The organism is Streptomyces sp. SAS_272, from assembly GCF_052543235.1.
The window spans coordinates 1-56,468 of the sequence record NZ_JBMNDR010000044.1 but is presented as its reverse complement, the minus strand read 5'-3'; the positions used below and the strand labels follow the sequence as shown (position 1 = coordinate 56,468).

Here is a 56,468-nt window from a genome sequence, read left to right as displayed (position 1 = left end):
TCGGCGCCGTCGGGGTTGGTGTGGTCGAAGAAGTCGCGCGCCGCCATGTCGTCCGAGTGGCCCTGGGCGGACTTGTGCAGCAGCGGGTCTCCGGTGAGGGGGCCGCAGCCCGCGGCCGCCCGTTCCTCGTTGACCAGGGCGATCACCTGGCTCTCGCGGTCGGACGAACCCGACTGGGCGAACGGCGTCCTCGAGGTGGACCGCTGAGCGCCGGCGGCCGGCTTCGCCGGTGTCTTCGCCGGGGCGCTGCGCGAGGCCCGGGCGCTCGGCGAGGCAGTCGCGGCCGGCGACTTCGACGCCGAGGGCGAGGCCGGGACGGACGGGGACGGCGAGGGCGACGGACTCTCGCGGTCGGCGTCGGGGGACGGCCGGTCCGAGACGAGGGCGTCGTTCGCGGGCTGCACCGCGGTGCTCTGCCCGGACCCCGTGTCCGGCTGCATCCCGAAGCAGTAGAGCCCGCCGCCCGCCACGCACGCGGCCACCACCGCACCGCCGACCGCCCGCCGCCGTGTGCGCCGCCGGCGGCGGGCCGCGGTGCGCGAGCCGCCGCGGTCGCCGGAGGCGCGGCGTCCCGTCCGCACGATCACGGTGGGATCCCCGTCCGCGGTCGGCGGGGTGGCCGAGGCGGCCAGGGCGACGGTGTCGGCGGCGCCGGGGGTCTTGGCCAGGAGCGCGGACGACACCGCGACCAGCGCCAGCCCGGCCAGCAGCCCCTCCGCGGGCAGCAGTCCGCTCCACAGGCCCGAGCACCGGGCGCAGCCGCGTGCGTGGCGGGCTATGCGCTTGCGCCACAACGCCGAGGGCCGGCCGTCGAAGCCTGCAAGGGCGCCCCGCAGTTCCGCGCACGGCGGCTGTGCGTCCAGCGCCCGCACCACGACCCGCGCCGCCTCCAACTGCGCCTTCATCCGCTGCACGCGCACGGCCGTGTGCTGCGGTGTCAGCGTCAGGGCGTCGGCGATCTCGGCGCGGGTCAGCTCGCCCGCGCACTCCAGCCACCACAGGGACAGCAGGCCGCGGTCCTCGGGCTCGAGCCAGCGCGTGGCGCGCGCGGTCTCCTGCCGCTGGCCGGACAACTGCAGCTGCACGATGGTCAGGTCGACGAAGTCGGCGCCCGGGTCGGCCACCTCGTCGGCTTCCTCCATGCCGCCCTGAGCGGGCTGGAGGCGGTTGAAGTGCGCGCGTACCTGGTTCAACGCGATGGCCACCAGCCAGGAGCGGAAGCTCTCGGGCGACCTCAGCGTGCTCAGCGAGTCGAGGGCTCGCAGCATGGTGTCCTGCACGACGTCGTCCACGTCCACCGAACCGTTCAACGCCCGGCCCACGATGTTGTAGACCAGCGGGAGGTAGGCGCCGACGAGCGCGTCCTGAGCCGCCTGGTCGCCCGCCCGGGCGGCCCTCACCAGCTCCGCCGCGTCCACCGTGTGCCGTTCACTCATTGCTGCTTCCCTGTCCTCGACTCCGAACGATGCTGTCCCTCGCTTCGGGGATCGCCGCGGGAGCACCGGATAACGGTTCTTCGGAAAAACGTGCGAGGAGAGAGTCGCCGCTGTGGCGCTGCCGGCGCAATGGAGGCGGTCACACTGCGGCGGGCGGACCGGGAACGGACAGCGCCGCAGCGGGCCTCGCGACGCGACGGATGCGTGATCGACCGGCGAGGAGCGCTGGCACCGATCGACAAATGAAGTTAGGCTAACCTAAGTTCATCGAAGCGTCGTCAACTGCCGTGCGTCATCGGTCCGGAGGGACACGTGAGGAAGGCGGATCCGCCCGGCCGGAGAGTCCTGCGCCGGGCCGTGCGCGAACAGCGCCGCGACGTCGCCCTGGGCGCCGTCCTCGGCATGGGCCACCAGACGGGCGAGGCTCTCGTGCCGGTGCTCATCGGACTGGCGGTCGACGAGGGCGTCGTGGACGGCGACGTGCCCGGCCTCCTGCTGTCGCTGGGCTGCTCGGCAACGGCGCGGTATCTCGTCAAGCAGGGCCGCGTGTACGCCGGCTGACACCGCCGGACGCCCCGGAGCCGACCGCGCCGACGCGCGCCGGTCGGTCGCCGGGGCGGCGCACGGGGTTACTGTCGCCCGCATGGACCGTGAACGCCGAGGCCGGCTCCGGAGTCTCCTCGCCGGCGCCGTGTTCGCCGTGTGCATGGCCGGCACCACGCTGCCCACCCCTCTCTACGGCCTGTACCAGGAGAAGTTCGGCTTCTCCGAACTGACGGTCACCGTCGTGTACGCCGTGTACGCCTTCGGCGTCATCGGGATGCTGCTGCTGGCGGGCAACGCCTCGGACACCGTCGGCAGACGTCTGGTGCTGCTGTGGGGCCTGGGCTTCGCGGCCGCGAGCGCGGTCTGCTTCCTGTGCGCCACCGGGCTGGGCTGGCTGTACGCGGGGCGGCTGCTGTCGGGGTTCTCCGCCGGCCTGTGCACCGGGGCCGCCACGGCGTACGTGATGGACCTCGCCCCGCCGGACGGCGCCCCCCGGGCCACCCTGGTGGCGACGGCCGCCAACATGGGCGGCCTCGGCTGCGGTCCGCTGCTGGCCGGGGTGCTCGCGCAGTACGCGGACCGGCCGTTGTACCTGCCGTTCGCCGTGCACCTCGTCCTGATCGCCGGCTCGGCCGCCGTCCTCGCGCGCCTTCCGGAGACCGTGGCGGACCGGGGACCGGTCGGCGCGGTGCGTCCACAGCGGCCCGGTCTGCCGTCGCAGGTGCGGACGGTGTTCGGGCCGGCGGCCGCCGCCTCCTTCGCCGGGTTCGCGCTGTTCGGCGTGTTCACCTCGGTCAGCCCGGCGTTCCTCGCCCGGTCACTGGACGTCGGCAACCACGCCGTGAGCGGACTCGTCGTCGCGCTGGCCTTCTTCGCCTCCGTCGCCGGGCAGACGGCCGTCGGACGCGTCGGCGTCGCACGGTCGCTGCCGCTGGGCTGCGCCGTGCTCCTGGCCGGTCTGGCGCTGCTCGCGGGCGCGCTGCGCTGGGACCTGCTCACCCTGGTCGTGCTCAGCGCGGCGGTCGGCGGCGCCGGACAGGGCATGACCTTCCGTGGGGCGCTGTCCGCGGTGGCCGCGGCGTCCCCGTCGGAGCAGCGCGCGGCGGTGATCTCGACGCTCTTCGTGGTGGCCTACACGGGCATCTCGGTGCCGGTGATCGGTGTGGGCGTGCTGGTCGGCCCCCTCGGCCTGGAGGGCGCCGGCCTGGTGTTCATCGCGTCCATGGCCGTACTCGTGTCGCTGGCGGCGGCCTACCTGCTGCGTCGACCGGTGCCGGCGAAGGGCTGACCGCCCGGCGGGGCCGACCGCCCGCCGCGCGCGCCGCGTGCACGCCTGGCCGCGTCCGTATGGGTGGGTTCGGCCCTCGGGCGAAGCGGGACGGGGCGGTTCCGCGTTGTGCAGGCCCCATCCGTCATCACGTCATCACGGGAAAGGCCCTTCGATGCGACGTACCGCTCTGCTCGCCGTCTGCGCCCTGGTCAGCGCCGCGGCCACGGGATTCTTCACCACCAGCGCCCTGCGCAGCCGCTGACAGCGCGGCCGGGGCGGCCCCCACGGGCTCCCCGGCCCGGTCCGCGCGGTCCTGAACGGGCGTTCTCAGCGCCGTGCGAGCGGTTCCTGCGACGCCTTGTCGGGTTGTACCGCGCCGCCGGGATGACGGCCGGCGCACAGGAACCCGATGCCCAGGGCGATGGCCATCCCGTAGAACACCCACTGGTTGGCCTGGGCGAAGTCCATGCGGATCGCGGACATCGACTCCCGCACCGTGGTCGCGACCGGCCCGTCTCCGCTGGGCTGCCGGTTGTCGGCGTTTCCCGTCACCGCTTCTGCGACCCCCCGTGCCGCGTCGCTCGCGGCTCCGGACGGCACACCGCGCGACTCGAGCGTGTTGCGCACGTTGTCGGTCATGGCGTGGGTCAGCAGCGTGCTGAAGAGGGCCAGGCCGACGCTGGCCGCGTAGTTGCGGATCGTCTGCGTGATGCCCGTGACCTCGCCGTACGAGGCGTCGATCGCCCGGTTGACGGCGTCCGTCGACGCGGGAGCGAGGATGAAGCCGATCCCGGCGCCCGCGAGAGCCGCGTAGGGCCACTGGTCGTGCATGGACAGATCGGTCAGCTTCCCGGCCCACAGGGCGAACCCGACGGCCCCGACCACGCAGCCGATCCGCAGGGCCGGCCGCGCGCCGCGTTTGTCGAGGATCCGCCCGCCCCACTGCGAGGCGAGCGCGAAGCCCGCGAAGAAGTACAGCAGGTACAGCGCCGCCTGGTTGGGCGAGGCGCTCAAGGACACCTGGGCGTAGACGGAGGCGAAGAAGAACAGCGGGACGAACGCGAGCATGGCGAAGAACAGCACGACCGAGTCGACGACGAAGGCCCGGTCCCGGAAGACCGCGAGCCTGACCAACGGGCTGGCCGTGCGCAGTTCGTAGCGGCAGAACAGCCACAGCACGGCCAGGCCCCCCACGATGCAGACCCAGGTGAGCACGCTGTCCCAGCCCCACGCCGAGGCCTGCTGGAAGCCGAGCACGCTCGCGCCCATGCCGAGGGCGATCAGCGCCGCGCCCGGCACGTCCAGCTTCTCGTCGCGGCGGCGGTCGGACACGCGGGCGAGCGCCGTCAGGATCAGCGCGACGACGGCCACGGGCACGTTGACCCAGAAGATGGCGCGCCAGGTCCAGTCCGTGAGCCAGCCGCCGAGCAGCGGCCCCAGCGCCGTCAGCGCGCCGGTGACACCGAAGAACAGTGCGAGCGCGCGACCGCGTCGCTCCACCGGGAACACCGCCACGACCACGGCCAGGGCCGCGGGGAAGAGCAGTGCGGCGCCGAGCCCCTGGGTCGAACGGAAGACGACGAGCCAGGTCAGGGCGAAGTCGCCGCGAGGGACGCAGCCGCACAGGATCGACGAGATCACGAACACCAGGGTGCCGATCACGACGATGCGGCGGGGACCGAACAGGTCCGCCAGACGTCCTCCGAGGGCGAAGAAGGCGGCCAGCGCCAGGAGATAGGCGTTGACCACCCACTGCATGCCGGAGGCCGAGAGGCCCAGCTCGTCGACGATGTCCGGCGTCGCGATCGCCACGATGGTCTGGTCGATGAACGTCATCGCGACCGCGAACATCATGGCCGCGAGCGCCACCGACGGTGACGGCGCACCCCGGCCCGCCGGTGTGTTCCCCGCCCGGTGCTTGGTGTACATGCCAGTCATCACCTCAGTCTGCGCCCGGTCGACCGGTGACGCATGTGCTGAGCCGGACGGCCGGGGCCCGGTATTCGGGCCGACCGGGCCCGCACCGGGCGGCGACGACGACCTGTCCGCGGCGGTGTCCGCGACGCCCGGGACGCCGCGCTCCCGTCCGCCGTCCACCGGGGGCTCCGGCGGGTGCCGTCCCGCGCCGGTCTCAGCAGCCGGCGGGAAGCACCAGGTCACGCGCCCTTCGTCGGCTTCGTGTCCCACGGGGAGGCGTTGCGCTGTTCCGTCGCGGCCGGTCCGTGACAGCGTCGGTCCCGCCGAAAGGCGTGCGGGCGCCGCGGAGTTGGGCGCGGCGCCCGGCTCTGGCGGCCGGGCTCCCTCGGGGGAGGGCCCGGCGTCGGCCACCGCGCGCCCTGCCGCCGCGACCGGCCATGTCCACCACTTCGCGGCGCGGCGCCCGGGACACCGCGCCCGAGCACACGACAAGCACCCCGGAACACGGGCACCGCCACAGACCACAGACCACGGACGACAGGGCCGCAAGGCCACAGGCCACAGGGCCGCAAGGCCGCAAGGCCGCAAGGCCGCAAGGCCGCAGGCCATATGGCCGGGGCCCAGAAACCAGGACAAGGAATCCCATGACCAGAACGGCTCGGCATCTGGCTCGTCGCCCGGCTCCCTTCCTCGCCACGATGCTGCTGACGGCAGCCGTCGGACTCGCCGGGGCGGCCCGGAGCGACGCGGCGTCCCCCGGCGGCCCGCCGGCCTCACGACCGGTTGCCGCGGCGGCGGCCGACGCGGCCGGGCCCGGCGTCGTGGCAGCGACCGCGGTGTGCGGTCACACCGCCGAACAGCCGCCGCTGGCACAGGGATCGGCGGGTCTCGCGACGCGCGAGGCGCAGTGCGAGCTGAACCTGGCCGCCAAGTCCGGGCGCCACACGCCGATCGCGGCGGACGGATCCTTCGGGGCCGGCACCGCGGAACGGGTCCGGACCTTCCAGCGGTGCGCGGGACTCACCGCCGACGGGGCGATCGGGCCCGGCACCTGGGCCGCGCTCAACGCCCGGGCCGCGCATCCGCAGCCCTGCACGCCCGACGGCACGCCGAGCGCCCCGCAGGCCTCCGTGTGCGGACACACCGACACACGTCCCACGCTGCGCCGGGGCGCGAAGGGCGTCGAGGTCAAAGAACTGCAGTGCCGTCTCAACCTGGCGATGGAACCGGGCCACTACCCGCCGCTCACGATCGACGGCGATTTCGGCGGCGGCACCGAGAACCGGGTCGTCGAGTTCCAGATGTGCGCCAACCTGGGCACGGACGGCGTCGTCGGCCCCAACACCTGGGCCAGGCTGGCCGATTGGTCGAGCCGCGACGCCTACTGCACGCCGCCTCGGCCGGCCGGGTATCCGATCGACGGTCTCGACACCGCCAAGTACCAGCATCCGGGCGGCGCTGCGATCGACTGGGCCGCGGTGCGGGCGGCGGGCGTGGAGTTCGCGACCGTCAAGGCCACCCGAGGGCTCGACGTGACGGACGAGTACCTCGCCTCCGACATGGACGCCGCCCGGGCAGTGGGGCTCGCGGTCGCGCCCTACCACTTCTACACCGGCGCCGCCGCCGGCACCGGCGCCGCTCAGGCCGACCGGTTCATCGCCGCGGTGCGCGCGGCCGGCTACACCGGACAGCGTCCCGGAGACCTGCCGCCGGTCTTCGACCTGGAGCGCATGGACGACGGCAGCGGGCGCTGCCCGACCCATCTGACGGTCGCCGACGCCACCGCCTGGCTCGACACGGTGGAGGCCGCCTTCGGCCGCAGGCCCGTCGTCTACACCCAGAAGTCGTTCCTCGACGACTGCCTGGGGTCGACCCCGGCCTTCGCCGCCTATCCGCTGCAGCTCGCGGACTACCGTCAGCCGATCACCGCGCCGCCTCTGCCGAACGGCTCCGGCTCCTGGCTCATGTGGCAGTACACCGAGTCCGCGCTCTTCGACGGCATCCGGGCCCCGGCCACCGGGGACGTCTTCAACGGCACCCAGGAGGATCTCGACCGGCTGGCCAACCGCTGACCCGTCGGCCGGGGTGCGCGGCGGCCCGGCCGGGGGGAAGCTGACGATCATGGCAGGCAAGCGGGTGGGACCGGACGGGGAGGCCGGCGTGGAGCAGGTGCTCGACGAGCTCTACGCCACGGCGCCGTCCGACTTCGTCTCCCGGCGGGAGCAGGAGGCCCTCGCGGCCCGGTCCGACGGGCGGGCCGCCGACGCCCGCCGGATCCGGGCCGCCCGCCGCCCGACCCAGGCGGCCTGGGCGGCCAACCTGCTGTTGCGCGCCCGGCCGCAGGAGAGCCGCCGGTTCCTCGAGCTGGGGCAGGCGCTTCGCGAGGCCTACCGCACGCTGGACGCCGACGGCGTCAGGGAACTGTCCGAGCAGCGCCGCAGCATCGTCTCGGCTCTGTCCCGGCAGGCGGCCGAGCTGGCTCACGAGGCCGGGCACCGGCTGTCGGACGCGACCCGGCAGGACGTCGACTCCACCCTGCGCGCGGTTCTCGCCGACCAGGACGCGGCGGACCGCTGGGCGGCCGGCCGCCTGGAGAGCGCCCTCACCCCGCCGGCCGACTTCCCGGCCCGCTCGGCCCCCTCGGCCGGCACGGCGGCGGGCGGCCGGAGCGAGCGCGCCCGGGTGGAGGCACCGAGGCCGTCGACGCGGTCACGGAAGCAGGACGAGCTCGCCGACCGGCGCCGTAGGCGTCAGGAGCAGCTCGAAGCGGCCCGGCGGGCGGCAGAGGAGGCCGCACGCGTGCTGGACGACCTGCGGGCCGCCCGGGCGGACGCCGCATCGGCGCTCCAGCAGGCCCGCGACCGCCACGGCCTCGCCGAACAGCGGCGTTCCGCGGCCGAGGAGGAGCTGCGCGGGGCGGGCGAGGAGCTGTCGAGGGCCGAACGGGAACGGCAGGACGCCGAGGACGGGCTGCGGGCGGCCGACGACGCGGTGAAAAGGGCCGAACGGACGGCACGGGACGCCGAGAAGCAGGCGGCACGTCTGGCCGGACCGGCCGGCTAGGGCGCGGCGCGGGAACGGGTGCGGCCGGGGGCGTCCCCCATGTCGCCTGGTGAGGGTCGTCCGGCAGTGCGACGCTGGAGGCGAGAGGCGTCCGAGATGGGACGCGCCGGGAGGGCCCATGGGACGCGACGTCCCGGCGCTGGTCTTCACCCGCGAGGACCGCCGCCGGTACCGGATCAAGATGCAGGAGTGCCTCGAGGTGTTCGCGCAGATGCTGCGCGATTCGCGGTTCGAGTACGAGCGGCCCCAGGTGGGCCTGGAGATCGAGCTGAACCTGGTCGACGCCGAGGCAGAACCCGCGATGCGCAACACCGAGGTCCTCGATGCGATCGCGGACCCCGCCTGGTCCACCGAGCTGGGCCGCTTCAACCTCGAGATCAACGTCCCGCCCCGTCGGCTGACGCAGGGCGGCCCCGACGCCTGGGAATCCGAGATCCGGGCCGCCCTGAACCACGCCGAAGAGCGAGCCGGCTCGGTCGGCGCCCGACTGATCATGATCGGCATTCTGCCCACCCTGCGGCAGGAGAACGTCGGAGCGTCCTCGCTGTCGGAGAACGCGCGGTACCGGCTGCTCAACGACCAGGTGTTCGCGGCTCGCGGCGAGGACCTGCACATCGAGATGGACGGCGTCGACCGGCTGCGGACCTACGCGGACACGATCACCCCGGAGGCCGCCTGCACCAGCACCCAGTTCCATCTCCAGGTCTCCCCCGACGAGTTCGCCGCCTACTGGAACGCGGCCCAGGCGATCGCGGGCGTCCAGGTGGCGCTCGCGGCCAACTCGCCGTTCCTGTTCGGCAGGGAGCTGTGGCACGAGACCCGCATCCCGCTGTTCGAGCAGACCACCGACACCCGTCCGCAGGAGATCAAGGCACAGGGCGTGCGACCCCGGGTGTGGTTCGGGGAGCGGTGGATCACCAGCGTCTTCGACCTGTTCGAGGAGAACCTGCGCTACTTTCCGGCGCTGCTCCCCCTGTGCGACGAACAGGACCCGCGCGAGACCCTGGCGGGAGGCGACGTCCCCGAGCTCGGCGAGCTGACCCTGCACAACGGCACCATCTACCGCTGGAACCGTCCGGTCTACGCCGTCGCCCACGACCGGCCGCATGTCCGGGTGGAGAACCGCTGTCTGCCGGCCGGGCCGACGGTGGCGGACACCCTCGCCAACGGCGCGTTCTACTACGGACTCACCCGCGCCCTGGTGGAGGAGGAGAGGCCGGTGTGGTCGCGGATGTCCTTCCGCACCGCCGAGGACAACCTGCACGCCGCCGCCCGGCACGGCATCGATGCCCGGCTGTACTGGCCCGGCATGGGCGAGGTCACGGCGCCCGAGCTCGTCCTGCGGCGACTGCTGCCGCTGGCCCACCGGGGGCTGGAGCTGTCCGGGATGGACGCGGCCTGGCGGGAGCCGCTGCTCGGCGTCATCGAACAGCGGTGCGTCACCGGCCGCAACGGGGCGGTCTGGCAGAAGGAGATGTTCCACCGCATCACCGCCTCCGCCCACGCGGGCCGGCACGAGGCACTGCGGCGGATGACGCAGCTCTACATCGACTACATGCACCTCAACGCGCCCGCCCACACCTGGCCGGTCGACTGACCGGCGCCGGCGGAGGCGGGCGCGGCGGTCGCGGCCGGGTGCCTTTCACGCTGACGTGCCCCTTCGAACACTCGCTACGCAAACCGAACATAAGGGGCAACACGGCACCCGCAGTGCGACAGCACTCGCAGGAGCGTGCAGGATGGTCCTATGACGATCAAGGTTTACTTCGACATCACCATCAACGACGAGCCCGCCGGGCGGATCAACTTCAACCTGTTCGACGACGTGGTGCCCAGGACCGCGGAGAACTTCCGCGCGCTCGCCACCGGCGAGAAGGGATTCGGCTACGCCGGCTCCTCCTTCCACCGGGTCATCCCCGCCTTCATGCTCCAGGGCGGCGACTTCACGCGTGGCAACGGGACCGGCGGCAAGAGCATCTACGGCGAGAAGTTCGCCGACGAGAACTTCACGCTCAAGCACGACCGGCCGGGTCTGCTGTCCATGGCGAACGCGGGCCCGAACAGCAACGGCTCGCAGTTCTTCGTCACCACGATCGTGACGGACTGGCTCGACGGCAAGCACGTCGTGTTCGGCGAGGTCGCCGACGACGACAGCATGGCCCTCGTCAAGAAGATCGAGGCGCTCGGCTCCCGCAGCGGCTCGACCTCGGCGAAGATCACCATCGCGGCCTCCGGCCAGCTCTGAGTCGGACCTCCGCACCACCCGCCCGGCTGGGGGGCCGCCTCGGCCGGGCGCGGTGAGCGTCATCGCCGGCCGGCAGCGACGGCAGGCGTACGGGGCTGCGCCCAGGGCCGGCCCGCCCGCGTCCGGCTCCGAAACGGGTCCGGGCAGCCGGTCGACCGGGCCGGATGCGCACCGGGCCGGGCTGCGGTAGGCGCGGGGTCGGCCGACAATGAGGGGGAAGGGCGCCTGCCCGGCCCGCCCGGCACGCCTCGGCGGCCTCGGCCCGAGAGGAACCTGGCTATGCGCGCTGAGTTCTCCCCGGCCGCGCGCACCGGCGCCTTCGTCGCGGTCTCGCTGGCGCTGTTCTGCATCCAGCTCGACTTCTTCGCGCTGAACCTCGCGGTCCCGGGGATCGCCGAGGAGTTCGGCGTCACCGCCTCGGCCGCCCAGTGGACCCTCTCCGCCTACATGCTCGCCGTCGGCTGCTGCTTCATCGTCGGCGGCCGGGTGGGCGACGTCTTCGGCCGCAGGGGCGCTCTGCTCGCCGGGACCGCGCTGTTCACCGCCGGGTCCGTCGGCTGCGCGCTCGCGCCGGATCTTTGGCCGCTGGTGGGGGCACGGATCGTGCAGGGCGTCGGCGCGGGCTTCGTCTTCCCGGTCGCTGTCTCCGTGATCACCAACGTGTTCCCGGAGACGACCCGCACGCGGGCGCTGGGGGCTGTCTTCGGGATCGCCAACGTGGGCACGGCCCTCGGCCCGTTCGTCGGAGGCGGCTTCACCGAAGGGCCCGGCTGGCGCTGGATCTTCTGGCTGCTCGTCCCGTTGAGCGCGCTCTCCCTGGTCGTGGCGTACGGGTGCGTGCCCGACTCCTTCGACCCCGGCGCTCCGCGTCAGCTCGACCTCGCCGGCGCGCTCGCCCTGGTGTGCGCCCTGGCGGCGCTCACTCTGGCCGTGGAGCGGGGCAGCGCCTGGGGCTGGGACCACGCCCGCACCCTGATCCTGCTGGGCGTCGCCGTGGCCGCGGGCGTGCTGTTCGCGCTGCGGGAGCGGACGGCCCGGCATCCGCTGGTCGACTCCCGGCGCTTCCGCAACGTTCCGTACGTCCTGGTGACGGGCATGGGCTCGGTCGGCAACATGGGGTACGCCGTCACCGTCTTCGTCTCCACGCTGTACCTGCAGCAGGTGCGGGGGCTGACGCCGCTCCAGGCCGGCGTGGTGTTCCTGGCGCCCGCGGTCCTCGTCGCCTGCAGCGGACCGCTCGGCGCGCGGCTGTCCGGGCGGCTGCCGCCGACGGTGGTGATGGCACTCGCCGGGGCCGCCGCCGGCACGGGCATGATCATGCTGAGCGTGGTGACCGCCTGGTGGCTGTACGTCGTGGTGTTCGCCTGGTGCGGCCTGGGGCTCGGGCTCGGCTGGACCTTCGCCGGCGTCGCCACCCAGCGGGTCGTGGCCCCCGAACGGGCCGGCGAGGCGTCGGGCGTCCTGCTCACGTTCCTGGTCACACTGGGCGGTGTCGCCCTCGCGGCGGCCGCGGCCGCGATCACCGCCATGACACCGCAGCGGACTCCCGAGTCCGCCTACGACGCGATCCTGCGTCTGGGCGGAGCGGCCGTCCTGGCCGCTTCGGCCGTCGTCACAGCTGTGCGCCGGCGGCCTGCGGTCCGGGACCGAGACCGGGGACGGGGCCGAGACCCGGACCGGGACCGCCTGCCGGCAGCGGACTCCCACACGACGCATGACCGGGGGCCGCGGTGACGGCCGACGGCGCAAGGGCCGAGATCCTGCGCCGCTCGGTGCGGGTGACCGCGGCCGCCGCCACCGGCTTCTACGTCTTCCTGTACGGGCTCGACGAGCCGGTGCCCGCGCTGTACTCCCTGTTCGCGCCCATCTCTCTCGGGCTGCTGTCCTCGATCCCGGGGTCCGGACGGCAGCGGGCCGCCGTGATGCTCAAGGCGCTGCCCGCGGGTCTGGCACTCGTGACGCTGGGCACCGTGCTGGCCGTGCACACCTGGACGGCCGTGATGGGCATGCTTTTCGTCGGCTTCGTCCTGGCCTTCGCCGCCGTCGCGGGGCCCCGTCCGGCCGGGGCGGCGCCGGGCCTGCAGCTCTTCTACATCCTGGCCTGCTTCCCGCCCTACGCGCCGCAGACCCTGGGACAGCGCCTGACCGGACTCGCGGTGGGCGTGGTGCTGCTCACGCTCTGCGAGAGGTTCCTGCTGCCGCGGCCCGCCGGCGAGCCGTACCGGTGGAGTCTCGCGAGGGCCGTGGCGATCGCGGGCGACACCCTCGCCGGCCGCGCCGGACCCTCGCCCGACGTCCTGCGTTCCGCCGGCGCCCGGCTGCGGCTCTCGCAGATTCCCCCCGCGGAACGCCCCGCGGGCGCGAGCCGTGCGGACCGCGGCCTGTCCCAGGCGGGCTCCGCAGCGCGCCGGCTGCTGGAACAGCTGGCTCATCTCACCGAGACCGGCCGACTGCGCGACCTGCTCCGCGACGGCGGTCCGGCGGACGAGGGCGCGGTGGGCCCACCGGACGACGCGGCGTGCGCGTGGCTGCTTCCCCGGCTCGTGACCCGGTGCGACGAAACGGCCGCGGAGCTGCACACGGGCCGGGTCGATCCAGGACCGGAACGCATGGACGCGGCGATCAGGGCCTTCCAGCGGCTGCGTGGACGGCACGGCCCGCAGCACTCCGGGACGCCCCCGTCCGCCTCCCCGCCGGCGTCGACAGCCCCGTCGGGGCCGGCCCCGACGCCGGCGGAGTCGATGTCACCGGCCTCGCGGTGGGCGCCGGTGCGGCGCCAGGCGGCACTGCTGGGCATGGCCGAATCGGTGCGGGTGCTGGAGATCGCCGTGCGGGTCGGCCTCGACGGGCGGCGCACCGGGCCGATCGAGCCGCGGGAGCTGTTCTGGTACACGGAGGCGGCCGCGTCCCGGCTGTGGCTGCGCCGGATCGTCGGCAACATGACCCTTCGCTCGGTGCAGTTCCACAACGCCGTCCGGATCGCCGCCGCCCTCGGCGCGGCCCGCCTGGTCGCCGGTTCGCTGGAGCTGACCCACGGGTTCTGGGTACTGCTGGCGGTGCTCACGCTGAGCCGGACCACCGCCGGTGAGACCTGGGCGGCCATCCGAAAGGCGGTTGCGGGCAACCTCGTGGGCGCCGTCGCCGCGGGCGCGCTGCTCATCGGCGTCGGGCCGCATACCGACGCCTACGCCGCGATCCTCGCGCCGGGCATGCTGCTCGCCTTCGCGCTCGGGCCCCTGCTGGGGATCGCCTGGGCGCAGGGTCTGTTCACCCTCGTGGTGGCCACCGCGTTCGCCCAGATCGCCCCGGCTTCCTGGCAGTTGGCCGAGGCCCGGATCGTGGACGTGGTGACCGGCAGCGCCATCGGTCTGCTGTGCGCGATGCTCGCCTGGCCGTCGGGCGCCCGGCGGGAGGTGCGCCGGACCATGGCCGGCCTGTTGCGCGAGTGCGGGCCGCTGATCGACGCAACCCTCGCGGTGCTGACGGCCGTGCCGCCGGGCTCCGCGCCCCTTCCGCCGACGCTGCCCGCCCTGCACCGGATGCGCCTGGCCGAGTCCGCCTACGCCCAGTTCCGCAGCGAACCCGGCGCCGGCGCCTCCGTCGGCGCCGACTGGCACAGCGTGCTCATCGCCACCCATCAGGTCCTGCTCGGCGCCCACTGGCTGCCCCGCTTCGACCTGCCCGCCGACCCGCTGCCGCCGGCCGCCGCGGCACGGGCGCGGGCCGATGCCCGGGCGGCGGTGACCGCCATCGGCCGACTGGCCGCCCTGTGTGCCGGGGAACCGCCGCCGAGGGCCTGCGGGCAGCCGCAGACGGACGGACCGCACGCGCCGCGGGACAGAGCCGAGCCCGCACCCGGTCCACGGCCCGCGCCGCCGTTGCCGGCACTGGTGGACTTCGAGGTCTGGCTGATCAGCCTCACGGCCCAACTCGCCCATGCCGAACGAGGCCTGTCCGCCCTGCCCCGCCGCCGCACCGTCGGGGGTCGGCGAAGCCACCGCTGACGCACGCACCGCCACGGCCGCGTCCGTGCCGCCGCCTCCACCCCGCCGGCAGGGGCACGGGGAGCCACCGGACGCGGAGGGACCGGGAGGCGGAGGGACCGGGAGGCGGAGGGCCCGTACGCGGAGGGACCCGCACGGGGAGAGACCGGCACGAGGAGGAACCGGCATGAGGAGGCCGCCGCACGGGCCGCACGAGCCGCACACACCCCAGGCGCACCACCGGCGCACCGCATCCTCGGACGCACCCCACATAAGGCACGAGACAGCGCAACCTTCCGGTCATTCAGGTTGTCTCAGTTGATATCCGACACGCGACTCCTTCGGGGGAGATCATGGTGCGAAACAGAACCGTCCTGGCCACCGCGGCCCTCATGACCGCCACCCTGGCCGTTGCCGTGGCTCCGGCCGAAGCCGCCCCGGCGACCGCCGCCCGGGCCGCCGCCGCCTGCCCCACCGGCTGGGGCAGCCTGGCCGAAACCTACGTCACCAGCACGGCGACCCCTGTGACCGACGTCCGGACCGGCCGCCACGACTGCTACGACCGGTTCGTCGTCGACGTGCCCGGTGCCGGCGCCTCCCGACTCGGCTTCTCCGTCGCGTACGTCGACCAGCTCTATCAGGACGGGTCGGGCCGGCCCATCCCCGTCGGCGGCGGCGCGATCCTGGAGGTGCGGGTCCACGCCCCGGCCTACAACCCGGAGACCGGAACGCCCACCTACCCGGGGCGGCCCGCTCAGCCCCTGCCGGGCGTGAACCTCGCCGGATACAGCACCTTCCGGGACACCCGGTACGGCGGAAGCTTCGAAGGCGTGACGCAGTTCGGGCTCGGCGTGCGCGCCCGTCTGCCCTTCCGGGTGCAGCGCCTGACCGACCACCTCGTGGTGGACGTCGCCCACACCTGGTGACACCGACCACTGCGGGGCGTCGGGCGTCGGCCCGTTCCGGAGCCGGCTCCCGGCGCCTCATCGGTGCGCCCTCACGCCGACCGCCGTCCCCGCACCGGGTGGCCATCGGCTCGCCCGGGCCGTACTTCCGTCGCCCACGCGGACGTTCGTGCGTCGCCGAACGCCCGCAGAACTGTCCGTGATCCGTAACAGCGGGATCCCCCGGCCGCTTTTCTCCGTCCTGTCATCTGCAGGGGCTCCACCGGGACGACAAGGACAGGGCAGACATGGCGCGGCATGGCGGGCGGGGTTGGTACGGCCGGGTAATCGCGGCGGCGGTCGGGGTCACGGCGATGGCCGCCGTCACCTCGGTGTGGACCGCGCAGGCCGACGGCAGCGGGGCTGAGTCGGGGGCGGAGGCGTCCGCGCGTCCCTCCCCGGCGGCGTCCGCTCCGGCGCGGGTCGCCGTGGACATCGCCCACGCCTCCGACCGCGGGCCCCGGGGCGTCAACATCACCATCGACGACGGCCCTGACCCCGTCTGGACGCCCCAAGTCCTCGACGTGCTGCGGGAGAACGGGGTGAAGGCGACCTTCTGCATGGTGGGCACCCAGGCCCAGGCGCACCCGGACCTGGTGAAGGCCGTGGTGGCGGCGGGCCACCGGCTGTGCGACCACACCGTCTCGCACGACACCTCCATGGACACCAAGCCGCAGGCCTACCAGTCACAGCAGATCCTGGACGCAGAGCGCATGATCACCGAGGCGTCCGGAGGCGTTCGCCCGCTGTACTACCGGGCGCCGGGCGGCGCGTTCACCCCCTACAGCCGGGATCTCGCCGCCTCCCGCGGGATGCGACCGCTGGGCTGGAACGTCGACACCAAGGACTTCGAGCGGCCCGGGGCCGCCGCCATCGTCGCCAACGTCAAGAGCGAGGTGGGCAACGGTCCGACCATCCTCTTCCACGACGCAGGCGGCGACCGCTCCCAGACCGTGACCGCGCTGCGCGAGGTCCTGCCCTGGCTGAAGCAGCAGGGGTACTCCTTCGGCTTCCCGGTGCGCTGAACCGTCCGGCCGCCCGCGCCTCGGGCCGCCGCGGCCGGGCGGCCGGGGCCGGGCGGCCGGGGCCGGGCGGCCGGGGCCGAGTGCCCGGCGAACGGCGCACGCCCCGCGTCTGCTTGGCGTCACTCCGCCCGGCGCTTGTCCTCCTCGCTCCACGCGCGAGTGTCCCGCGGCTCGACGTAGGGTTCCTCGCCCTTGGCCAGACCGCCCGCGACGGCACGCTGACGGGCCAGTTCGGCGTCGAACTCCAGACCCAGCAGGATCGCGATGTTGCTGATCCACAGCCACACCAGGAAGACGATCACGCCGGCGAGCGTGCCGTACGTCTTGTTGTACGAGGCGAAGTTGGCCACGTAGAACGCGAAGCCGGCGGAGGCGATCAGCCACAGCAGCAGCGCCAGCACACTGCCCGGCGTGATCCACTTGAGGCCCCGCCCCCGCACGTTGGGCGTCGCCCAGTAGAGCAGGGCGATCATGACGGTGACGAGCACGATCAGCACCGGCCACTTCGCGATGGACCAGACGGTCAGCGCTGTGTCCCCGATGCCCAGCGCGGCGCCGGCCTGGCGGGCCAGTCCGCCGGTGAACACCACGATCAGCGCGCTGACCACGGCGAGCACCAGCAGCACCACCGTGACGCCGACGCGCACCGGCAGCACCTTCCACACCGGACGCCCCTCGGGCATGTCGTACACGGCGTTGGCGCTGCGGATGAAGGCCGCGGTGTAGCCGGAGGCCGACCAGATCGCGAGGACGAGGCCGACCAGCGCCATGACCGAGCCGACGCCGCCCCGGCCCTGCAACTCCGCGACCGCGTCGCTGATGATGTCCCGGGCCGAACCCGGCGCCACCTTGCGCAGGTTGTCCAGGACCTCGTCGGTCGCCGACTTGCCGGCCAGCCCCAGGAGCGACACCAGCACCAGGAGGGCGGGGAACATCGACAGAACGCCGTAGTACGTCAGTGCGGCGGCCCGGTCCGTGAGCTCGTCGTCCTGGAACTCGCGCACGGTGCCTTTCAGCACCGCCCACCAGGACCGCTTCGACAACTCACCCGGCTCCCCCGGCTCCTGCCGCTCCACCTGCTCGTCCGGCCCCGCCGTGTCCCGACCGGCCACCGACGCCATGGCGTGGTCGTGGTCGGAGTTCGATGTCGCTGCCATGACAATGGGGGTAACCGCGTCCGGCGGTTTCATGCGCCGAGAGGCGCGCTCGTCGCCCGGTCCGGTCCGGCTACGGACTCGACTGATCCGTTCGGTTTCCGCCACGCCTCCACGGTCCCGGCGGCGGGTGCGGAGCACGGTCGGCCGAAGGTCGGGGGCGCCGCGTCGAAGGCGGACGGCTCGGCCGGGCAGGCAGCACTTGGGACGGCGGTCGACGACTTGCCGAAGACGGTGCCGCCGTGGCCGGTCCGGCCCCGGCTCGGTGGGCGGGCCTGCGCGCTGCGGGAGAGCCTGCGCGATGTGGGGCAGCCTGCGTGACGCGGGGCAGCCTGCGTGAGCGGGCGGCCTGCGCGACGCGGTGGGGGTCGGGTGCGACCGCGCCGTCGTCCAGGCCGGTGCGGACGAGGCGCGGTGGCCGCACAGCCCGGGGGGCTGGAGCGATGAGACGGCTCACGGCCCCGGCCCCCGGCGCGCGGGCGCCGGGGGCCGGCCTGGCACGGCCCTGGTCGCAGCCATGGCTGCGGCAGGTCAGATCCGGCCGCCGGTGAGCCGGGTGAGCGGGCCGTGCGCGTGGCGGGCCGAACGGCGCCCGACGGCGTAGGAGGCGGCGGTCAGCGCCGACAGCCCCGCGCCCACGCCCGCCGCGATCAGCTTGCGGTGCGCGACGACCGTCCAGGCCGTCTTCGCGGTCGCGGCCACCTGACCCGAGGTCGTGACGATCGCCTGTCGGCTCGCCTCGACGCCCCGTGCGGCGCTGTGCGCCGCGCTCTGCACCGCGCCGGTCGTCACCTCGGCCGTGCGCTGGACACCGGTCTTCGCGGCCGCGGCGGCGTCGTCGGTCTTCGTCGCGGCGTCACGCGCGGCGCGTGCGGCGGGAGCCGTCGCCTTGGCGGTGGTGTGGCGGGCCTTGGCCGCGGTCGCCCGCCGTGCCGCGGACCCGTCGCCCGCGTCCGCCTTCGTAGAGGGGTTCGTATGGGTGCTCGTCTTCTTGTTGGGTTCACTCATGGACACCGCGTTGCCCCTCACTCCGACGGCAAACCCGTCCGCTCACGCCGGGTGAGGGCCGCGCTCGCTCAGGTCGGCGTTCCATGGCGCTCCGTGACGGCCGGATCGTCCTGGTGGGCGCCTCCCACTCCGTCCGGACGTCCGCCGCGGCCTCGGCGTGAACCCTCAGACTCCGCCCGGGACCGTGCCGCCCTTGAGGCGTTCCAGGTCCGACGGACGGACCTGGATGACCAGCACCGCGATCAGAGCGGCGAGGACCGTGAAGATCGCCGCCATGACGAAGGCCGCCGAGACGCCCGCGGTGAGCACCTCGTCCCCCCAGGGGTCGGGGAGCACTCCGGTCTGCCGGAAACGCAGGCGTTCGGCGGGGGTCGCCTGCGCGAGGAAGTCGGAGACCTGCTGGTCGGCCTCGTTCCGGCTGGCTGTGCCGTACATGGTGACCAGGATGGACAGGCCGAGCGACCCGCCCACCTGCTGGGTGGCGTTGAGCAGGCCTGAGGCCGCCCCGGTCTCCTGCGGGGGGACGTTGGAGAGCGCCATGAGGGTCAGGGAGACGAACTCCATGCCCATGCCGAGGCTGAAGACGAGCATCGGGCCGAGGACGCTGCCCGCGTACGTGGAGTGCACGTCCGTCAGGGTCAGCCAGGACAGGCCTGCGGCGGCGAGGACCGCGCCCACCACCATGAACGGCTTGGGGCCGTATTTCGGCAGGAACCGTGAGGCCAGTCCGGCGCCGACCGCGATGACCGCGCTCACCGGCAGGAAGGCGAAACCGGCCGCGAGCGGGCTGAAGCCGAGCACGTTCTGCACGAAGAGCGTGAGGAAGAAGAACATGCCGAAGATCGCGGCGGCGAGGCACAGCATGATGCCGTACGTGCCCGCCCGGTTGCGGTCGGCGAACATGTGCAGCGGCGTGATGGGCTGCCGGGAGCGCCGCTCGATGAGGACGAACGCGGCGAGGACGACGACGGCCGCGGCGAACGAGATCAGCGTGACGGTGTCCCGCCACCCTTCCTGGGCCGCCCTGATGAACCCGTACACCAGCAGGACCATGCCCACGGTGGACGTCAGCGCCCCGGCGATGTCGAAGCGGCCGGGATGGCGCTCGGACTCCTTGATGTAGCGGGGCGTGGCCAGTGCGATGAGCAGCCCGATGGGGACGTTGACGAAGAGCACCCACCGCCAGTTCAGCCACTCGACGAGCATGCCGCCGGCGAGCAGTCCGATCGCGCCGCCGCCCGCCGAGACCGCGGCGAAGACGCCGAACGCCCGGTTGCGCTCCGGGCCTTCACGGAACGTCGTGCTGACGAGGCTGAGCGCGGTCGGGGACGCGATGGCCCCGCCGACGCCCTGCAGGGCGCGCGCGGCGAGGAGTTGGGGTTCGTTCTGGGCGAGACCGCCCAGCAGCGAGGCGAGCACGAAGAGCAGCACGCCGAAGACGAACACGCGCCGCCGGCCGAGGATGTCGCCGGTGCGCCCGCCGAGCAGCAGCAGTCCGCCGAAGGTGAGCGTGTAGGCGTTGACCACCCAGGCCAGGCTCGTCGTGGAGAAGTCCAGGGAGCGCTGGATGTCCGGCAGGGCGATGTTCACGATGGTGATGTCGAGGACCACCATCAGCTGACACGAGGCGATGACCAGCAGCGCCATGGCATTGCCGCCACCGTCCTTGCGGGCGGCGGTCCGGGCTGCTGAGGTCGGTTGGGGAACGCTGCTCATGACGCCTCGTCCGCTCGGGAAGCGGGCCCTGAGGAAGAGGTCGGTGGACGGATGCGTCCACCGCCGGGTCCACCGTTCGACCGTACGCCGGTGGCAGGGCCCTCACCACTCGGGCCGTGCCAGGACTCCCCTGTGACCCTGGCACGGCTTCCGCAGGTCGCGGACGGTGCCGCGGGTGACCATGATGCAGGAGGAACGCCCGGTGTGTCGTTGGCGGAGCGTCCACATCCGCTTGGCACTGCGTCCACGGCTGACGGTTTGCGGACCCGGCCCCGCGGCCCGGAGGGTCAGGTCTCGGTGAACGCCTGTTCGCGCAGTTCGCTGGGCGGGACGCCGTAGGCGCCGCGGAACGCCCGGGTGAACTCGGCGGCGCGGAGGAAGCCCCAGCGGGCTGCGACGGCGTGGATGGGCAGGGAGCGCAGCCGGGGGTCGGCGAGGTCGCGGCGGGCGTGTTCGAGGCGCTGGTCGCGGATGTAGGAGGCGACGGTGAGGCCTTCGGCCTTGAAGAGGCGGTACAGGTAGCTGCGGGAGATGTGGTGCGCCGCGGCGATGCCCTCGGGGGTCAGGTCCGGGTCGCCGAGGCGTCGGCTGATGAACGTCTTGATCTGGAGGGCGAGGGTGCGGCCGTGGCTTTCCGGCGTCAGCCTGAGGTCCGCGTCCGCGGCGTGCGCGAAGACCGCCGTGACCAGGTCGGCGGCGACCGTGCCCAACCGGGGCGCGTCCGAGGGCTGATAGGCGGAAGTGTCCGACACCAGGTGCAGGAGGAACTGCGCGAGCAGTGCGCCGATGCCTTCGCGGCCCGATACGTGGCGTCCGATGACCTGGTCGGCGCGATGCGCCGGCAAGGCCACCAGCGACTGCGGGATCTCGACGCCGACCATGGTGACCGGCTCGGGGCCGGTGTGGATGTCGTAGCTGCGGGAGGAGGAGTTGGTGTGGAACTCGTTGACGCGGTAGGCCGCCTGCTGCCGCCCCCAGTCGGCGGCGCCCTCGCCTTTCAGCAGGAGGGAGAGGTGATAGACCTCGGGATCCGACTGGCGGACGAGTTTCGGGGTGCGGCGGAAGACCAGGTGGTCGAAGGTTGCCGGCCAGACGGTCACGTCGCCCAGCGGGATGACGCGTTGGCGGCCCCGGTAGTCCGCCGTGCGGTCGCTGGTGAGCTGCATGGGCGCGTGGGTGCGGCCCATGCGCTCCGTCCACGCCTCGAACCGGGCGTCCACCGGCAGGTCCGTGGTGCGGAAGACCGACTCGTGCAACACGGGCGTAGTCAACCACACCGCCCATACGGGCCGTTCGGCGGCGCTGGGGTCACTTCAGGTGGGCCGTGTCCACGGTGACGGAGTCGTTGTCGTGGGCGGTGACGGAGATGTAGCCGGGGTCTCCGTTGCGGTCGAGGTAGCACATCACGTAGGCGACGCCGACCGGGGTCCGGCGCACGGGGTGCTCGGTGACGGCCTTGCGGCATCCCTTTGCCGTGGGCGGCTCGGACGATCCCCACTCGGCCAGTTTGCCGGCGGTGGACAGCAGGTATCCGCCCTGCGCGTAGACGGCGTCCGTGCCGGCGTCGGCGACCGCGGGCGGGGAGTGCGTGAAGTCGTATCCCGTGGGCGCCGTCTGGCCGTCCGCGGCCTTCATGACGAAGCCGCGGACCACCGCGGTCGACGGCGAGGGCGTCGAGTCGGGCAGGGCGGCCGAGACCGCCGCGCCGCCTCCGCCGACGACCGCCACGGCTGTGAGGCCGGCGATCACGGGATGGGCGAAGGCCAGGCTGAGCAGGGGCCCGACGACCGGGACGGAGAATTTCATCTGGGTGTTCTTCTGCGTGATCCGGGCGTTGTCGCCGGCGGTCACCGTCTGCGTCGGGGAGTGGTGGGTGCCCGGCGGGGGCGGGACGTCGGTGTCGTCCTGCGGGGCGGGGACGGTGGGTCGCGCGCCGCGCATACGGTCGGTGTTCATGGCTCGGGACGCTAGCGACGCGGCGTCCCGCGATCTTGTTTTGTCAGAGATTGTCGCCAACAGGCCACTTGTGAACGCCCTGAAGGATGAGCCTGACCGGCGCGACGAAGAGTTCGGACATGCTACCGCGCAGTCATATTACTGAACCGTAACCTACCTACCGCTACCCGAGGTAACCAGGCCCTCGCTACGGTCCTGACAGTTCGTCTAAGAGCGGAACGGGGCAGCGGAGGCGACCGCGGCTCCGGGCCGCTCGGTCGTCACGGCCCGCACCCCACCGGGCCGTCCTCCGTCCGAGCCGCAGACGAAGGCTCGGCCTCCCTCTTCCCGGAGGTCCGCCATGCCCGCCCCCACCCGCCTGCTGGCCGCGGCCGTCACCGCTGCCGCCTGCCTCGGCGTCACCGCAGCACCGGCCGACGCCGCTTCCGACTCCGAGGCCGTGGTCTCCCGCGGCGTCACGATCCCCGCCTTCTACACCCCGCCCGCCGCGCTTCCCGCGGCCGACGGCGCACTGATCCGCTCCGAACCGCTCCCCCTGGCGCTGAGCCTGCCGGGGATCGACGGACCGCTGCCGGGCACCGCGACCCGGCTCATGTACAAGTCCACCGACTCCGCCGGCCGGCCCACTGCGGTCACCGGCGCCTACATCGAGCCGTCCGCCCGCTGGAAAGGCGAGGGGCCACGACCGCTGGTCGCGGTGGCCCCCGGCACCATGGGCCAGGGCGACCAGTGCGCGGCGTCGCTCGGTCTCGAACGCCCGCTCCTGGTCAACGGGCAGACGCTGTCCGTCGGTTACGAGAACCTGGCGATCTACCGCCTCCTCGCCCGCGGCATCGCCGTCGTCGTCACCGACTACACCGGCCTCGGCGCCACGGACCGGCTGCACACCTACGTCAACCGGGTCGACGAGGCGCACGCCGTCCTCGACGCCGTCCGCGCCGCCCGCGCGCTCCCCGGCGCCTCGCCGGCGGCCGGCTCCCGGGTGGCGCTGTACGGCTACAGCCAGGGCGGCGGGGCCACGGCTGCCGCCGCCGAACTCCAGCCCTCCTACGCCCCGGACGTCACCCTCGCCGGGACCTACAGCGGCGCGCCCCCCGCCGATCTCGTCGCCGTCACCAAGGCCATCGACGGCAGTGACCTGGCCGGCGCGCTTGGCTGGTCGGTCAACGGCTTCCTGCAGTCCGACCCCGAGCTCGAGCCGATCGCCCGGGCGCACCTGAACGACGCGGGCCGGGCCGCACTGAAGGACCTGTCGACGATGTGCGTCGGCGACGCCCTCCTCGCCTACAACTCGGCGCGCACCAACGCCTGGACCACTGACGGGCGTTCCCTCAGCGCCGTCGTCGAGTCGGAGCCGAGGCTCAGGGCGTTCCTGGCCGACCAGCGCATCGGCGCCCGCGCACCGGCGTCCCCGGTGCGGGTGGCGACCGGCACCGCCGACGATCTGGTGCCGCACGCGCAGGCACGCGCCCTCGCCGTCGCCTGGTGCGCCAAGGGCGCCTCCGTCACCTACAAGCCGGTGGTCCTGCCCGGTCTCGGCCGCGCGCTGATCAATCACTTCACGCCGTTGCTCGTCGACCAGGGCGAGGCGATCTCCTGGCTGACGGACCGGCTCGACGGCAAGCCCGCCAGGTCCGACTGCGCCACGCTCCCACTGCTCCCCTGACCCCGCGCTCGGCACGGCTGCGGCCGGTGCGCACCCTCACGCACGCACCGGCCGTCGCCGTCCCCACCGCGTCCGACCGCCGCGGCCCTCGGCGGCGCCGGGCCTAGGCTGGGCCCATGACGGAGGTCGAGGTGGTGCAGGTCGAGGTGGTGGAACTGCTGGTGTCCGGGTCGCACCGGCTGGCGGGGCGACCGGCCGACGGGCCTTCGAAGGGCCCGGTCGACGAGCGGGTGCCCCAGGTCGAGGTGCGCCGCGGCCTCGGCCTGGTCGGTGACCGCTACTTCGGCCGCCAGGCCCACAGGGACGCGTCGGTGACCGTCATGTCCGACGAGAACCTCCCCCGGCACATCGCCCCGGCCGTCGGTCTGCTGCACACCCGCCGCAACATCCTGCTGCGGGGCGTGGACGTCGACTCGTGCGTCGGTTCCACGATCGTGCTGGACGGGACGACCGGACCCCTCGCCTTCGCCGTGAACCGGCCGGCGCGGCCCTGCGCGTGGATGGACGTCACCGTCGGCCCCGGCGCCCAGCGTGCGCTGCGCGGCAAGGGCGGCGTGCGCTGCACCCCGCTCACCGACGGGGTCCTGGCCCTGGGCCGCACGGGGTTCCGCGTGGTGGACGTGTGGCCGGTGCCCGACTGAGGACCGTCCGGGCGGCGACCGGCGGACCACCCGCCGGCGCACCCTGCGTCACGGCCGGGGACCGGCCGGCGTCCCGGCCGTGACGCGGCGCCCCGTCGGCGTCACCGACGGGTCGCGGTGACCCGGTCCGGGTCAGCCGAGGTGGTAACTGTCGCCGTACACCTTCCAGTCCAGGGGCGGCTCGAGGTCGAGGTTGCCCTTGCGGAGGAAGACGCGCTGGGCGGTGTCGACGCGGCTGGTGTCGCTGTGCGCCTCCTCCTGTTTCATCGCCCAGACACGGGCGTCGAGGAAGGCGTTGAGGTACGCCGTCTCGTCGCCGCCCTGGGCCGGCGGCTTCGCCTTGCTCAGCGCACGCTTGCGGATGTTGCGGAAGCCGGTCGGATCGCCGCCGTCGCCGTGCATGACGATGGCGTCGTAGTAGGCGAACTGGCCGAGGGCGCGCAGACCGTCCGTCTTGCCCTGGCGGACGGCCGGGTCGAAGTAGACCCGGTCGCGTTCGTCGTTCTGGGCCTGTTGGAACGCGGCGTCCTGTGCGGCCTTGCGCCAGTCCTTCGGGTAGTTCGGGTCGAGCCCCGCGTGCGAGTCGGTGCCGTCCACGGCGCGCAGGGCCGGCAGGTACTTCGCGAGGACGTTGCCGGGCCTGCGGTCGGCGTAGAGCTCCACGAGGTCGAGCATGTCGCCGGTGCCGGAGCAGAACCCGATGATGCCGGCGGTGTAGCCGCGGCCGTCGCCGATGTCCTCGATGTACCTGTACTGGGCCTTCCAGTCGAGCGAGGAGTTCTCCGCGCTCGACACCAGCTTCATGGCGATCTCCTTCTTCGCCGGGTCGTCGAGGCCCCGGGCCGCGGGGGCCGCCGCCGCGCCTCGGGCGTCGAGGAGGGGGGCGACCGCCATCGCTCCGGCGAGCGCGAGGAAGAAGCGGCGGGAGGTGGGGGCGAGGCCGTCGAGAGGCCGCGATGGGTGCACCACAGTGGCTCCAGGTGAGGAGTGGGGGTGGGGTGACTCGGCCGTGCAACTGACAGGAAAGTTTCCTATCAAGCACAGGTCACAGAAGTAACCCCATCGAAGCCATGTTCGTACGATCGAACAAAGAACCCGTCAGCCGACTGCGGACGGAACCCCCGGAGCCTGCCTCAGAACCACCACTGGATGAAGAGGGAGCTCAGGAAGCCCGTGAGGCCGATATGGAACAGGACCATCCAGATCCACTGCGACACGCGCATCCGCCAGGCGGTGGACTTGAGGATCTCCCACTCGCTGACGGCATAGGCGGCCAGACCGAGCGCCAGCACCTCCCAGACCACGAGCCACCAGCCCGACGGGGTCTCCCCGGTCGTCGCCGCCATCGCGGTCGGGACACGGGCGACGCGCCCCAGGACGATGAGGGCGATGAAGAGCTTGTGCCAACCATGACGGACCGCCGGCGGTGCGGCGGTGACGTGAGGGGCGGAAGTGGAACCTGTGGACATTCGCACATTTGATCACCCTCCCGCGACGGAAGCCATCGTTCCTCTTGTCCGGGCCGCGAGGACGACGAGGACCGACCGCCCGGATCCCGTCGGCGCGGCGAGGGATCGACCGCCGGGACCCCGTCGGCGCTCCGCTCAGTCGACGGCCGGGGCGTCGCCCCGCCAGTCGAAACGGCGGCCGTCGGCGGCGCGTCGCCCGTACAGGGCACGGCCGCCGGGCCCGTAGCGCCCGATCTCCGTGGTGAGCGCCACCTCGCGCAGGTCATGGTCGGCCCGGTCCGTGACGTCCAGCAGCAGCCCGTCCAGAGGGCCGCCCACCAGCTGCGCGTAGGCGCGGCCCGGGCGGGGGCCCGCGTCGTCGTGGTCGGCGCCGTACACCCGGCCCCGCAAGAACTCAGCCTCGTCCATGACCGACAGCCTGGCATCCGCCACTGACAACGCCCCACCGCACGGGCGCGGCGCAACCGGGCGGCCGACCACGGCCCCGCCGCCCGACGCGCTTCGGCCAAGGCGCTGGCGGAAAAGCGGCGTACAGGCGCAATTGCCGACGAGACGGGTATGCAGCATCTACACAGAGCCGTGCGGGGGTGGGGGGCCGACCCTGATGGCACACAGGCGTGAGCGAGCCCGGGCCGGCGAGTCCTCGCGTGCCCGGCGCAGCCGGACGGTGCGCGAACTCCGTGCGCAGGGACGCTACGGACCTCGGCTGCGCGAGGTACTGCCCGTTCTCGCCGTCGTGGTCGCCGTCCCCTGCGCCTGCCTCACCGGACTCGCGCTGCTCTCCCGCGCTGTCGGCTGGGCGGCCTGCACACCGGTGCTCCTGCCGCTCGCGGCGGCGGCCGTCGTCGCACAACGCCGCTCCCGCCGGCCCGCCCGTCGGCGGAGCGGTTACTACACCGCTCAGGAACTGGCCGAGCTGGACATGCCGGCGCTGGTGCTGGCCGTGGCCCGGATGCTGCGCCGCGACGGCTGGCGGGTGCTGCCGCCGCCCCGCCATGACACGCCTCATCTCGCCGCCCGCGACGGCCGGGGGCGGCTGCTCGACGTGGCGTTCCGTCCCGTCGCCGAGCCGTTGCCCGACGAGGAGTCGGCCTGCGCCTGCCGCGCACGGCTGCGCCGGCGCGGTCCGTCCGGTCCCCCGCTGCGGCTCGTGGTGCACCGGGGGGCCTTCACCCACCGGGACGAGGTGTGGGCCTCACGCGAGGGACGCACCTGTCTCATCGACGGCCCCCGTCTGCTGTTATGGGCTCGCGGCACGCCGCTGGCCCACGTCGCGGGCGGCGTCGTCCCGCCGCCCAGGCGCCGGTGAGACAGCGCTCGCGCGGGCTCAACAGGGCGCGTTCCAGCGTCTGTCGGGACGCGGCGGGCAGATCTCGACGCCGACCCGCCCGGGACGACCCATACGTCCGCGACGTGAAGGAGTCGTGGATGTGAAAGGGGCAACCCGTGCGGAGGGTCCGCTCGTCTCTCCGTACGCTGGAGCCACTCCGGCAACCGCACAGGACGGCGTACGCGAAAAAGGGTGGGGTATGTCCCGATGGAAGGCGCTGCCCGAGGCGCTGGACCCGCAGGTCCGGCGACTCGTCGTGCAGTTACGCCAGGTGAAGGACCACAGCGGGCTGAGCCTGGCCGCGCTGGCGAGCAGGACGTCGTACAGCAGGTCGTCCTGGGAGCGCTATCTCAACGGGAAGGCGACCCCGCCCCTGCATGCCGTCGAGATGATGGCCCAGGTCTGCGGCGGCGACCTGATCGGCCTGACGGCGCTGTGGGAGGTGGCCGCATCCGCGCCCGCCGGGCCGCCCGCTCCGCAGACACAGACACAGCCCCAGTCGGCATCGGCATCGGCATCGGCATCGGCATCGGCATCGGCATCGGAGGAAACGGCCTTCGTGCCACGGCCGTTGCGTCCACGCGGTGGTCTGCGTGGACGCAGACCGATGGTGGCGGCCGTCGTCGTCGTGGCAGCGGGGGCCCTGTCCGCCGCCTGGTCCTGGACGTCGTCGGCTCAGCCGGAGTCACGGGAGACGAAGGCCGCGATCACGCACGTGCCGATCTCCTCGTACTCCGCCAAGACCTTCCCCTGTCACTTCACGGTGCTCGACGGCCGTCTCTACGCCGGCCACAGCACCACGCTCACCGACCAGTACGGCGTCGGCGCCACGGTCGAGGCGGTCGCCGAGGTGCAGTGCCTGGTCCGGCGGCACGGCTTCGACCCGAAGGGGATCGACGGGTCGTTCGGGCCCAACACCCGCGCGGCGGTACAGGGGTTCCAGCGGTCCCGCGGCCTCGACGCCGACGGGATCGTGGGTCCGATGACCTGGCGCGAGCTCAGGAAGCCGGGTGGGTGAGGGCGCCCGGCCACGTCCGGACGGCTCGTCACGCGCGGCCGCGCCCGAGGTCCGCCACCTCGTCGAACGGCTGCGGGAGGCCAAGGAGAGCACCGGGCTGAGCTTTGCCACGCTCGCGGCGAGGACGGCCTACAGCAAATCGTCCTGGGAGCGCTATCTCAACGGCAAGACCCTGCCGCCCCGGGACGCGGTGGAGGCGCTGGCGAAGCTGAGCGGCGCCGATCCGGCTCGGCTGCTGGCGCTGTGGCTGCTCGCCGACCGCGCCTGGAGCGGACGCGACGCACACGACGCGCGCGGTGCCGGCACCCCGGCCGCCGGGGCGGCGGACACCACGGGCACGGCGCAGGGGGAGGCGTCTCGCCGGCCCGGCGGGCCCTTCGAGCCGGCCCTGCGCAGAAGGGCCGCCGTGCTCGCCGCGGCGGTGGCCGCGCTGGCCGGCGCGCTGGGCGTGGGGGCGTGGACGGCCTGGACGTACGGCGTCGGGCACAGCAGCGAGGCGCAGGCGACCGGCACCGGGCCGTGCAGCGGCGAGGCGTGCACGAATCGGGACCCCGAACAGCAGGACACCGACTGCTGGACCGACGCGGGAACCCGGGCGCAGCGGGAAGTCGCCGGGCGTACGGTCGAGTTGCGCGTCAGTCCGGCCTGCCGGGCGGCCTGGGGCCGCATCGTGGGTCCGCGCGACGGAGACCGGATCGCGGTCGTCACCGCCGACGGGCGGCGTCAGTCGCGGCAGATCGCCGTGCCGGGCCACTACCAGTACACCCTGATGACCGGCATCGACCGGGCGTCCGAGGCGCGGGTCTGCTTCGAGCTCGTCGACGGCCCGTCGGGCTGCACCTCCTGGGGACACTGAGGAAGCGGACGGGGTTCTGCTCGGTCAGGTCCTCCGGCGGCTCCGCAGGACCGGGTCTCCTCCACGATCAGGTGTCGCCGGGGCCCGCGCCTTCGGGGTCAACGCCCATGCGTCCCCGACGACATGACCCGGACGCACCGCCGCCCGGGTCTCGGAAGACCCGGGCGGGGTGTGGGGCGGTCGGTCGGTGTCAGGGGGTGAGCTGCCAGCGCTGGACGTATCCGACGTCGATCGACGCACGGTCCTGGACGCGCAGCTTCCAGGTTCCGTTCAGGGGCTGGCCGGAGGCGTCGACGGTGAAGGTCTGGTCGACGTTGTCGGCGGAGCCGCCGCTGCGGTTGAGCAGAGAGTAGACGGTGCCGTCGGGGCCGACGAGGTCGACGGTCAGGTCACCGCGGTACGTGTGGACGATGTTGACGTAGACCGAGGTGGTGGCGGAGGCGTTGCCGTCGCGGCCCGTGATGGTGACCGGGGACTCCACGGCGGCGCCGTTGTCGGGGATGTCCACCCGGTTGGCGTTGGCGTAGATGTACGCGATCCGCCAGGTGAAGTCCTCCGAGACGGAGGCGCCGGTGCCGTCGGTGACCTTCACGGTCACGTCGCTGCTGCCCAGGGCGGTGGGCGTTCCGGTGACGAGGCCGCTGGGGCTGATGCTCAGGCCGTCGGGCAGGCCGGTCGCCTCGTAGGTGAGACCTGCACCGGAGTTGGTCGTGTAGGCGTCCACCTGGAGGCTGACCGCCTGGCCGACGCCGCTCGTCTGGTCGGCGATCGGGGCGACGTTGACGCCGAGGGCTATCCGGCTGCCGACGTTGATGGCGGCCCAGGAGTCGGCCACGGCGAGGTAGGCCGGGCTGTAGGCGCCGAACAGGTCGCTCGCGGCCTGGAGGGTGGCGGTACGGGCGCCGGCGTAGTTCGTCGACGAGGTCATGTACGTCGTCAGCGCCCGGTACCAGACGGCGGCGGCGTTGTCGATGCCGATGCCGGCCACCGGCCGCCCGTCGTAGGTGGGGCTGTCATAGGCGACGCCGTTGACGGTCTTCGCGCCGCTGCCCTCGGAGAGCAGGTAGAAGAAGTGGTTCGCGGGGCCCGAGGAGTAGTGGACGTCGACGCCGCCGAGGGCGGAGCTCCAGCTGTCGTGGGAGGAGCCGTCCTTGGAGGGTTTGTCCATGTACCGCAGCGGCGTGCCGTCGCCGTTGATGTCGATCTTCTCGCCGACGAAGTAGTCGCCGGGGTCGGCGGCGAGGCCGGCGTGGAACTCGACCGCCGCGGCGAAGATGTCGGAGGTCGCCTCGTTGAGACCGCCGGACTCGCCCGAGTAGGTGAGGTTGGCGGTGGCGGCGGTGACGCCGTGGCTCATCTCGTGGGCGGCCACGTCGAGGGCGGTCAGCGGGTGCGTGTTGCCCGACCCGTCGCCGTAGGTCATGCAGAAGCAGCTGTCCTGCCAGAAGGCGTTGACGTAGTTGCTGCCGTAGTGGGCGCGGCTGTAGGCGGCGACGCCGTCGTTGCGGATGCCGTTGCGGCCGAACACGTCCTTGTAGTAGTCCCAGGTCGCGGCGGCGCCGAAGGCCACGTCGACGCCTGCGGTCTGCCGGTTGGACGGCAGACCGTTGCCCCAGACATCGTTGTCGTCCGTGAAGAGCGTTCCGGTGCCGGACGTGCCCTGGTTCAGGTCGTACGTCTTGTGTCCCGCGCGTCCGCCGTCGACGAGCTGGTACGTCGATCCCGACAGCGTGGTGCCGAGCGGGACCGTGCCGCTGAACTGCCCGGTGCCGGTGCCGGTGTGGACCTTCTCGGCGGCGAGGATCTGCTTGCCCGTGGTGGCGTCGGTCACGACCTGGAGTTCGCTGGGGGTGCCGTCCTGCTGCACGCCTTCGACGACCGTCTCCCAGGCGAGGACGGGCTTCGCGGCGCCGGCCCACACGACCAGGCGTGGGGCGCCTTCCGTCCCGGCGCCCTTGACCTCGGCGCTCCTCGCGGCCGCCAGGGCCTTGCCGGCGGCTTGGGCGGCCGCGAGCTTCGGAGTGAGAGAGGGCAGCGTGAGCGTCGCTCCGCTCGCCCTGGTCACGGTGGTCCGGCCGCTCCCGAGGTGCACGACCAGGTCGCCCCCGAGGACGGGAAGTCCGGCGTAGGTGCGCTCGTAGCGGGTGTGGGTGGTGCCGTCGGCGTCTCGGACGACGTCCTTGACGAGGAGCTTCTCCTGGGCCCCGAGGGCGAGCCGTCGGGCCTCGGCGCCGGCCGCGGCCTGGGCGGTCTTGATCAGCGAGGCTCGGCGGGCCGGTGACAGGGGCGTCGCCGCGGCGCCCGCGCGGGGCGTCGCGGTGATGCCGGCCGCGCCGGGTCCTGCGGGCGCGGCGACGCCGGTGCCCGTCTGGACCCCGAAGGTCAGCAGGGTGGCGGCGGCGGAGAGGGCGAGGGCGGTGGCGCGTCTGCGCCCGAGGATGGGGAGGTGTCGCCGGGGCAACGGGTTCTCCTTCAGTGCGACTGTCGGCCGCTGACGGTGGCCGAGGTGGGGCGGACCGGCGGGAGGGGGCCGGTCCGGAGCGCTGCACGGTTGGGGGGTGGAAGGAGGTGGGGGGTGGGTGACAGGTGCTCCGCATGATGCGGACGTGAAGGAATGGTGAACTTCGGCAGCAGCGTGGCACTGAGTGCACAGTTTTGTCATGGGAATGCCAAGACAACGGCTTGAAATGACCATGAGCGGCTGGGGATTCAGCCTGCTCGGCGCACGTTTTCAGCCGTCGGTGCGGGCGACCCGCCCCCGAACGGATGAAAGCGGGCAGCGTGACGGCGTGTCGCGGCACGGCGGGCCGCACCCGCGAGTTCAGGTGTCGACACAGTCGGCGGCGGATGGGGTCGCAGGGGGTGGGCTCGCCCGGACGCATCCGGGTGCGCCCGCACGACCGCTGACCCGTTCGAGTGGCCCTCCTCCGCTTCCCGTCGTAGCGTCGACAGCGCACCTCGCCGGGGCCAGGCACACAGCCGGGCCCCGGTTCGGGCGGCTGGGAGCCACGATGCGACACACGACGAGAACAACGGTCACGCTCTGTGCGGCGCTGGGCCTCACGGCGGCCGTCGGGTCGGCGGCGGCGACGCCTGCCGCCTCGCCGCCCGCGGCCCGTGCGGCCGCGGTCCGCCAGGCCACTGCACCGGTCCTGGTCGACTGCTTCTGGCACGCCCGGGTACGGCCCGGCAGCTTCCTCCTGGCGTGCGGCGACGGCAACAGCCGACTGGTCTCGCTGCACTGGAAGAGCTGGGGCGCGGACTCGGCGCGGGCCACCGGGGTCAACCTCGTCAACGACTGCGACCCGTACTGTGCGGCGGGCGCCTTCCACCGGTACGCCGTCGTGGTGAAGCTGGACCGGCCGCAGCAGTGGAAGAAGAACCCCCGGGTTCAGCACTACAGCCGGATCACACTGACCTACCCGGGCGACCGGCCGCAGCAGTTCGGACGCGTCGTCACCTACCCCCTGTGGAACTGACCCCGCGCTCACCCCGACGGCCCTGCCGCCCGACCGTGTCGTGGGCGCCTGCCATCATCCGTGGATGACACGGATACGGACACGGCGCCGCGTCGGCGCTGCGTTTCTCCTCGCTCTGCCCTTCCTCACGGCCGCGTGCGCTGATCCCTCGGCCGACCCCCGGGCGGCCGGTTCGCCCTCGGCTGCGGCCTCGGCCTCACGCTCGCCGAAGGGTTTCTGTCCGCCGCCGGAGGACACGCGGGCCGCTCCGTCGCCGTGCATCTCCGCCGACTGGGACCAGCGGGTCGCGGAGAACCACGCCTACCGTCGGCAGCAGCCGATCACCGCCGAGCAGGAGCGGGAGGCCCGGCCCCGGGCGAAGGCTCTCGCCGCGGTCCCGCAGAGGCTCGCGGCCGCCGGCACCACCGCGGACGCTCTGCGGACCGCCGCCGCCACGGCGCTCGGCCTGGAGCCGGACGAGATCGAGATCCAGGGCGTGGTCCTGAAGTCGTTGCACGACGTGCTCGTGGGCGGCGGCGAGGGCCGGGTGTGCGTCAACGGGACCGTGGACGGCAGCGGTCACGCCTCCGCCGAGGTCGTGGGCCGCACGCTCGATGGGACCTGCCTGCCCGGGCAGGGCGGTCACTGACGCACGACGCCGGTGCGGCCGGTCAGGCCATCAGGCCGGCCGCCACCGTCGCGCCCAGTTCCCAGCAGGCCGCCGCCTCCGCCTTGTCCGGTTCGCCGGTGACGGTGACCGGATCGGCCGCCCGACGCCAGCCGAGCCCCGTGGTGATGGCCTCGATCCCGCGCACCGCGCCGGTCACGTCGTTGCCGCCGTGCACGTAGTAGCCGAACGGACGGCCCCGGGTGGCGTCGAGGCACGGGTAGTAGATCTGGTCGAAGAAGTGCTTGAGCGCCCCCGACATGTAGCCGAGGTTGGCCGGGGTGCCCAGCAGGAAGGCGTCGGCGGCCAGGACGTCGGAGGCGGTCGCGGCGAGGGCCGCCCGCCGTTCGACGCGGACGCCCTCGATCTCGGGCGCCGTCGCCCCCGCGACCACTGCCTCGAACAGCGCCTGGCAGTGGGGCGAGGGGGTGTGATGGACGATCAACAAGGTGGGCACGACACATGACACTGCCCGCTTCCCCGACCCCGCCGCAAGCCGGGCGGGACCGACCCGGGGCCGGGACCGAAGCCGGGACCGGGACCGAAGCCGGGCCGCGCCTCGTCCGTCCCCGCGCTCCCGGCTCCTGCGCGCGTGAAGTCCCCGTACGGGGCGCCCCGGTTACGTTCGACGCCCTCCGGGCACTCTGTTACGACGACTGTCCGACTGTCGAGACACGGGGGTGCAGGGTGCTCGCTCGGAGCGCGGCGATGATGTGCGCGGCCGGTGTGCTGGTCCTGGTCGGCTGCTCGCCGGGGGACGACGGGCGCAACGCGGAGCCGGCGCACACGGCGTCCGTCACGGCGACCGCCGCCCCCGCCTCGTCGTCCGCCCCGCCCACGCCCTCCCCGTCCGCTTCTGCCCCGTCGGCCTCCCCCTCCCCTTCCGCGACTGCCGCCGCGTCTGCGCGTCCCTCGCCGGTGCCCGTCACCGGACCGGACCAGAAACTGGTGGTCATGACCGTCAGCGGTGGTTTCGCCGGGGTGAACCAGGAGGTCACCGTCCGGGGCGACGGAACCGTCCGTACCACCGACAAGGGCCGGCCCGCGGTGCACCGCACCACCGCGGCGCAGTTCACGCAGCTGCGCACGCTGCTCGGCGACCCCGCGCTCGACGACGTCCCCGCGTTCACGACGGACCTGGGCTCCGCGGACAGGTTCCAGTACGCCCTCCAGTTCGAGGGCCGCACGATCATGACGGACCGCTCCGCCGACGAGCCCGCGCTCGACCGTCTCATCGCCGCCCTGGAGAAGTGGCTGCCGTAGAACCCAGGCTCGCCCCGTGCACGCGCGGCCCCCGGCGCGCACCTGGTGGGCCTCGCTGCCGGCCGGCGCCCCGGGTCTGGCATCATCGGTTCGCATCCAAGGCCACAGGGGGACACCATGCAGCGGGCGACGGGACGAGGCGCAGCCTCCGCGACGCCGCGGAGCGTCGACGTGGCCCGCCTCGCCGGCGTCTCCCAGAAGACGGTGTCACGGGTTTTCAACGACGAGCAGTACGTCTCCGCGGAGGTTCGCCGACGCGTCCTCCAAGCCGCCGAAGAGCTCGGCTACCGGCGCAACAACGCCGCCCGGGCGCTGGCCTCCGGACGGACCCGGGCCATCGGCGTGGTGACGCTGGGCACCGCCCTCTACGGTCCCGCCTCCCTGCTCATGGGCGTCGAGCGGGCCGTCAGGGACACCGGATACGCGCTCCGTGTGGTCAACACGGTGGAAGGCGATCCCGCGGGCGTCGCAGGGGCGGTCGGCTCGCTCCTCGACCAGGGTGTGGACGGCATCGTCATCTCCGAACCGATCGACGAGCGGGGCGGCGGGGACACGCGGGACCGGAAGGAGCAGCCGAGCGCGGGGGACGAGCGGCGCCGCAAGGAGGCCGACGGCGACGACCGCCTCCGCGTCGACGTGCCCGTGCTGGTGCTCAGCGCACCGTCGCCCGTCGTCGCCCCCAGGGTGCTGACCGCGGGCCACCACGCCGACCGGATGGCCCGGGTCGCCACCGAGCACCTGCTGGCACTGGGGCATGCGACGGTCCATCATCTCGCAGGGCCGCAACGCTGGTACGCGGCGCGGGACCGGCTGGAGGGCTGGCGGACGGCACTGACGGCGCACGGCAGAACCGTGCCGCCGGTGGTCGAGGGCGACTGGTCCGCCGCGTCCGGGTACGCGGCGGGTCGTGCGCTCGCCGCGGACCGTGACGTCACCGCGGTGTTCGCCGCCAACGACGACATGGCGATCGGCCTGATCCGCGCGCTGACGGAGGCGGGCCTCCGGGTGCCCCAGGACATCAGCGTCGTCGGCTTCGACGACATCCCGGTCGCCGGGTTCGTGACGCCTCCCCTCACCACGGTGCCGCAGCGGTTCGACGCCGTGGCGCAGGAGGGCCTCAAGCGTCTCGTGCACGTCATCGAGAACCCTGACGCTCCGCCCCTGCCGGCGAGCGACCCGCCGGTCGACCTGGTCGTCCGCGCCTCCACCGCGGCCCCGTCCACCCGGCGAAGCCCCGCCCGCTGACCGGCCGGCGTTCATCGGCGGCCGGACGAGCCGCGGTCGCGTCAACCGGCGGCCAGCGCCGAGCGCAGCGTGGCGGCCATCAGCGCGATGGCCTCCTTCGCCGCCGGCACGGGGCCCGTGTGGGTGAAGTAGTGGTCGACGTCCGCGAACACGCGGTGGGTGACGGGCACCCCCGCGGCCTCCAGAGCCTTGGCGTAGGCGTCGCCCTCGTCGCGGAGGCGGTCGTTCTCCGCGACGACGACCAGGGCGGGCGGCAGCCCGGCGAGGTCGTCGGCCAGGCCCGGCGAGACGAGCGGGTCGGCGCGATCGGCCGGATCGGGCACATAGGCGCCGGTGAAAGCGCGCATGAGCCACGGCGTGAGCAGCGGCTTGTCCGTGCGGGCCGTCTTGGCCGCCGGGTCGGTCACCATGTCGAGCGGCGCGGAGTCGATGATCTGCAGGCGCGGTGAGAAGGCGCCGCGGTCCCGGGCCGTGCGGCACACCGCGGCGGTCAGGTTGGCGCCCGCGCTGTGGCCTCCGACGGCCAGCCGGGACCCGTCCCAGCCGTGCGCCTCGCCGTTCTCGGCGACCCACGCGGTCACGTCGTAGGCCTGGATGACGGCGGCGGGGTACGGCCGCTGCGGGGCGACGGCGTAGTCCACGTTGATCACGACGCAGCCGGCCGTGGCGGCTATGCAGCGGCACAGATGGTCGTCCTGCTCCGCCCGCGCCACGACGAAGCCGCCGCCGTGGAAGTTGACGTACACCGGGGCCGGCGGGCCGGCGACGACCGGTGGCCGGTAGACGGTGCAGTCCACCGGCCCGGCGCCGGTCTCCACCCGGAGCGTCTGCGTGCTCCCGGGCACGTCGGAGAAGCGCAGATCCTTGTGCACGCGGGACATCACCCCGCCGAGCAGCAGTTGGACGGCCCTGGCCTGGATGCGGGGGCTGAGCGGCATGGTCGGTCCCGTTCTCGCGGTGCGGAATCGGCGATCGGCATCATCCGATCGACAGGATTCCTGTCAATGGAGGTACATCCTGCACCCGGGCGGGCGAGCGCGCCACCCTCCGGGCGGAGCAGTCCGGGCACCGAGCCCCGGCCGCCGCCGCGATCGATCTTCGTTCGGCCTTCGATCGGCCTTCGATCGGCCTTCGACCGGCGTCGAGAACACGTTCCCACCGCTCACCGCGCAACCGTTCAATTGCCTTGCTCTCGCAGTCAATTGCGTACAGAGACCTTCGCGTTGCGAAGCCACTTGAGCCAGTCCCGGAGCATGTCACCCGGTAGGAGGACGACCTTCGTACGGTCGGTGCACCAGGGGAGCCGGAGGAGTCCGGACCCGCGCAACCGGCAGGAGAAGCGCCATGGCGAACGTGGAGATCTCGATGAAGGAGACGATGACGGCGATCGAGGGGGCATTGGGGGTCGCCGTCGTGGACTACACCAGCGGCATGGCACTCGGCACGCTCGGCGGAGGCAAGGATCTCGACCTGACCGTCGCCGCGGCCGGGAACACCGACGTGATCCGCGCCAAGGTGCGCACCATGGATCACCTGGGGCTCAAGGGCGAGATCGAGGACGTCCTGATCACCCTTGCGAACCAGTACCACCTCATCCGGCTGCTCAAGGGCCGTGGCGGCAGTGGCTTGTTCATGTACCTGGTGCTGGACCGCGAACGGTCCAACCTGGCGATGGCCCGCCACCAGCTCAAGCGGATCGAGGCCGAGCTCGAGGTCTAGTCGGCCGGACACCCGGACCTCACGGGCGGACGGCCGCGGCTTCGCACACCCTCGAATTGAAGATGTCTTCATCTCGACACATCCAGATCAGCGCATCACACGGGTGTGCGGAGCCCGCAACCACCAGGATCGAGGCGCGGCACGTCGCGCGCGGCGGCGCACGGACAGCCGGGCGGCCGCCGCGCCCTCGAGATCCACCCCACCGAACACGGCAGGGAGCGAGCGACCATGCAGGTTCCCCTCTACCAGGCGAAGGCCGAGTTCTTCCGCATGCTCGGACACCCCGTGCGGATCAGGGTCCTCGAACTGCTGCAGAACGGACCCGTCGCCGTGCGGGACCTGCTCGCCGAGATCGAGATCGAGCCCTCCAGCCTCTCCCAGCAACTGGCGGTTCTGCGCCGGTCGGGGATCGTCGTGTCGATCCGGGAGGGCTCGACGGTCAGCTACGCGCTGGCGGGCGGCGACGTGGCCGAACTGCTGCGGGCCGCACGCCGCATCCTCACCGAACTCCTCGCCGGGCAGAACGAGTTGCTGGCCGAGCTGCGCCAGTCCGAGCAGCCGCTGCCGGTGCCCCACGGCCGAGCGGGGCTGCCCGTGCCGCAGGGCGGCGCCGGACGGACCTGACAGCCCGGAGCCCCGAACCGAACAGCGGCGCGGAGCTCGAACGAAACACACCGAAACGCCACGGTCCGCCACCCCTTCCGCCACGTAGAAATATCTACAAGCATGCATATGCCGGGCGGCATGCGGTCGCCGGTGGAGTCACACGGAGCCGACATGAGCGATGCGATGCCGACATGATCGATGCGATGTGGATGCGCGGCGTGGAGTGGCTCGCCGCCGCCGCGACGGATCCGCGGTCGTGCAAGCGGGAATGGGACCAGGGCGACGGCATCACGCTGCTCGAAGCGGGCCGATACTGGGACGTGCTGAGCGTCCCCGACCGGCTGGGGCTGCTCACCCTGGACCTGCTGTGGCAGGCCTCGCGACCCACACCGGGGCCCACGCTCGTGGACACCGCAGCCCACCGCGTCGGCTTCTTCCTGCCCCCCGACCCCGGCAGCCGCTGGATCGGGGCCGGACTGCGGCACGCCGGCCGGGGCTCCTGGGTCGCGGTGCCCCCGCCGTACCGGGCCGCCCGGTTCCTGGAGTGGTTGGTCCCGCCGGACGGGAGCGGTGCGCTGCACGCGCCGGCCACCCTGGAACTGGCGCTGCGTCAGGCCAACGGCACACTGGCCGTGCTGAGACCGGTGTGCGGGCCCTAGCCGTATCGACCCGCGGCGTTGTCGACGCGGCTGATCGGGGGCCGGCCTCCGAGTGTCGTGCGCCTGGTGCGCTCACCGGAGCGGGTGAGCGCAGCCGCGCTCGACGGTCCGCACGAAATCCCGCCCGCATCCGGCCCCGCACCCGTCCCGCGGCAGCACCACGGTACCGCTGCACCACTGCACGACCGCCGGACGACCGCGGAACGAGGGCCAACTCCATTACTGCGTACGGCAATTCCGACAGTCGACGCAGAAGCGAACAGAAGCCGGGCGCTTTGGGTGCGAAGTCTCGCTCGACGGTGCAGGATCGATCAAGGACGGTGTGTACTGTGCTGCGAGTGCACGTTCGAGCACCGAACGCGCGCCCGCCCCGCAACCGACGACGCCCGACCCCTCTGGACCGAATCGATGATCGAATTGCCGGACCTGGTGACCGGCGGCCTGACCGCCGGCACGCTGTCCGCGCTCGCCCTGGCCGGCGGGCTGCTGCGCGCGCGACGGAACCAGGCCCGGCAGCGGGCGGAGATCGCCGCGCTGCGCACCCGACTCGACGGCTCTCTCAAGGCGTTCACGGCGGAGGTGGAGCACCTGGCGACCCGGCGCGTGCCCGCCGCCGCCCGCCGGGTCGCCCATCCGCACGTCGCCGATCCCGGCCCTCTCCAACCGCTCACCGCCGGCACCCCGCTGGGCATCGCCCTGGAGAACGTGGTGCTGGCGCTGCAGGCCGAGACAGCCGCCCAGCGCACATCCGTCGACGCCGCGGCGCAGGCCGGGATGCGCGGAGCCGTCCGGGAGATCCAGGCGGCCCTGTACCGGCTGCAGGACGCCTTGCGCGGACTGCAACAGCGCTATGACGAACCGGAGTTGGCACAGACCCTGTTCCGGCTCGACCACGAGAACGAGCAGTCGCTGCGGCGCGCGCAGGTCACCGCCGTGGTGTGTGGGGCCTGGGTCGGGCTGGCCCGCGAGGAGTCCCACCTGGTGGACGCGGTGACCGGCGGCCAGGCCCGGCTCGCCGGCTATCACCGGGTCCAGGTCCACAACCACCTCGAGCCCGGCACCGCCCTGGTCTCGCACGCCGTCGAACCGGTCGCCATCATCGTCGCCGAGCTGCTCGACAACGCTCTCCGGCACTCCGCTCCGGACACCGACGTCGTGGTCGGTCTGCAGCATGTGCACCACGGTGTGTGCGTCACCGTGGACGACGCGGGCCTCGGCATGACCCGGGACGAACGCGAGCGCGCCCAGCGGCTGGTGGCAGGCGACGAGCCCATCCTGCTGACCGAACTCGGCGACCCGCCCCGCATGGGACTGGCCGCGATCGGCCGGCTGACCCGCCAGTTCGACCTGGGCGTGGACGTCTCCTCGGCCTCCCCGTACGGCGGTGTGCGGGCGGTGCTGCGGGTCGACACCCACCTCCTCAGCCACCTCGACCCGGCCGAGCGGCCGCCGGCCGCGAGCGCCCCGCGCACGACACGCACCGCGCGCAAGGCCCTCCCCGACCCTCCCGGCCGCTCCCACGCGTACGGCGCCGAGACCGGCGTACCGGAACGGGAGCCGGCGCCGGGACACCACGAGCCGCAGGACGTGGACGACGGCCTGCCGCAGCGCAGACGCCGCACCCGGTCCGCGGCTCCGACGCCGGCGCCGACGCCGGAGCGGACGTCGGACCGGGCTCCTGGGCGTCGTCCGGCGCGCAGCCCGGAGGAGGCCGCCGCCGCACTCGGCGCACTGCAGTCCGGCACTGCGGCGGCCCGCGCCGCCGCGCGGGACACGCCCGCCGACCACACCGACGACACCGACCACACCGACCACACCGACCACACCGACGACGAAGGGGGAGCGGCCCGATGACCAGCCGCAACACGGGCGACACGGCATGGGTGCTGGAACCGGTCCTGCAGGTGCCGCACGTGGTGGCCGCCGTCATGCTGACCCGGGACGGGCTCGTGACCGGATACACCGACGCCCTCTCCCAGCCGTCGGCCGAGCGGGTGGCCGCCATCACCAGCACTGTGCAGGGCGCCTGCCGGACCGCGGCGGCCGCGTTCGCCGACCGTGAGACGGCCGACGTACGGCAGATCGTCATCGAGTCGGACCACGGATACGTGCTGATCGTGCCGACCGACCACGGCACCTGTGTGGCCGCCTACGGCGACGGCGAGGTGCGGCTGGACCTGCTGGCGCACCGGGTGCACTCCCAGGTGGCCCGACTGGGCGAGAAGGCGATGACAGCCGCGTCCCGAGGAGCCGACGACAACCCGCCGGCATGACCGGACGCCCGGGCGGCCGTCCTCTGGTTCCCGCGTATCTGTCGACCGGCGGTGTCGCCCGGCCCAGCCGTCCCCACCTGGAGCGGCTGTCGGTGCTCGCCCGTACCGACGCACCGCTGCCCGCCGGGCTCCACGCCGCCGAACTCGCCCTGCTGGACATCCTGGAGGACGGTTCCCTGGCCGTGGTGGAGGCGGCGGCGCTGCTCAGACTGCCGTTCTCCGCGGTGCGGGTGCTGGCCGCCGGTCTCGTCGACCGGGACCTGGTCCTCGCCCGTGCGCCGATCCCGCCCGCGGAACGGTTCGACCCCGACCTGCTGAAGAGAGTGGCCGATGGCCTCCGCGCCCTCAAACACCGCGCCTAGCGCCGGCGGACCCGGCGCCGTCCATCTCCCCGACACCGCCCGCGACCTGGTGAAGATCCTGGTGGCGGGGCCGTTCGGGGTGGGCAAGACGACCCTGATCGACTCGGTCTCCGAGATCCGCCCGCTGCACACCGAGGAGCCCCTCTCCGAGGCGTCCTCGCAGGTGGACGACCTGGACGGGGTGCGGGAGAAGGCGACGACCACCGTCGCCATCGACTTCGGCCGGATCAGCCTGCCCGGCGACGTCGTGCTGTACCTGTTCGGCACGCCCGGGCAGGAACGCTTCCGGAGCCTGTGGGACGACATCGCCTACGGCGCGCTGGGGGCGCTCGTCCTCGTCGACAGCCGCCGGCTCGACGCCTCGTTCGACGTGCTGGGGCTGGTGGAGGAGAGCGGGCTGCCGTACGCGGTCGCCTTCAACGCCTTCCCGGACGCGCCCCGTCACCACGGTGAGGAGCGGCTGCGCCGGGCGCTGGACCTGGAGCCCTCGACCCCGCTGGTCACCTGCGACGCCCGGGACGCCGGCTCCTCGATCGACGCGCTGCTCGCGCTCGTGGACCATCTGATCGGCCGTGACCCCGTGGAGGCCCGGTGACCGCCCGTACCCCGGACCGGATCGACTTCGCCCGCTCCGTGCCCGTGCGGCTGTGGGAGGACGGCTTCGCGCCGGACCCGCAGCGCTACTACGCCGCGCTCCGCGCCCAAGGCCCCGTCGGCTGGGCCGAGTTGGCGCCGGGGATTCCGGCCTACGTGGTCACCGACCGGCGGGCGGCGCTGGACGTCCTGCACGACCAGGAGACGTTCTCGCACGACCCGCGGGCGTGGGAGGCGACCGTCCCCGACGACGCGCCCGTGCTGGGCATGATGCGGTGGCGGCCCAACGCCCTGTTCGCCGACGGCCCGGCGCATCTGCGCTACCGGACCACTCTCATCGACGTCTTCGACCTGGTGGAACCGCACGACCTGCGTGGACGGGTGCACCGGGCGGTGCGGCTGCTGGCCGAGCGCATGGGCCCGCACGGCGAGGCCGATCTCGTCGCGGACTTCGCGCGCCCGCTGCTGGCTCTGGTGCTCAACGACCTGTTCGGGCTGCCGGACAGCCAGGGCGACCGGCTCAACGAAGGTCTGGGCAAGATGATGGAGGGCGGCGCGCAGGCCGCCGAGGGCGAGGCGCAGTTCGCCCAGTACGTGCTGGAGCTCATCGCGGCCAAGGCCGAGAAACCCGGCGACGACCTGCCCAGCCGGCTGCTGGAACACCCGGCCGGGCTGACCCGGGAGGAGGTCACCTGGCAGGTGTTCCTCACCCTCGGGGCGGGGTACGAGCCGACCGCGAACCTGCTCTCCAACACGCTGTCCCGGGTGCTCGGCAACCCGGCGTACTACTCCACCCTCACCAGCGGCGCCCGGCCGGTGATGGACGCAGTGGTGGAGGTGCTGCACCACGAGACGCCGCTGGCGAACTACGGCATCTACTACGCGCGCAAGCCGGTGGCCTTCCACGGGGTGTGGCTGCGCGACGCGGTGCCTGTGGTCGTGTCGTACGGGGCGCTGGGGCTCCCCCACGGCACGGACGGCGCCCCGGCCGACGAGCGGACGGCGTCCGGCGGGCGGCATCCGCACGACGCCTCGCACCTGTCGTGGGGGGCCGGACCGCACGCCTGCCCGGTCAGACAGCACACCCTGCTGCTCGTCACCGAGGCGATCGAACGGCTCACCCAGTGGCTGCCGGACCTCGATCCCGTCGTGGCCCGTGACCGGCTCGCCTGGCGGCCGGGGCCGTTCCACCGCTCGCTGACGGCACTGCCCGTGCGTTTCAGCCCCCGCTCCCCCGCTTCCGACCCCTCAGGAGTCCGTTCGTGACCGTGACCGACCGCATCGTCCTCGACCCGTTCGGCGCCGACGTGCACGCCGAGAGCGCCCGGCTGCGCGCCCTCGGCCCGATCGTGCCCGTCGAGCTGCCCGGCGGCATCCCCGCGTGGGCGCCCACGGGGTACGACACCCTCAAGGCGCTGATCCTGGACCCGCAGGTCAGCAAGGACCCGCGGCGGCACTGGCGGCAGTGGCCGGAACTGGGCGAACACCCGTCGTGGGGCTGGATCCTGGGCTGGGTCGGCGTCGTCAACATGCTCTCCACGTACGGCGCCGACCACGCCCGGCTGCGCAAGCTGGTGGCGCCGAGCTTCACCCACCGGCGCACCGAGTCGCTGCGGAAGCGGGTGGAGGCGATCACCGCGGAGCTGCTCGACACGCTGGAGGAGCGCGCCGGGAACGGCGCCGTCGTCGATCTGAGGGCCGAGTTCGCGCATCCGCTGCCGATGCGGATCATCTGCGAACTCTTCGGCGTCCCCGAGGAGTTGCGGGACGCCACCGGACGGCTCATCGCGGCGATCATGGACACCTCCGATCCGAGTCCGGAGCACGCCGCATTCGTTCAGGAGCAGATCGGCACGGTGCTGGGCTCGCTCATCGCCCACAAGAGCGAGCACCCCGGCGACGACATGACGACCGACCTGATCCGGGTGCGCGACGAGGGCGGCGACCGGCTCAGCGACGAGGAACTGCTGTACACGCTGCTCCTGGTCATCGGCGCCGGCTTCGAGACGACGGTGAACCTCATCGGCAACGCGGTGGTGGCGCTGCTGCGCCGGCCGGAGCAACTGGCGGCGGTGCGACGGGGCGAGATCGGCTGGGACGGCGTGGTGGACGAGACGCTGCGGCTGTACCCGTCGATCGCGACGCTGCCGCTGCGGTTCGCCGTGAGCGACCTGTTGGTGGGCGACGTGACGATCCCGGCCGGGGACGCCATCATCACGACGTACGCGGCGGCCAACGTGGACCCGGTCCGGTACGGGGCGGACGCGGAGACTTTCGACGCGGCGCGCGCCGCGGACGACCATCTGGCCTTCGGCATCGGGGTGCACCGCTGCATCGGCTCGCCGCTGGCACGGATGGAGGCGCTGACGGCGCTGCCCGCGCTCTTCGACCGGTTCCCCGGGATGCGACTGCACGAGGCGGACGGGGAGCTCCGGCAGGTGCCGTCGTTCATCGCGAGCGGCTGGCAGGAGATCCCGGTCCGGCTGCGGGACTGACATCGCCGCGGGGTGCGACCGGACCCCCGTGCCGGTCGTACCCCCACGGCTCCTGAGAAACTACGGGGCGGTGGGCGGCTTGGGAATCGCATCGGTGCCCGCTCACGGGGCCGCAGGACTCACCTGTGCACAGATGAGTCCGGATGGCCCGATTCCGCCGGGTGTCCGCTTCCGTGCAGGTCCGGCTGATCGAGGTCACCGGCCGCGACATGGGCGAGGACGACCTCGTAGAGGTCGCTGCCCGTGACGAGCAGCTGGCGTTCGAGGACGGGCTCGGCACTGCGGACGTGCTCGCGGACCGTCTGCGCGTGGACGCCCAGCAGGTGGGCGGCCCGCTCGGCGTTGCCGCCGGCCGCGATCCAGGACCGCAGGGTGCCGCGCAGATCCCGGCCGTCGGAGTCGAGGCGGGCCAGCAGCTCCAGCGCCCAGGCGCGCAGCGGGGGCCCGGTCAGCAGTTCGCCGAGCCGCACCGGGGTCGCCGGGGCGCCCGCCGGGTCCTCGGCGATGCCGAACTGGTGGTGGAGGGCGAGGTGGACGACGGCCCGGACGGTGAGGTCGGAGAAATCGGCGCGCAGCAGGTGCTCGACGCGCTCCATGCGGGCGCGGACCGTGTTGCGGCTGACGCCGAGCACCTTCGCCGCGTTGACGGCCGTGAACTCCAGGCCCAGCCGGGTGGTGGCGAGGAGTTCCGCTCGGGTGTGGTGCGGCAGGGTGTCCAAGGGGCGCAGCAGGCGGGTCGTCCAGGTGCGCAGCACGTCGGGGTCCATGAGGCGCTCGGGGCGGGTGCGCTCGGCGTAGGAGGCCGTCCTGCCGGGGCGGAAGCGGGCCACGGCCAGGGCGCTGACGGCCTGTCCGTAGGCGGTGGCGGTGCGGGCGAGGCTCTGCCGGGCGCTGCCGCCGAGGAACGCCCCGGGGCGGTCGGCGCACAGCGCGCGCAGGTCGGGCCCTGCGGCGTCGTCCGGGACGACGACGATGACATGCCCGTCCATGGCGGGGCAGCGTACGACGAGGGCATCCTCGCGGGTCGCCGCGAGACAGGCCGCGGCGAGGCCGTCGCGCTCCTCGGGGGTGGTCTCGACGACGTACACGCAGGCGGTGTCGGCGTCCAGGAGACGGGGCCACAGGCCGGCGGCGACCCGGCGGGCGGCGACGACGTCCTCGACCATGAGCAGCTGCAGGACGGCCAGCCGGAGGTCGGCGGTGGCGCGGGCCAGACGGTGTCCGGTCGCCGCGGTCTCCTGCGTCCGCAGAAGGACTTCGAGGACGCTCACGGTGTGCGCGACGATGTCGGAGGCGCGTCGGTCGAAGGGGTTCGTCCGGCTCACCGTCAGCACTCCGACGGGGGCGGTCCCCGGGAGTCCGACCCGGATCAGGCGCACGGAGCGGCCCTCGCCCTCCCAGGCGGCGGAGGCGAGGCGGCCGTCGGCGATGTCGGCCGCCAGGGCCTCGTCGACGGGGATGTGCGGCCCGACGACCAGGACGCCGTCGCCGTCGCGCAGGGAGACGGACGCCTCGACGGTCCCCGACAGCCACTCGACGAGCCTCGGGACGTCGCGTCCGGTGGGGCGCAGATGCTCGAGGAGTGCCTGGGCCCACCCCGGTCCGGCGTCGTCCGGCGCGCCCGAGCGGAGGTTGTCGTCGTCCCGGCCGGCCATGTCGGCGCTCTCCTCGTCCTTCGGGGCCCGCGCGGGCCGAACCAGTCATATCGGTCGGGGACGTTACCTCACCGGTGCCGGACGGGCGGTGCGGGAGAGGAGCCGCACGGATCGGGGCGTCCGCGTCCGCCGCGGAGTCCGCGGCTCCCGGCCGGCCGGGACGACCGGGCGGGGCGGGGCGGCGGCCCTGCGCGGGCCCCCGTCGCGCGGACGGCATAAGCTCGGCCAATGGCGAAGTACTACGACGTGCACCCCGACAACCCCCAGCCGCGCACCATCTCCCAGGTCGCGGCCGCCATCCGGTCGGACGCGCTGATCGCGTACCCGACGGATTCCTGCTACGCGCTGGGCTGCCGGCTGGGCAGCAAGGACGGCATCGACCGGATCCGGGCCATCCGCGATCTGGACGACCGGCACCACTTCACCCTCGTGTGCCAGGACTTCGCGCAGCTCGGCCAGTTCGTGCGGGTGGACAAGGACGTGTTCCGGGCGATCAAGGCCTCGACGCCCGGCAGCTACACCTTCATCCTCCCGGCGACGAAGGAGGTGCCGCGCATGCTCCAGCATCCGAAGAAGAAGACGGTGGGCGTGCGCATCCCCGACCACGTGGTCACCCAGGCGCTGCTCGCCGAGCTCGGTGACCCCCTGCTGTCCAGCACCCTGCTGCTGCCCGGCGAGGACGAGCCGATGACCCAGGGCTGGGAGATCAAGGACCGGCTCGACCACGTGGTGGACGGCGTGCTCGACTCCGGCGAGTGCGGCACCGAGCCCACGACCGTGATCGACTTCTCCGAGGGCGAGGCCCAGATCGTCCGGTACGGGGCGGGCGACGCCTCCCGGTTCGAGTAGCGGTCCCGCGCCGGGGCCCTCGAAGGCGGATGGATGGCGCGTGCAACGATGGGCGCGCCCGGCCTCACCGGGCCGACCGCACCTTCGTCGCCGTGCATCGCGTTGAGGAGCCCCCCATGACCTCCGTACAGGGAACAGCACTGGACATCCGCACCGAGGACGGCGTGGCCGACGCCTATCTGGCGTATCCGGACGACGGCGTGCCCCGCCCCGGCGTCCTGCTCTACCAGGACGCGTTCGGCCTGCGTCCGCAACTGCGGGCGATGGCCGACCGGCTGGCCGAAGCCGGCTACGCGGTGCTGGTTCCCAACCTGTTCTACCGTCACGGACCCGCTCCCGTGATGGAATTGCCCGCGTTCATCGACCCCGCCGCGCGGCCGGAGATCTTCGAGACGCTGTACCCGCTTGTGCTGGCCCTCACCCCGGAGTTGATCGTCCGGGACGCCGAGGCGTATCTGCGGTGGATGGAGCAGAGCGCGCTGGTCGCGGACGGCCCGGTCGCGGTGACCGGATACTGCATGGGCGCCCGGCTCGTCCTCGCGACCGCCGGCGCGCACCCGGACCGGGTCGCGGCGGCCGCGGGTTTCCACGGCAGCCGTCTCGTGACCGACGCGCCGGACAGCCCTCATCTGGCCGCCGGGCGCATCACGGCCGAGGTCTACTTCGGCCACGCCGACGACGACCCGGGTCTGCCGCCCGAGCAGATCGAGCGCTTCGAGGAGGCCCTCACCGCGGCCGGGGTCCGGCACACCTGCGAGGTCTACTCCGGAGCCCCGCACGGGTACACGCAGGCCGACACGTCGTCGTACGACGAGGAGGCCTCGGAGCGGCACTGGGCCGCGCTGCTGGATCTGCTGAAGCGGACCCTCTGACGCTCCGCCGATCGACCGGGACGCCTGTGGCCGGGGCCGGCCGCGGGCGTCCTCTTTTGCGGAAATCGTTGACATGGGCACAACCCGGTGCCACGTTGAGAGCGCTCTCAACATGGTACGGACCAACCCCACAGGCCTACCCGCACGGAGGTGGAGAGTGCTCACAAGGATCGCCCTCAGACTGGTGGGAGCCGTCGCCCTCGTCGGCGCGCTGCTCACCCTCGGCCCACCGGCCGGGGCCGCCGTCCCCGACACCCTTCCTCTGAAGATCACCAACAACTCGGGCCGCGCCGAACGGCTCTACGTCTACAACCTCGGCACCCTCCTCTCGAGCGGGCGACAGGGCTGGGCGGACGCGGGCGGCGGCTTCCACGCATGGCCCGCCGGGGGCACGCCCCCGACCCCGGCCCCCGACGCGTCGATCGCCGGCCCCGCGGCCGGCCAGTCCGCCACGATCCGCATCCCCAGGTTCTCCGGTCGGATCTACTTCTCCTACGGCCGGAAACTCGACTTCAGACTCACCACCGGCGGGCTGGTCCAGCCGGCCGTGCAGAACCCCGCCGACCCCAACCGGAACATCCTGTTCAACTGGTCGGAGTACACGCTCGACGACTCCGGACTCTGGCTGAACAGCACTCAGGTCGACATGTTCTCCGCCCCGTACGCGGTCGGTGTGCAGCGGGCCGACGGCAGCACGCTCAGCACCGGACATCTCAAAGCGGGCGGCTACAACGGGTTCTTCAACGCCCTGCGCGGGCAGCCCGGCGGCTGGGCGAACCTCGTCCAGACCCGCTCCGACGGCACGGTCCTGCGCGCCCTCTCGCCGCTGTACGGAGTGGAGACCGGCGCCCTCCCCGCGAACGTCATGGCGGACTACGTCAACCGCGTCTGGCAGAAGTACGCCACGACGACGCTGACCGTCACCCCGTTCGCCGACCAGCCGGGCACGAAGTACTTCGGCCGGGTCTCGGGCGGGGTATTGAACTTCACCGACTCCTCCGGAGCGGTCGTGACCAGCTTCCAGAAGCCGGACGCGGCCAGCATCTTCGGCTGCCACCGACTGCTGGACGCCCCCAACGACGCCGTGCGCGGACCGATCTCCCGCACCCTGTGCGCGGGCTTCAACCGCTCCACCCTGCTGGTGAACCCCAACCAGCCGGACACCACGACGGCCGCCTTCTACCAGGACGCGGTGACCAACCACTACGCCCGCAAGATCCATGCGCAGACGGCCGACGGGAAGGCGTACGCGTTCGCCTTCGACGACGTCGGGCAGCAGGAGTCCCTCGTCCACGACGGCTCGCCGCGCCAGGCCTACCTGACGCTCGACCCGATGAGCTGAGCGGACACGCCGACGTCCCGCACACGGAGGGAGCCCGTGTGCGGGACGTCGTCAGCGGGGGCGGATCAGCCGGTGGTGACGGCGGTGTCGTCCACCACGAAGCTGGTCTGCAGCGAGGAGTCCTCGACGCCGGAGAACTTCAGCGTCACGGTGGAGCCCGCGAAGGACCCGAGGCTGAAGGACTTCTGCACGTACCCGGAGGCCGCGTTGAGGTTGGAGTACGTGGCCAGCGTGGTGGACCCGGCGGTGACCGTCAGCTTGTCGTACTGGGAGCTGGTGGTGGTCTCGGCCGTGTCGACGTGCAGGTAGAAGGTGAACGTGGTGTTGGTGCAGCCGCTCGGGATCGTCACCGACTGCGAGAGCGTGTCGGTGTGGGTCGAGCCGTAGCCGTCGAGCCAGGCCTTGTAGGAACCCGTGCGGGCGGCCTGGCTGCTGGAGGTGGTGATGACGCCGCTGGACGCCGTCCAGGTGGTGTTGCCCGACTCGAAGCCCGCGTTGCCCAGCAGCTGCGTGGCGGTGCAGCCGCCGCCGGTGGCGCTGACCGTCCAGGTGAAGGACGCGGTGCCGGTGGCGCCGGTCGAGTCGGTCACCGTGACGGTGGTGCTGGAGGAGCCGGCCGTGGTCGGCGTGCCCGAGATCAGACCGGTCGAGCTGTTGATCGACAGGCCGGCGGGCAGACCGGTCGCCGCGTAGGTCAGGGAGCCGCTGTTGGTGCTGCTCGCCGAGATCTGCAGGCTCACCGCGGTGCCGACCGTGGCGGTGCGGCTGCCCGGATTGGTGACGGTGACGCCCGTCGACGGGACCGTGATGTGGCTGCCGACGTTGATGCCGGCGAACGCGTTGCCCACCCCGGCGTACTGGGTGGAGCTGGAACCGTACAGCGCCGCAGCCGCGTTGAGGGCGGCGGTGCGGGCGCCCGCGTAGTTGGTGCTGGACGTCATGTACGTCGTCAGCGCCTTGTACCAGATCTGCAGTGCGGCGGCCCGGCCGATGCCCGCGACGGCGACGCCGTCCGAGGTCGAGCTGTTGTAGGTCACGCCGTTGATCGTCTTGCTGCCGCTGCCCTCGGAGAGCAGGTAGAACATGTGGTTCGCCGGACCCGACGAGTAGTGCACGTCGAGGTTGCCGACGCCGGAGTACCAGCTGTCGGCGGAGCCGCCGTCCTTGCTGGGCTTGTCCATGTACCGCAGCGGCGTGCCGTCGCCGTTGATGTCGATCTTCTCGCCGATGAGGTAGTCGCCCACGTCGGAGGAGTTGTTGGCGTAGAACTCGACGCCGGTGCCGAAGATGTCGGAGGTGGCCTCGTTGAGGCCGCCGGGCTCGCCGGAGTAGTTCAGTCCGGCCGTGTTCGAGGTGACGCCGTGGCTCATCTCATGGCCCGCCACGTCCAGCGAGGTCAGCGCGTGGGTGCTGCCGGTGCCGTCGCCGTAGGTCATGCAGAAGCAGTCGTCGTCCCAGAAGGCGTTGACGTACGCCGTGCTGTAGTGGACGCGCGAGTAGGCGGCGACGCCGTCGTTCTTGATGCCGCTGCGCCCGAAGGTGTTCTTGTAGAAGTCCCAGGTGACCTGGGCGCCGTAGTGGGCGTCGACGCCTGCGGTCTGCGTGTTGGAGCCGGAGCCGGTGCCCCAGGTGTCGTCGGCGTCCGTCATCAGGGTGCCCGTGCCGGACGTGCCGTTGTTGAGGCTGTACGTCTTGTGCGTGCCGCGCGTGGTGTCGTTCAGCTGGTACGTCGAACCGGACAGCGTGGTGCCGATGGAGACCGTGCCGCTGTACTGGCTGTTGCCGGTGCCGGTCTCGACGCCCTCGAACTGGCCGAGCTTCGCGCCGGTGACGGCGTCGGTGACGACGTGCAGCTTGCTCGGGGTGCCGTCGTCCTGGAGGCCGCTGACCACGGTCTCCCAGGCGAGCTTCGGCGTGCCCTCCGCGGCCCAGACCACCTTGCGGGCGCTCTGTGCCGCCGGGGCCTTCGCGTCGAGCGCCTTGGCGGCCGTCAGGGCCTTGGCCTGCGCCGCGGCCTTGCTGTACGTCGCGGTGGTGGACCCGACGGAGACGGTGCGGCGGTTGTTGTTGAAGGTCGTGCTCACCGTGCCGACGGCCAGTGAGGCCGGGGGCGTGTGCACGACGAGGTCGCCGCCGAGGACGGGCAGACCGGCGAAAGTACGCTCGTAGCGCGTGTGCACGGTGCCGTCGTTGTCCTTGACGACGTCCTTGACGACCAGCTTCTCCTGGGCTCCGAGGCCGAGCGTCTCGGCTGTCTGCGTCGTCCTCGCCTCGGCCCCCCTGATCAGCGTGGCGCGCTGGGCGGGCGTCAGGTCTGCCGGCAGGCCGCCGGTGCGCACAGGAGTGGGGTGGGGGGCTGCGGGCTTCGCGGCCGCCGGGACCGTCGAGACGCCGACGGCCAGGAGGGCGGCGGTGGAGAGCAGGGCCGCTCCGACCGCGGTCCGCTTGCGGGGGTTGGGTCTCACTCGTTCTCCTACTGCTGCGGCCGTGGGGAACGGCCGGTGACAGACCGGACAGACGGGTGTGCTGTCCGGGACGAGCTGCGCTGGGCTGTGCGGGACCGTGCGCCGATGAAGGCAACGTGCCGCCGGTGTGCGGCGGTTGGCCAGGAGAATGACAGGCTTGTCAGTGGCATGTCAGCTACAGCGGGACGCTTCGAGGGTTATCCCTCGGTGCCCGAGCAGCCCAGGGCGTCCCGACCCCGAAGAACTGTGAACGACCTGTGCGTTCACTGGGAAGACGCGCGCACACTCAGGGCCGGAGCGACGCGACGGCCGTGCGGGCTGTCGACGGCGGCCGCCCTCCCCCGGCAGGCTCGAAACCGACTTGCCGCGAAAGCTTGCGCCCACGCCGCCTTACCCGTAGACATTCCTCCACGAACGTCCGTCACTCTGGGGGGAGTTGGCGATGGAAGGCACCATCGACGGGTTCCGGTACGGGGCGGTGACCCCGGCGGCCGCCTTTGTGATGGCCTGCCTGGGCGGGGCCCTGGGGCTGCGCTGCATCGTGCGGACGCTGCTCAACCCCGCGTCCTTCAAGCCCGGATGGCTGGCGCTGGGCGCCGCGTCGATCGGCTGCGGCATCTGGACGATGCACTTCATCGCCATGATCGGCTTTCAGGTGGCGCAGACCCGGGTCGGCTACCACGTCGGCCTGACGGTCCTCAGCCTCGCCGTGGCGGTCGTGGTGGTCGGCGTCGGAGTGTTCATCGTCGGCTACCGCGGCGCGGGCCGCGCGGCGCTGTCACTCGCGGGCGCCGTCACCGGCCTCGGGGTCGCCGCCATGCACTATCTGGGCATGGCGGCCATGCAGCTCAACGGGGTCGTCTCGTACGCCCCGTTCACCGTGGCGCTCTCGGTGGTGATCGCGGTGGCCGCCGCGACCGCCGCCCTGTGGGCCGCCGTCACGACCCGCGGGTTCCTGACCAGCCTCGGCGCCAGTCTGGTGATGGGCCTGGCCGTGTCGGGCATGCACTACACGGCCATGGCCGCGGTCAGTGTCCACGTGCACGACACGACGGCGTCCTGGACCGGCGACACCGCGACCTCGCTGCTGCTGCCGATGCTCATCGGTCCGGTGATCTTCCTGCTGCTGGCCGGTGTGGTGGTGATGTTCGATCCGCTGCTCGTGCTGGGCGACGGCGAGTGGAACCGGCCCGCCCGGTCGGCCCGGACCGGGGCGCCCTCGCAGCCGGCCGAACGCCCGGCGACCGTCCGGTCGTGGAGCCGTGAGTGAACGGCCGCCCGCGCCCGCCGCGCACGACGTCGTCGCCGGTCACCCGACTGCCGCCGTGCGGTGGATCATTGCTACGGTTCACCGGTGTCTGACTCCTCACGCGATACCGCCGAAGGCGCCGGCTGGGGCGGTGCCGACCGCGGCGCGTACCGGCAGCTCATGCCGGGCCGGGTCGAGAAGATCTCATGGCTGAACCCCCGGCTCCTGTGGGCCGCCCGCAACGGGGTGCTCGCCTCCTGGCTGGGCGATCCCACGGGTCGTACCCGCAGTCGTCTGGTGGCGCAGCGCACGGCGGCCGGCGCACCCGCCGACAAGGTGATCAGGAGGGAGGACGCGGACCGCTTCTCCTTCATGGTCATCGGCGACACGGGCGAGGGCGACGATCCCCAGTACGCCGTGGTGCCAGGCTTTCTGAGGGCGAGTCAGGGCACCTCCTTCGCCGTCCTGGCCAGTGACGTCATCTACCCGGTCGGCAGCGCCGACGACTACGGCCCCAAGTTCTTCCGCCCGTACCGCGACTACCGGTCCCCCATTTACGCGATACCGGGCAACCACGACTGGTACGAGGACCTCGGCGGTTTCATGCGGGCCTTCTGCGGTGACGCCCCGGCCCTGCCCGCCGAGCCCGCCGCACGTCCCCTGACCCGTGCGTGGCTGCGCTCCCTGCTGTGGCACCGGCCGCGCGCGCACGACGGCCGGCGGCTCGACGAGGCCCGCGCGCTGCGGTCCGGGCCGGGGCAGCAGGCCGTGCAGCCCGGGCCGTACTGGGCGATCGACGCGGGCCCCGTGCGGATCATCGGCATCGACACCGGCCTCCTCGGCGTCCTCGACGCCGAACAGGGCGCGTGGCTGCGCGAGGCGTCCCGGGGTCCGCGGCCGAAGATCCTCGTCACGGGCTCGCCCCTGTACGTCGACGGCGAGCACCACCCGTGCCCCGTCGAAGGGGGCGGCACCGTCGACGACATCGTGAGCGCGCCGGAGCACCACTACGTGGCCGCGATAGGCGGTGACATCCACAACTACCAGCGGTATCCCGTGCGTCTGGCGGACGGCCGGACCCTGCAGTACGTCGTCGCCGGCGGCGGGGGCGCCTTCATGCACGCCACGCACACCATTCCGCGGGTGTCCGTCGCCGGCGTCACCGAGCAGGACTTCCGCTGCTATCCGCTGCGCGGCGACTCCCTGGCGTTCTACAGCAGGCTCTACGGACGGCGGCTGAGGCTGCGGCGCTTCTTCGCCCTCACCGAGGAGGAGGCGCAGGCGGTCGTCGCGGAACGCCTGGGCATCCCGCCGACGCGCGCGCCGGGTCCGCAGGTCCGGGTGACGCCCCGGATCCGGCTGCTGGCCGGCCTGCTGGGGACGGGGAGCCGCCCGGAACGCCGCAGGCGGTTCCGGCTGCCGGTACGCAAGATCTACACGCAGTTGTTCTCGCCGAGCTCGGTGACGTACAGCCCACCGTTCTTCAAGTGCTTCCTGCGGCTTGACGTCACACCGGAGTCGGTGCGGCTGCGCTGTTTCGCGGCCACCGGCAACCTCGCCCAGGAACTGAACCCGCCGGTCGAGGACGAGGTCACGATCCCGCTGGTGTGAAGAGCCGCCTGCGACAATCGGCGCACACCGCTGTACGGCCGTGCACGCCGTCGGACCATGGAGGAGCCCCGTGTCGTCGACCCCTCGCCCCTTGCGCAAGCTGGGCTTCCTGACCATCGGGCTGTTCGACGGGGACGACCCCGGCCGGGGCCACGAGACCACGCTCGAGATCATCGAACTCGGCGAGCGGCTCGGGTTCGACAGTGCGTGGGTGCGTCACCGGCACCTGCAGTACGGCATCTCCTCCCCCGTCGCCGTCCTGGCGGCCGCGTCGCAGCGCACCCGGCGTATCGAGCTCGGCACCGCGGTCATCCCGCTGGGCTGGGAGAACCCGCTGCGGCTCGCGGAGGATCTGGCCACCGTCGACCTCCTCTCCGCGGGCCGACTCAACCCGGGTGTGAGCGTGGGCCCGCCGATGCATTACGAGCAGGTCAGGGAGGCCCTGTACCCCGACACCTCGGACGCGGAGGACTTCGGCTACGAGCGGGTGCGACGGCTGCTGGACTTCGTGCGCGGCAAGCCTGCCACCGACTTCAGCGGGGTGGAGGGCTTCGAGGTGTTCTCGGACCGGGTGCAGCCGCAGTCCCCCGGTCTGGGCCGCCGTCTGTGGTACGGCGGCGGCAGCCTCGGTTCGGCGCGGTGGGCCGGGGAACACGGCATGAACTTCCTCACCAGCAGCGTGGTGAAGGCCGAAGGGCCCGACGACGCACGGGACTTCGCCGAGATCCAGCTGTCCCACGTCCAGGCCTTCCGAGCGGCCCACCCCGACGGGGCTGCGGCCCGTGTCTCGCAGGGGCTCGTGGTCATCCCCACCGACTCCGCCTCACCTCGACAGCGGGAGAAGTACGAGGAGTTCGCGGCGAAGCGGCTCCCCCGTACGACCTCCCCGCAGGGACCGGCCCGACTGCTCTTCGCCCCGGACCTGGTGGGCACATCGGACGAGATCGCCGAACGCCTGCACGCCCACGCCGCGTTCCGCGAGATCGACGAGGTGGCCTTCGCCCTGCCGTTCGCCTTCGGGCACGAGGACTACGTGCAGATCCTGACCGACATGGCGACGAAGCTCGGTCCGGCGCTCGGGTGGCGGCCCGGCGCCGGAGTCTGAACAGCCTCACCAGCGGCCCGGCTCGGTTCCCGTCACCGCCTCGGACGGTCGGCCGTCCACCCCGACGGGGACCTCGCCGGTGAGCATCACCCGGTGCATGGTGCGCGGGAAGCGCAGATGCGCGTTGTCGCTCGGCGCGAGATGGATGGTGGCGCGGTTGTCCCAATAGGCCACGCTGCCCGGCTCCCAGCGGAAGCGGACCGTGTACTCGGGGCGGGTCGCCTCCTCCAGCAGCATGTCCAGGATCGCCCGGCTCTCCGCGCGGGAGAGGTCGGTGATCTGCTCGAGGTAGTAGCCGTTGACGTACAGCACGCGCTCGCCTGTCTCCGGGTGAACGCGTACCAGGGGGTGCACGGAGGCGACCTGGTGGTCGAGGAGGTGGCGGACGTAGGCGTCGTCGCCGGGGCGGGGCTGGTAGCCGACGCCGAGCCGGTGCTCGGCGCGCAGCCCGGCCACGAACTCCCGTACCGGCGCGGAGAGTCCGGCGTGGGCCGCCGCCAGGTTGGACCAGGTCGTGTCGCCGCCGTAGGGCGGCACGGTCTCGGCGCGCAGGATCGTCGCGGCCGGCGGGTCGATACGGGCCCCGTGGTCGCAGTGCCAGCCACGCAACAGGGTGTGGCGTCGGCGGCGGAGCCACTCCTCGTGCTCCATGCCGAACCTGCCGCCCAGTTCGAGCCGGTCGGCCGTCGTCTCGATCTCCGGGAAGTCCGGCGGTGAGGCGCTGCCGCGCCGGCGC

50 protein-coding genes and 1 pseudogene (1 of these 51 running past the window's edge) are annotated in these 56,468 nt (G+C 72.9%); 34 read left to right on the top strand and 17 right to left on the bottom strand.

The features are described from left to right. Positions 1-1,436, bottom strand: partial view of a sigma-70 family RNA polymerase sigma factor gene (locus ACN6LD_RS24035; RefSeq protein ID WP_445044225.1) — the 5' portion only. The gene continues 220 nt to the left of window position 1, outside the view; the window shows 1,436 of its 1,656 coding nt (coding positions 1-1,436); the start codon lies at positions 1,434-1,436; its stop codon lies off the left edge, out of view. A gap of 312 nt (positions 1,437-1,748) precedes the next feature. On the opposite strand from ACN6LD_RS24035, the pseudogene ACN6LD_RS24030 reads away from it, so the two are divergent. Continuing rightward, a pseudogene (locus ACN6LD_RS24030) lies at positions 1,749-1,952 on the top strand (ABC transporter ATP-binding protein); the annotation flags it as partial. A gap of 127 nt (positions 1,953-2,079) precedes the next feature. Next, positions 2,080-3,270: an MFS transporter gene (locus ACN6LD_RS24025; protein ID WP_445044224.1), complete on the top strand. Its 1,191-nt coding sequence runs from the start codon at positions 2,080-2,082 to the stop codon at positions 3,268-3,270. 309 nt (positions 3,271-3,579) lie between these two features. Here the strand turns inward: ACN6LD_RS24025 and ACN6LD_RS24020 are convergent, their stop codons facing one another. Then, positions 3,580-5,181 carry an MFS transporter gene (locus tag ACN6LD_RS24020; RefSeq protein ID WP_445044240.1) on the bottom strand — a complete coding sequence of 534 codons (1,602 nt, stop codon included), beginning with the start codon at positions 5,179-5,181 and terminating at the stop codon, positions 3,580-3,582. Positions 5,182-5,813: 632 nt separating this feature from the next. Here ACN6LD_RS24020 and ACN6LD_RS24015 point away from each other — a divergent pair. The 8 genes from ACN6LD_RS24015 to ACN6LD_RS23980 all read left to right on the top strand — a co-directional run bounded on the left by ACN6LD_RS24015 (position 5,814) and on the right by ACN6LD_RS23980 (position 16,429). Beyond that, the gene (locus ACN6LD_RS24015) at positions 5,814-7,241 is read left to right on the top strand and encodes a GH25 family lysozyme (RefSeq protein ID WP_445044223.1); all 1,428 of its coding nucleotides are present in this window, start codon (positions 5,814-5,816) and stop codon (positions 7,239-7,241) included. 49 nt (positions 7,242-7,290) lie between these two features. Then, a complete protein-coding gene (locus ACN6LD_RS24010) occupies positions 7,291-8,232 on the top strand; it encodes a hypothetical protein (protein ID WP_445044222.1) in 942 nt (313 codons plus the stop codon). Positions 8,233-8,350: 118 nt separating this feature from the next. Next, positions 8,351-9,829 carry a glutamate-cysteine ligase family protein gene (locus tag ACN6LD_RS24005; protein ID WP_445044221.1) on the top strand — a complete coding sequence of 493 codons (1,479 nt, stop codon included), beginning with the start codon at positions 8,351-8,353 and terminating at the stop codon, positions 9,827-9,829. Positions 9,830-9,979: 150 nt separating this feature from the next. Beyond that, positions 9,980-10,477, top strand: a complete 498-nt coding sequence (locus ACN6LD_RS24000) for a peptidylprolyl isomerase (protein WP_057581125.1) — start codon at positions 9,980-9,982, stop codon at positions 10,475-10,477. A 279-nt stretch (positions 10,478-10,756) separates the two neighbouring features. After that, positions 10,757-12,211: an MFS transporter gene (locus tag ACN6LD_RS23995; protein ID WP_445044220.1), complete on the top strand. Its 1,455-nt coding sequence runs from the start codon at positions 10,757-10,759 to the stop codon at positions 12,209-12,211. Next, positions 12,208-14,481, top strand: coding sequence for an FUSC family protein (locus ACN6LD_RS23990; protein WP_445044218.1), 2,274 nt, complete (start codon positions 12,208-12,210; stop codon positions 14,479-14,481). The genes ACN6LD_RS23995 and ACN6LD_RS23990 overlap by 4 nt, the downstream gene beginning before the upstream one ends. Before the next feature lie 332 nt (positions 14,482-14,813). After that, entirely contained in the window at positions 14,814-15,386 is a 573-nt protein-coding gene (locus ACN6LD_RS23985; protein WP_319188394.1) for an AMIN-like domain-containing (lipo)protein, read from the top strand. Positions 15,387-15,652: 266 nt separating this feature from the next. Continuing rightward, positions 15,653-16,429 carry a polysaccharide deacetylase family protein gene (locus tag ACN6LD_RS23980; RefSeq protein WP_445044217.1) on the top strand — a complete coding sequence of 259 codons (777 nt, stop codon included), beginning with the start codon at positions 15,653-15,655 and terminating at the stop codon, positions 16,427-16,429. Positions 16,430-16,548: 119 nt separating this feature from the next. Here the strand turns inward: ACN6LD_RS23980 and ACN6LD_RS23975 are convergent, their stop codons facing one another. From ACN6LD_RS23975 to ACN6LD_RS23955, 5 genes are all read right to left on the bottom strand, one after another. Beyond that, on the bottom strand, positions 16,549-17,550 hold the full coding sequence (locus ACN6LD_RS23975; protein ID WP_445044239.1) for a YihY/virulence factor BrkB family protein: 1,002 nt from the start codon (positions 17,548-17,550) through the stop codon (positions 16,549-16,551). 564 nt (positions 17,551-18,114) lie between these two features. Then, positions 18,115-18,591, bottom strand: a complete 477-nt coding sequence (locus ACN6LD_RS23970; protein ID WP_319188389.1) for a hypothetical protein — start codon at positions 18,589-18,591, stop codon at positions 18,115-18,117. A 165-nt stretch (positions 18,592-18,756) separates the two neighbouring features. After that, positions 18,757-20,307 (bottom strand): MFS transporter, encoded by a 1,551-nt coding sequence (locus tag ACN6LD_RS23965; protein ID WP_415924836.1) that lies wholly within the window; start codon positions 20,305-20,307, stop codon positions 18,757-18,759. Between the two features lie 287 nt (positions 20,308-20,594). Then, positions 20,595-21,566: a helix-turn-helix domain-containing protein gene (locus ACN6LD_RS23960; protein ID WP_445044216.1), complete on the bottom strand. Its 972-nt coding sequence runs from the start codon at positions 21,564-21,566 to the stop codon at positions 20,595-20,597. A 49-nt stretch (positions 21,567-21,615) separates the two neighbouring features. After that, entirely contained in the window at positions 21,616-22,263 is a 648-nt protein-coding gene (locus ACN6LD_RS23955) for a hypothetical protein (protein WP_445044215.1), read from the bottom strand. A 340-nt stretch (positions 22,264-22,603) separates the two neighbouring features. Here ACN6LD_RS23955 and ACN6LD_RS23950 point away from each other — a divergent pair, with 340 nt between their 5' ends. Together ACN6LD_RS23950 and ACN6LD_RS23945 are read left to right on the top strand one after the other, a co-directional pair. Beyond that, complete coding sequence (locus tag ACN6LD_RS23950; RefSeq protein WP_319196660.1) at positions 22,604-23,929, top strand: alpha/beta fold hydrolase; 1,326 nt, start codon at positions 22,604-22,606, stop codon at positions 23,927-23,929. Positions 23,930-24,045: 116 nt separating this feature from the next. Beyond that, positions 24,046-24,570 (top strand): molybdenum cofactor biosysynthesis protein, encoded by a 525-nt coding sequence (locus ACN6LD_RS23945; protein ID WP_319196658.1) that lies wholly within the window; start codon positions 24,046-24,048, stop codon positions 24,568-24,570. A 132-nt stretch (positions 24,571-24,702) separates the two neighbouring features. On the opposite strand, the gene ACN6LD_RS23940 is transcribed toward ACN6LD_RS23945, so the two are convergent. From ACN6LD_RS23940 to ACN6LD_RS23930, 3 genes are all read right to left on the bottom strand, one after another. Then, a complete protein-coding gene (locus ACN6LD_RS23940; RefSeq protein ID WP_445044238.1) occupies positions 24,703-25,464 on the bottom strand; it encodes a chitosanase in 762 nt (253 codons plus the stop codon). A 239-nt stretch (positions 25,465-25,703) separates the two neighbouring features. Next, entirely contained in the window at positions 25,704-26,039 is a 336-nt protein-coding gene (locus tag ACN6LD_RS23935; RefSeq protein WP_319196657.1) for a hypothetical protein, read from the bottom strand. A 135-nt stretch (positions 26,040-26,174) separates the two neighbouring features. After that, a complete protein-coding gene (locus tag ACN6LD_RS23930; protein WP_319196655.1) occupies positions 26,175-26,447 on the bottom strand; it encodes a hypothetical protein in 273 nt (90 codons plus the stop codon). Positions 26,448-26,643: 196 nt separating this feature from the next. Between ACN6LD_RS23930 and ACN6LD_RS23925 the strand changes: the two genes are divergently transcribed. From ACN6LD_RS23925 to ACN6LD_RS23915, 3 genes are all read left to right on the top strand, one after another. Next, positions 26,644-27,348, top strand: a complete 705-nt coding sequence (locus tag ACN6LD_RS23925) for a hypothetical protein (protein ID WP_445044214.1) — start codon at positions 26,644-26,646, stop codon at positions 27,346-27,348. Positions 27,349-27,568: 220 nt separating this feature from the next. After that, the gene (locus ACN6LD_RS23920; RefSeq protein ID WP_445044213.1) at positions 27,569-28,387 is read left to right on the top strand and encodes a peptidoglycan-binding protein; all 819 of its coding nucleotides are present in this window, start codon (positions 27,569-27,571) and stop codon (positions 28,385-28,387) included. After that, positions 28,380-29,243, top strand: a complete 864-nt coding sequence (locus ACN6LD_RS23915) for a helix-turn-helix domain-containing protein (RefSeq protein WP_319196648.1) — start codon at positions 28,380-28,382, stop codon at positions 29,241-29,243. Before ACN6LD_RS23920 ends, ACN6LD_RS23915 begins: the two co-directional genes overlap by 8 nt. 190 nt (positions 29,244-29,433) lie before the next feature. Here ACN6LD_RS23915 and ACN6LD_RS23910 read toward each other — a convergent pair whose 3' ends face one another. Further along, entirely contained in the window at positions 29,434-31,704 is a 2,271-nt protein-coding gene (locus ACN6LD_RS23910) for a M4 family metallopeptidase (protein ID WP_445044212.1), read from the bottom strand. 550 nt (positions 31,705-32,254) lie between these two features. Between ACN6LD_RS23910 and ACN6LD_RS23905 the strand changes: the two genes are divergently transcribed. Together ACN6LD_RS23905 and ACN6LD_RS23900 are read left to right on the top strand one after the other, a co-directional pair. Further along, complete coding sequence (locus tag ACN6LD_RS23905) at positions 32,255-32,722, top strand: hypothetical protein (RefSeq protein ID WP_445044211.1); 468 nt, start codon at positions 32,255-32,257, stop codon at positions 32,720-32,722. 64 nt (positions 32,723-32,786) lie between these two features. Next, complete coding sequence (locus ACN6LD_RS23900) at positions 32,787-33,350, top strand: precorrin-3B C(17)-methyltransferase (protein WP_445044210.1); 564 nt, start codon at positions 32,787-32,789, stop codon at positions 33,348-33,350. Positions 33,351-33,372: 22 nt separating this feature from the next. Here the strand turns inward: ACN6LD_RS23900 and ACN6LD_RS23895 are convergent, their stop codons facing one another. Next, the gene (locus ACN6LD_RS23895) at positions 33,373-33,825 is read right to left on the bottom strand and encodes a flavodoxin family protein (protein WP_445044209.1); all 453 of its coding nucleotides are present in this window, start codon (positions 33,823-33,825) and stop codon (positions 33,373-33,375) included. Between the two features lie 190 nt (positions 33,826-34,015). Then, positions 34,016-34,324, bottom strand: a complete 309-nt coding sequence (locus tag ACN6LD_RS23890; protein WP_445044208.1) for a hypothetical protein — start codon at positions 34,322-34,324, stop codon at positions 34,016-34,018. Between ACN6LD_RS23890 and ACN6LD_RS23885 the strand changes: the two genes are divergently transcribed. Then, on the top strand, positions 34,323-34,631 hold the full coding sequence (locus ACN6LD_RS23885; RefSeq protein WP_445044207.1) for a hypothetical protein: 309 nt from the start codon (positions 34,323-34,325) through the stop codon (positions 34,629-34,631). The two genes, ACN6LD_RS23890 and ACN6LD_RS23885, sit on opposite strands and share 2 nt — an antisense overlap. 117 nt (positions 34,632-34,748) lie before the next feature. After that, on the top strand, positions 34,749-35,876 hold the full coding sequence (locus ACN6LD_RS23880; RefSeq protein WP_445044206.1) for a LacI family DNA-binding transcriptional regulator: 1,128 nt from the start codon (positions 34,749-34,751) through the stop codon (positions 35,874-35,876). Positions 35,877-35,917: 41 nt separating this feature from the next. On the opposite strand, the gene ACN6LD_RS23875 is transcribed toward ACN6LD_RS23880, so the two are convergent. Continuing rightward, on the bottom strand, positions 35,918-36,814 hold the full coding sequence (locus ACN6LD_RS23875) for an alpha/beta hydrolase (protein WP_319189565.1): 897 nt from the start codon (positions 36,812-36,814) through the stop codon (positions 35,918-35,920). 406 nt (positions 36,815-37,220) lie between these two features. Here ACN6LD_RS23875 and ACN6LD_RS23870 point away from each other — a divergent pair, with 406 nt between their 5' ends. From ACN6LD_RS23870 to ACN6LD_RS23830, 9 genes are all read left to right on the top strand, one after another. Next, positions 37,221-37,595, top strand: coding sequence for a hypothetical protein (locus ACN6LD_RS23870; RefSeq protein WP_057581147.1), 375 nt, complete (start codon positions 37,221-37,223; stop codon positions 37,593-37,595). 228 nt (positions 37,596-37,823) lie between these two features. Further along, a complete protein-coding gene (locus ACN6LD_RS23865) occupies positions 37,824-38,219 on the top strand; it encodes an ArsR/SmtB family transcription factor (RefSeq protein ID WP_319189563.1) in 396 nt (131 codons plus the stop codon). Positions 38,220-38,392: 173 nt separating this feature from the next. Further along, positions 38,393-38,860 carry a hypothetical protein gene (locus ACN6LD_RS23860; RefSeq protein WP_319189561.1) on the top strand — a complete coding sequence of 156 codons (468 nt, stop codon included), beginning with the start codon at positions 38,393-38,395 and terminating at the stop codon, positions 38,858-38,860. A 408-nt stretch (positions 38,861-39,268) separates the two neighbouring features. Then, a complete protein-coding gene (locus ACN6LD_RS23855; protein WP_445044205.1) occupies positions 39,269-40,714 on the top strand; it encodes an ATP-binding protein in 1,446 nt (481 codons plus the stop codon). Then, positions 40,711-41,133 (top strand): roadblock/LC7 domain-containing protein, encoded by a 423-nt coding sequence (locus ACN6LD_RS23850; RefSeq protein WP_319189559.1) that lies wholly within the window; start codon positions 40,711-40,713, stop codon positions 41,131-41,133. The genes ACN6LD_RS23855 and ACN6LD_RS23850 overlap by 4 nt, the downstream gene beginning before the upstream one ends. Beyond that, the gene (locus ACN6LD_RS23845) at positions 41,130-41,495 is read left to right on the top strand and encodes a DUF742 domain-containing protein (RefSeq protein WP_319189557.1); all 366 of its coding nucleotides are present in this window, start codon (positions 41,130-41,132) and stop codon (positions 41,493-41,495) included. The genes ACN6LD_RS23850 and ACN6LD_RS23845 overlap by 4 nt, the downstream gene beginning before the upstream one ends. Beyond that, positions 41,464-42,090: a GTP-binding protein gene (locus ACN6LD_RS23840; protein WP_445044204.1), complete on the top strand. Its 627-nt coding sequence runs from the start codon at positions 41,464-41,466 to the stop codon at positions 42,088-42,090. The genes ACN6LD_RS23845 and ACN6LD_RS23840 overlap by 32 nt, the downstream gene beginning before the upstream one ends. Next, positions 42,087-43,355, top strand: a complete 1,269-nt coding sequence (locus ACN6LD_RS23835) for a cytochrome P450 (RefSeq protein ID WP_445044203.1) — start codon at positions 42,087-42,089, stop codon at positions 43,353-43,355. The genes ACN6LD_RS23840 and ACN6LD_RS23835 overlap by 4 nt, the downstream gene beginning before the upstream one ends. After that, positions 43,352-44,584 (top strand): cytochrome P450 family protein, encoded by a 1,233-nt coding sequence (locus ACN6LD_RS23830; RefSeq protein ID WP_445044202.1) that lies wholly within the window; start codon positions 43,352-43,354, stop codon positions 44,582-44,584. The genes ACN6LD_RS23835 and ACN6LD_RS23830 overlap by 4 nt, the downstream gene beginning before the upstream one ends. A 119-nt stretch (positions 44,585-44,703) precedes the next feature. Here the strand turns inward: ACN6LD_RS23830 and ACN6LD_RS23825 are convergent, their stop codons facing one another. Beyond that, positions 44,704-46,239 (bottom strand): helix-turn-helix domain-containing protein, encoded by a 1,536-nt coding sequence (locus ACN6LD_RS23825; protein WP_445044201.1) that lies wholly within the window; start codon positions 46,237-46,239, stop codon positions 44,704-44,706. Positions 46,240-46,467: 228 nt separating this feature from the next. On the opposite strand from ACN6LD_RS23825, the gene ACN6LD_RS23820 reads away from it, so the two are divergent. The 3 genes from ACN6LD_RS23820 to ACN6LD_RS23810 all read left to right on the top strand — a co-directional run bounded on the left by ACN6LD_RS23820 (position 46,468) and on the right by ACN6LD_RS23810 (position 49,302). Next, positions 46,468-47,088 (top strand): L-threonylcarbamoyladenylate synthase, encoded by a 621-nt coding sequence (locus tag ACN6LD_RS23820; RefSeq protein WP_319189548.1) that lies wholly within the window; start codon positions 46,468-46,470, stop codon positions 47,086-47,088. Between the two features lie 116 nt (positions 47,089-47,204). Continuing rightward, positions 47,205-47,960, top strand: coding sequence for a dienelactone hydrolase family protein (locus ACN6LD_RS23815; protein ID WP_319189547.1), 756 nt, complete (start codon positions 47,205-47,207; stop codon positions 47,958-47,960). Between the two features lie 112 nt (positions 47,961-48,072). Continuing rightward, positions 48,073-49,302, top strand: coding sequence for a glycoside hydrolase family 64 protein (locus ACN6LD_RS23810; protein WP_415924861.1), 1,230 nt, complete (start codon positions 48,073-48,075; stop codon positions 49,300-49,302). A 65-nt stretch (positions 49,303-49,367) separates the two neighbouring features. Here the strand turns inward: ACN6LD_RS23810 and ACN6LD_RS23805 are convergent, their stop codons facing one another. Then, positions 49,368-51,767: a M4 family metallopeptidase gene (locus ACN6LD_RS23805; RefSeq protein WP_319189543.1), complete on the bottom strand. Its 2,400-nt coding sequence runs from the start codon at positions 51,765-51,767 to the stop codon at positions 49,368-49,370. Positions 51,768-52,209: 442 nt separating this feature from the next. Here ACN6LD_RS23805 and ACN6LD_RS23800 point away from each other — a divergent pair, with 442 nt between their 5' ends. The 3 genes from ACN6LD_RS23800 to ACN6LD_RS23790 all read left to right on the top strand — a co-directional run bounded on the left by ACN6LD_RS23800 (position 52,210) and on the right by ACN6LD_RS23790 (position 55,732). Beyond that, positions 52,210-53,037 (top strand): MHYT domain-containing protein, encoded by an 828-nt coding sequence (locus ACN6LD_RS23800; protein WP_445044200.1) that lies wholly within the window; start codon positions 52,210-52,212, stop codon positions 53,035-53,037. An 84-nt stretch (positions 53,038-53,121) separates the two neighbouring features. Continuing rightward, positions 53,122-54,627, top strand: coding sequence for a metallophosphoesterase family protein (locus tag ACN6LD_RS23795; RefSeq protein WP_445044199.1), 1,506 nt, complete (start codon positions 53,122-53,124; stop codon positions 54,625-54,627). A 70-nt stretch (positions 54,628-54,697) separates the two neighbouring features. Further along, complete coding sequence (locus ACN6LD_RS23790) at positions 54,698-55,732, top strand: LLM class flavin-dependent oxidoreductase (RefSeq protein ID WP_319189538.1); 1,035 nt, start codon at positions 54,698-54,700, stop codon at positions 55,730-55,732. Positions 55,733-55,738: 6 nt separating this feature from the next. On the opposite strand, the gene ACN6LD_RS23785 is transcribed toward ACN6LD_RS23790, so the two are convergent. Beyond that, a partial coding sequence (locus ACN6LD_RS23785) for a TauD/TfdA dioxygenase family protein (RefSeq protein ID WP_445044198.1) occupies positions 55,739-56,468 on the bottom strand: 730 nt, incomplete at its 5' end.

Bases quoted from the DNA above. Each gene is read 5' to 3' on its own strand.
- ACN6LD_RS23920 (WP_445044213.1), top strand. From the start codon at position 27,569: ATGTCCCGATGGAAGGCGCTGCCCGAGGCGCTGGACCCGCAGGTCCGG.
- ACN6LD_RS24000 (WP_057581125.1), top strand. From the start codon at position 9,980: ATGACGATCAAGGTTTACTTCGACATCACCATCAACGACGAGCCCGCC.
- ACN6LD_RS23940 (WP_445044238.1), bottom strand. From the start codon at position 25,464: ATGGCGGTCGCCCCCCTCCTCGACGCCCGAGGCGCGGCGGCGGCCCCC.
- ACN6LD_RS23865 (WP_319189563.1), top strand. From the start codon at position 37,824: ATGCAGGTTCCCCTCTACCAGGCGAAGGCCGAGTTCTTCCGCATGCTC.
- ACN6LD_RS23985 (WP_319188394.1), top strand. From the start codon at position 14,814: ATGGTGCGAAACAGAACCGTCCTGGCCACCGCGGCCCTCATGACCGCC.
- ACN6LD_RS24025 (WP_445044224.1), top strand. From the start codon at position 2,080: ATGGACCGTGAACGCCGAGGCCGGCTCCGGAGTCTCCTCGCCGGCGCC.
- ACN6LD_RS23850 (WP_319189559.1), top strand. From the start codon at position 40,711: ATGACCAGCCGCAACACGGGCGACACGGCATGGGTGCTGGAACCGGTC.
- ACN6LD_RS23840 (WP_445044204.1), top strand. From the start codon at position 41,464: ATGGCCTCCGCGCCCTCAAACACCGCGCCTAGCGCCGGCGGACCCGGC.
- ACN6LD_RS23845 (WP_319189557.1), top strand. From the start codon at position 41,130: ATGACCGGACGCCCGGGCGGCCGTCCTCTGGTTCCCGCGTATCTGTCG.
- ACN6LD_RS23885 (WP_445044207.1), top strand. From the start codon at position 34,323: ATGACCGTCAGCGGTGGTTTCGCCGGGGTGAACCAGGAGGTCACCGTC.
- ACN6LD_RS23815 (WP_319189547.1), top strand. From the start codon at position 47,205: ATGACCTCCGTACAGGGAACAGCACTGGACATCCGCACCGAGGACGGC.
- ACN6LD_RS23880 (WP_445044206.1), top strand. From the start codon at position 34,749: ATGCAGCGGGCGACGGGACGAGGCGCAGCCTCCGCGACGCCGCGGAGC.
- ACN6LD_RS23970 (WP_319188389.1), bottom strand. From the start codon at position 18,591: ATGAGTGAACCCAACAAGAAGACGAGCACCCATACGAACCCCTCTACG.
- ACN6LD_RS23980 (WP_445044217.1), top strand. From the start codon at position 15,653: ATGGCGCGGCATGGCGGGCGGGGTTGGTACGGCCGGGTAATCGCGGCG.
- ACN6LD_RS23800 (WP_445044200.1), top strand. From the start codon at position 52,210: ATGGAAGGCACCATCGACGGGTTCCGGTACGGGGCGGTGACCCCGGCG.
- ACN6LD_RS23870 (WP_057581147.1), top strand. From the start codon at position 37,221: ATGGCGAACGTGGAGATCTCGATGAAGGAGACGATGACGGCGATCGAG.
- ACN6LD_RS23875 (WP_319189565.1), bottom strand. From the start codon at position 36,814: ATGCCGCTCAGCCCCCGCATCCAGGCCAGGGCCGTCCAACTGCTGCTC.
- ACN6LD_RS23995 (WP_445044220.1), top strand. From the start codon at position 10,757: ATGCGCGCTGAGTTCTCCCCGGCCGCGCGCACCGGCGCCTTCGTCGCG.
- ACN6LD_RS23925 (WP_445044214.1), top strand. From the start codon at position 26,644: ATGGCACACAGGCGTGAGCGAGCCCGGGCCGGCGAGTCCTCGCGTGCC.
- ACN6LD_RS23935 (WP_319196657.1), bottom strand. From the start codon at position 26,039: ATGTCCACAGGTTCCACTTCCGCCCCTCACGTCACCGCCGCACCGCCG.
- ACN6LD_RS23810 (WP_415924861.1), top strand. From the start codon at position 48,073: ATGGTACGGACCAACCCCACAGGCCTACCCGCACGGAGGTGGAGAGTG.
- ACN6LD_RS23905 (WP_445044211.1), top strand. From the start codon at position 32,255: ATGCGACACACGACGAGAACAACGGTCACGCTCTGTGCGGCGCTGGGC.
- ACN6LD_RS24020 (WP_445044240.1), bottom strand. From the start codon at position 5,181: ATGTACACCAAGCACCGGGCGGGGAACACACCGGCGGGCCGGGGTGCG.
- ACN6LD_RS23855 (WP_445044205.1), top strand. From the start codon at position 39,269: ATGATCGAATTGCCGGACCTGGTGACCGGCGGCCTGACCGCCGGCACG.
- ACN6LD_RS23860 (WP_319189561.1), top strand. From the start codon at position 38,393: ATGATCGATGCGATGTGGATGCGCGGCGTGGAGTGGCTCGCCGCCGCC.
- ACN6LD_RS23950 (WP_319196660.1), top strand. From the start codon at position 22,604: ATGCCCGCCCCCACCCGCCTGCTGGCCGCGGCCGTCACCGCTGCCGCC.
- ACN6LD_RS23900 (WP_445044210.1), top strand. From the start codon at position 32,787: ATGACACGGATACGGACACGGCGCCGCGTCGGCGCTGCGTTTCTCCTC.
- ACN6LD_RS23965 (WP_415924836.1), bottom strand. From the start codon at position 20,307: ATGAGCAGCGTTCCCCAACCGACCTCAGCAGCCCGGACCGCCGCCCGC.
- ACN6LD_RS23890 (WP_445044208.1), bottom strand. From the start codon at position 34,324: ATGACCACCAGTTTCTGGTCCGGTCCGGTGACGGGCACCGGCGAGGGA.
- ACN6LD_RS23930 (WP_319196655.1), bottom strand. From the start codon at position 26,447: ATGGACGAGGCTGAGTTCTTGCGGGGCCGGGTGTACGGCGCCGACCAC.
- ACN6LD_RS24010 (WP_445044222.1), top strand. From the start codon at position 7,291: ATGGCAGGCAAGCGGGTGGGACCGGACGGGGAGGCCGGCGTGGAGCAG.
- ACN6LD_RS23825 (WP_445044201.1), bottom strand. From the start codon at position 46,239: ATGGCCGGCCGGGACGACGACAACCTCCGCTCGGGCGCGCCGGACGAC.
- ACN6LD_RS24015 (WP_445044223.1), top strand. From the start codon at position 5,814: ATGACCAGAACGGCTCGGCATCTGGCTCGTCGCCCGGCTCCCTTCCTC.
- ACN6LD_RS24005 (WP_445044221.1), top strand. From the start codon at position 8,351: ATGGGACGCGACGTCCCGGCGCTGGTCTTCACCCGCGAGGACCGCCGC.
- ACN6LD_RS23955 (WP_445044215.1), bottom strand. From the start codon at position 22,263: ATGAACACCGACCGTATGCGCGGCGCGCGACCCACCGTCCCCGCCCCG.
- ACN6LD_RS23945 (WP_319196658.1), top strand. From the start codon at position 24,046: ATGACGGAGGTCGAGGTGGTGCAGGTCGAGGTGGTGGAACTGCTGGTG.
- ACN6LD_RS23820 (WP_319189548.1), top strand. From the start codon at position 46,468: ATGGCGAAGTACTACGACGTGCACCCCGACAACCCCCAGCCGCGCACC.
- ACN6LD_RS23975 (WP_445044239.1), bottom strand. From the start codon at position 17,550: ATGGCGTCGGTGGCCGGTCGGGACACGGCGGGGCCGGACGAGCAGGTG.